The sequence below is a fragment of the Pseudomonas sp. CFBP 5748 genome, from assembly GCF_053850495.1.
This window is the reverse complement of record NZ_JBSPTN010000021.1, coordinates 1-54502: the sequence shown is the minus strand read 5'-3', so window position 1 is coordinate 54502 and position 54502 is coordinate 1. Positions and strand designations below refer to the sequence as shown.

Here is a 54502-nt window from a genome sequence, read left to right as displayed (position 1 = left end):
GGCAGCAGATCCTTGCCAAGATTGCGCGTGCCCTCCGGGAATACCCAGATAGAGGTGTCCTCGTTCTGCAAGGTATGGGTGGTGGTCAGCATCGACTGTCGCGCCTTGATCGCGTTGCCGCGGTCGATCAATACGTTGCCCGCCAGCCAGAACAATTGCCCGAACAGCGGCACCCATTTCAGGCTCTTCTTGCCGATGCACACGGTACGGCGCGGCACCACGTTACCGAACATGAATAGGTCATAGTTGGATTGGTGGTTGGCGATGATCACACAGCCGTTGGGCTTATCCACCAGCGTGTCGACCTGCGTCCGGACCCGCAGGCGCAAAATGCACATGGCCGGCAATGCGTACAACCTTGCGCATAAACGGCTGTTGTCTGGATTGAACGGCCGGCACAGCCCCAAAATCACCCCGAGTACGCCAGCCAGGACAAAATGCAGGCCCATCAACAACATACGCAATACAAACAGCATCTACAGGCCCCATCGGGACAAAAGGTGGCGCAGTGTACGGATGTGCACTGTTTTCGGCAATTGTCCCTATAGAGGTAGGAAATGGACGATGTTTAAGCGCATGTTTCCAAATAACGCGACAGAAGCGGCCTAGAGCGGTTGCGGGCTTTTAAACGACGCACGTAGGAAAAATGCCCAACGCTAAGGGCTTAAGGAAGGTCACTACACCGTGGCGAGGGAGCTTGCTCCCTCGCCACGGTGACCCGTGTAAGCCTTGAGTGACCAGGGAGCGTCAGCCCATGTGCTCCTGATCCAGCAGAATCGCACTGTCCAGTGTATCCAACAGCGCCTTGCGGACTTTCAGCTTGGTATTCTTGTGGGCCGTCATGTTGATTTTCTTCAACTGACGCGCCGCCTCCAACGCCGCACCCTGCAGCTCCTCGACCGACACCACCTTGTCGAGGAAGCCAGCATCTACCGCACTCTGCGGGTTGAACATCTCGGCATTGATCACCGAGCGATGAAACGCCGACTTGCGCAGACGATCACGGGCCAGCTCAATACCCGCGTGGTGCATGGTCATACCGATCTGTACCTCATTCAGGCCAATGCTGAACGGCCCGTCCACACCAATGCGGTAGTCCGCCGACAGCAGCAGGAACGCGCCCTTGGCCACCGCATGCCCCGGGCACGCGACCACGACAGGGAAGGGGTGCGACAACAGACGACGCGCCAGGGTCGAGCCGGCCGTGACCAGACTCACCGCTTCCTTAGGGCCGGCGGTCATCACCTTCAGATCGTAACCGCCCGACAGAATCCCCGGCTGCCCGGTAATGATCACCACCGCCCGATCCGCTGTCGCCTGGTCCAGAGCAGCGTTGAACGCGGCGATCACATCCGGCGAAATGGCATTGACCTTGCCGTTGTTCAAGGTCAGGGTCGCGATACCGTCTTCGAGATGGTAGGCAATCAGGTCGCTCATGACGCTATTCCTTGTAAGAGAAGTGACGCAGACGTTACCCACCGTCGCAGGCCAGGTAAAGCGCCGTGACTGACTCACCGGTCAGCCCCAAGCCCCGCAAACAGCCTGGCCCGCCCATCCCGCCAAGCCTTCATCTATAGAGCTGCGCCTGCACAGCCCCGAAGATTGGCCGGTTTGCCCTGCCCAGGTGCGTTTAAAATGCCTGACCAAGCTTAACCGCATGAAAATTCTGAAAAAAACCTTTGCCATCGGAAAAGCTTTCGACTACATTAGCGCGCCTCGACAGACTGAACAGTTTGTCGAGATACGGTGAAGTGTCCGAGTGGCTTAAGGAGCACGCCTGGAAAGTGTGTATACAGGAAACTGTATCGAGAGTTCGAATCTCTCCTTCACCGCCACATTCGATATACATAAAGCCCCTGGTTTTCCAAGAAAATCAGGGGCTTTGTGGTTTCTGCCGTCTGAAAAATGACGATATGGGCAATGGCGCCCAGGTGATACGCCCTCAGCGCAAAAGGTGCGAATTTCCTAACCTTGACTCCACCATCGCAATGACTATCCCCACGTTTAGCCGTGCTACAAAAAGGCCTGTTCAACGCCTGGAAAAACACCGATGCCAGCGCTCTCCAACGGCAGGCCCTCCCATCGATTCGGCCTGTTTTGCGTAGCCAGTTTTCTTCTGTCCATTTCTTACGGCGTCACCTTCCTGGTCTCGCTGCTAGTGTCCTCCCTAGGGGGAACTGAGCGCGATGCAGGACAAGTCTTTGCCGTTGCCATGACGAGTACCTTGGTAGCTGTAGTCGGCTCTGGGCATTTGATGCAGCGCGTAGGCGCGGCACCGTGCATGGCCCTTGGCGCCGTATTTCTGGTCATTTCATCAATGGGGTTTGCTCTGCTGTCGGGTCTTGGCATCGCCTTGTTGGCTTGTGGATTGATGCTGGGGATTGGATGGGGGCTGTTTTACACGGTTGGGCCCATCATGGTGGCCGCGATGGTCGAGCCAGCCAGGCGGACTCATTGCTTCGCGCTTTTGTCTGGGAGCATGTTGACGGGGATCGGCAGCGGCCCTCTCACAGGCAAGTTGGCAAGCTATGCAGGACTGCCCATTCAGACGGCTTTCTTCTGTGCTGCGGTCTCGGCGTTGCTGGGTGGTTTGTATTTTTGGTGGTTGAGAACTGGCTTCGCCGAGTTGGAGCGCCGGTCTGGCGACAAGCTTCGGATGGGGCTGAGATCGGCGACGGATGTTCTACGCTCACGTTCAGCGTTGTCCATTTTGATGGTGGGTCTAGGGGGCGCGATTTTCGGCGGCCTGGGCAGTTTCCAGACAAGTTATGCAGCGAGCCAGGGGCTTGACTACTCCCTGTTTTTCGTCGGTTTCATGGGGGCGGCTATCGCTTGTCGGTTGTTGATTGCCGGGTGGGTCGTCAGTCGTGACCCCTTCGCGACTTCCTGTCTATTGACCACTCTGATGTTGATCGCCGTGACGGGGTTCGGTGTGTGGGTCCATGACAGTCTGAGTTATGGGTTGACCGCTGCCATACTTGGGATCGGTTATGGTCTCAACTATTCGGTCATTAATGGCTTGGCGGCCAACGAGGCGCCACCTGGACTGACCGCACAGGCACTCCTGCTTTTCAGTCTCTCCTATTTTATTGGCGTATTCGGGTTTCCCTTTATCGCCGGCAGGCTCATCAGCAGCATGGGCGTGAATGGGATGCTGCTGGGTGTCGGATTGATCGCTTTGCTTGCCTGGGCCTTGAGTGTAAGTCGCTGGCTGGCTGGGCGATTCTGGAAACCAGTATCTCTCTCGGAATGAAGCAAACCTACGAATAAAGTGCCTCGTTGAAGGTTGGTATTTCGTGCGACTCGTACCCTCTAGTCGCGTCAGAACTTTTCGCCAGACAGCATCAGGCAAATTCGCAACAGTATCGAGCAACAGCATTCAAGTGCATGCCGCTAAGGTTCCTCTTCAAGAGCTTCCTATCAACTGCATTGTTATGAGGCAACATCATGACCATACGGATGAGTTCGACTTTGCGCCTTCAGACTGTCGCCCTGTACTGGGTACTTTCAACGAGCCCGGTCTGGGCTTCGGAAACGATGACTCAGGACGCCAATGCGCATAGGGTGCGCCAAGCGTTCACCAACTGGCAGCAAGGCAAAGGCACTGTGTTCGATCTGCTGGCGCCCAACGCCATATGGACCGTGACCGGATCAAGCCCCGTATCGGGTGTGTATAACAGCAAAAAAGACTTGCTGGAGCAGGCCGTACGACCCATCACGGCTCGGCTGGCGACCGCGATTTCTCCCACTGTCCAAAGCATTGTTGCCGAGGAGGACGTTGTGGTCGTTCTGTGGAGCGGTGAAGCAACCGCATTGGATCACCAACCCTACAACAACACCTACTTGTGGCACATGACATTCAAGGACGGCCAGATCACGCAGGTAAAGGCCTTTCTGGACACCTATGTGTTGAACGACCTTATGCATCGCGTAAAACCTGCGCAGTAATAGGAGGGTATTTTCAGGAGCAGACCTAGCGTGGTGCAAAGGGGAATGGGGGGCGGGCGTGAACAGCTATGGATTTTCCATGAGGCCGTTCGCGTTTCCGTACAGCGGAATCTAAAAAGCTAAGCTTGATCCAGAACAAAAACCGGAAACGGGTAGTCTTTTGTAAACCCAAATTCCACTCGCCCTGAGATTGCACAATGAGCCTGATCGATTGCCCCGAATGCGCTTCCCGAATTTCCGACAAGGCCTATGCCTGTCCGCATTGCGGCAACCCTTTCCGGGAGCCGAGTTTCCGTTTGACCGAGAAGAACGTGGGCCAGATAGCCGGGGTGACTGGCGTCTGGCTCACCGCGCCCTGGATCGCGCGAATGGTCTTCGGTGTGGTGGCCGTGATTGCAGTCGCTGCGGTGTTGATCCTGCGTTGACTTGCGTCGATTAGCCAGCTAGCGAGTCGGGCCAGCCGCGCAAGCGCTCTGCCAGACATAATAATTGTCGAACTCACTGCTTTCGACGAATTGGAAACCGTGGCGGACGTAAAAGCGATTCGAGGCACTTTCTTTAAGGGCGCCAACCCTTATCGGGAGCGCGGCTGCATCCGCTTCTTTGAAAATATGATTGAGAACAGCAGCGCCTATTCCTGATCCTTGTGCGCTTGGTCTTACATACAAATGGTCAAGCAAGAACTCATTGTTGAGAGGCTTGACTACAACGAACCCAACCCTCTTTCCCTGCAGTTCGATGTAGCGTGTGTAGCGAGGTTCGAAACCACTAAGAAACCGCTCGTGCGCGCGCAGGGGATCAAATCGCCCCACGCGCTCCAGGCTTTCGCGCATGGCCTCGATTCGAATGTCCACCAGATCGTCCGAGTCGCTTTGTTGAGCTGGGACCAAAATGATGGGCGGATTTTGATGGCAGGTGAGGGGCATTATTCACGCTCTGGTTTTCGTCCGGGAAGCCAGTATAGATAACTTGACGATACCAGCTCATGGCGTCGAAATACCTAGCTTGTCCCCTCTAGCTCTATGGCCTGGCGCCATTACTCACCCTGTCCTAGTCTTTTCTGATCAGCAGGACCTCATCGGTACTTATTGCACGGTGTCCAGGGAGTCATGGAATGGCGAACAAGAAAGGAACTGAGTTGGTAGCCGGTTTAGAGACAATCCCCGGAGCAGCAGGGATTTTCGGGATCTGTTATTCAATACTTACCTGGAGCGGCGTAGGAAAAGGCTTCAGCCCTTTCAGTCTTGGCTCTTGGAAAAAAACACTGGGCAAGCTTGTCGAAGATGGGCATGCCACGACCTTTCTCGTCGACGGCAGAAACATCACCCTGACGGGTATCAGTGACGACGGGTGGGTATTCGATACAGGTGCTCTTGGCTCAACCGATTGGGCTCGCGCCACGGGAAGCGCGACCACCTATGTCTATTACATCGGTGTGAATAAAGCTTTCGTGAAAAAGTATCGGCAGCTTGAAGCCAAGCTAAAGAAAACCAAGACCTCCTACGATGCCTTCTGGCCCAATCTTCCTAGTGCCAAAACCCAGTACCAGAACTGTGTGAGCCATAGCCACTACCTGGTTTCCGAGCTGGGACTCGCTCACTGGGGTAATACCGTCAAGGGCTGGTGGATGCCTTCGGCGAGTAATTGGGTGGATTGGTTTAAAAGTTTCGCGCCTGTGCAGCGAGACGGATTCAGCTGGAAATACAAGAGGTTCGATGGCACGAACACTCATATTCCAGGCTAGGCGTTACCCGGAACAGTTTGCATAAAAACGGCTCGTGGACTGTTGAGGTCGGGGTCGGCGATGTTTGTGTGGGCGTTTATAAGCCGGCTCTCCCATCCATTGACCGGTAACTGCCCCAGGTCAGGACAGGCATTGCAGCGAGCCTTCGAACCCTCTATAAAATCCCGCGCTGACATCACGACTTTCTTGATCGTCTTGCCCCCTGGATATCTGACCCGCATGGAGCATCATCGTGAGCCAATCGCCGCGCGCCCTCAACTTTCGAGTTAACACCTGCTCGCGCAACGTGTCGTCTTGCGTGCTGCCCGCCTTGAGCATCAGTGTCCTGGCCCTGCTCAGCGGATGTGGCGCGTTGACGGATGTCCGCTCATTCTCCACGCCCTATTCAACGCCTGACGGTGGCGAGACCGCACGCTTGCGGGTCATCAGCGATGGCATGGTCAGGGGCGTGCCCAAGTCCGATTGCGTCGACTTCCGCCTGCCGGGCGCTGGCGTCATGGTGGCGTTCCGGGATGGCTACGCCAATCGCAACAGAGAAAGCCTGGGCATGCCGGCGACCAGCGAGCGCCCATCTTCCACGGTTATGACTGAGCTGTTGGTGCCCGCCGGGAAACCCATCGCCTTTCATTACATTGGTGCTCGCTGCTACAACATGTTCAGCTTTGTCCCTAAGGCTGGCGTGGATTACCAACTGGACGCCGCAGGGCTTTATAAGTGCGGTGTGACGCTTCAACAAACGCCCGTGGGGACGGGCGCGTTTTCCCCTGCACCCTTGAAGGAAAGCAAACTGTGCAAGGTGACGGATAACTTTTAGCGTTGTTTGCCAAGGACGCCATAACGTTTGAAAAGGAGCTTCATGATGGAAACCCTCCCCACCTTGCACACCCGTCGCCTCATCCTCACGCCTTTGGAGCTGACGGATGCACCGGCGATTCAACGGTTGTTTCCCCTCTGGGAAGTGGTCCGTTACCTGGACAGCCGCGTGCCCTGGCCTTACCCGGATGACGGCGCGCTGACTTACGTTCGCGACCACGCGCTCCCTGCCATTGCGATGGGGCGCGAATGGCATTGGATGATCCGCCTTGCCGAAGATCCTGCACACAGCATCGGCAGCATCAGCCTGTACGACCAGCCAGGCAACAACCGTGGTTTCTGGCTGGCGCCTCAATGGCAGGGCAAAGGCTACATGCGCGAGGCCTGCGAAGTGATCAACGCCTATTGGTTTGAAACGCTGGAACGTCCCGTCATGCAAGTGCCCAAGGCGGTGGGCAACCATGCTTCGCGCAGGGTTTCGGAACATGAAGGCATGCGCATGATTGCGACGCAGCAGGGGGAGTTTGTTTGTGGGCCGTTGCTTAAGGATATCTGGGAAATGACGCGTGGGAATTGGCTTGAGAAAAAGGCCGCGCTGGGGTCGAATTGAGCAGAGCCAAATGGGTCAATTCATCGGTGAACGACAAGTTACCACGGTCGTCGCCAGGAACTCTGTCGGGTTAACGGGTAAAGGAATGTGAAATGGATATCCCACAGGATTTCAAACCGTTATTTCGTAGCAGCCCTTTCCTTGACCTGCTGGGTCCCTTTTATTATCGGGAAAACTCCGAAGGTTTTACCGTTGGGATTCGGGTGGAGGAGAAACACACCAATGCGCGTGGACTCGCTCACGGAGGATTGTTCATGGCGCTGGCTGATATCGCACTAGGCTACAGCGCAGCTTTCTCGAAAGATCCTCCTCTTAAGCTCGTGACGACCACGATGACTACTGATTTCGCTGGCTCCGCCAAGATCGGCGATTGGTTGGAGGCTGCCGTAGATATTCAAAAAACCGGTAGTCGATTGGTATTTGCCAATACTTATATCAGCGCTGGAGAGGAGCGCGTGGTTCGAGCCAGTGCATCTTTTCTGGTGCTCAGCTAAAGCGCTGATACGTTTTTTGCCGTAAGAGCGAACGGTGCAATTTTCGATGTCTCACTCAGTGGTTGTCGCCAACGGCTTGTGTGCAAATCCATTAATGACGATGTACAGCAGCGGGCCGATCGATACGAAGATCACGGTGATCAGCAAGTAAGGCAGCACCGAGACGAACGACCTGCCTTTCGCGCGTGAGTCTCTGTACATCCAGATGCACGCCATGCAAGCGAGCAGATAAAGGTCGATGACGACCTGCGCGGTGTCTGGGCTAGACATGAGCCTGATGCCGAACGCCAGGAGCGATTGCTCGGCGAGAAACAAAGTGCTCGTCGTGTACAGGGAAAAAAGCAGCAGCGTGACAAGTGCAATGTAAGGTTTCTTCACTCTACCTCCTTGGGCAAGATCATCGATCGGTAGAGGTAGGCTAGTGATATGACAGTCATGGTTTCAATGACCTCTGAGGTCATGGACGCCGCCCACCCGCAATGCCAGAGTCAACGCATGAGCAGTCGACCTTTTTCTCGAACTACGCCGCCAATTTCTGCTGGCGCGCAACTGCGTCATTTGCGCCAACAAGCCGGATTAAGTCAGCTGGACTGCGCGCTGATAGCTGGGATATCTCAGCGTCATCTCAGTTGCATCGAGACGGGGCGCGCCAAGCCAGGCCCTGGCACTCTACATAACTTGCTGACGGCCCTGGATGCTCCCTTGGAGCGATGCAACGACATCTTCCTCGCTAGTGGCTATGCCCCTCGCTACGAAACGACGCCGCTCACATCGTCGTCAATGGAAGTGGTACGTGATGCCATTCATCATGTACTTCACGCCAACAATCCAGCTCCGGCGATTGTTTTGGGCAGTCACTGGGAGGTTCTTGCAGCCAACGCCAGCACTGGCGTTTTGTTCGATTTGGTGGGCCTTGCCAAAGACGCGGCAGAAGGGCTGAACCTCTTAGTGACACTCTTACAACCGGGCGGCTTGGGCGACCATTTGTGCAATGCGGAGGAAATAAGATCAGTGGCCTGGCAACGGGCAACTCGAGAAGCTTCGAGCAACTCCACACTGGCTGAGATTCTGAAGAGCCTGCCGGTTCCGAACAGCCTTTCAACGCTGGCTGAAGAACTGCTGCCATTGTTGCTGACGCGAATCAACTCTCCCCATGGCGAGCTGAAGTTCATGTCAACGTTCACCACATTCGGCATGCCGCTCGATATCACAATGAGCTCATTGCGCATTGAGCATCTGATTCCTGCTGATGCGAAGACCTGGGAGGTCATGACCAATGCCTACGAGCGGACGCAAAACGAGAACACCTGAACCGTACTGTCCATGGAGGTCAGCCGGGTAGTTATTTACCCGCCAAAGGACGCCACGCGATGGCCAGGGAGGGCCCCGATTTCGGCGCGACGGCTGCCGGAGGCGCAGGTGCTACCGATTGTGCCACGTCCGATGAGCCACCTATTTCCACCAGCACGTCGATGGTTGCCCGGTAACGCCACACCTTCAGCGGCGCCGTGAAACCAGGTCGAATGCGGCGGGTGACGGCGGTCAGTTCGGCTGGGCTATTGACCGAAGTCCCGGCAACTTGCAAAACGATATCGCCAGCCAACATACCTGCCTTTTCAGCACCACTTCCCGGCACTGGCCCCAAGACCAATACACCGCTGACGGTGGGTAAGCCGAATTGCCGAGCCACCGTCGGTGTAACGGCGGTGATGTGCAGGCCCAACGTCCCCGTCTGGTTCGCCGTGGGTACAGGCGTTGCCACTGACGTCACGGTAGTCGGGGGGACTGTAGCAACGCTTGGTGCGGGAGCGCTTCCGGCTGAGCAGTCGCGTTGCGTGGCTACCTGTTGAATCACAAGGTTGACGGGGTCGGCCGCCATGCTCGGATATTGCTCCCACCCTCGTTTGGTTGCCAGGAACGTTTCACAATCCATGGCGTAGTAGGTCGCCGGGTCTCTGACCTTGCGCAGGTATTCCGCTGTTTCGGCTCGCTCCGCTGAGCTGTACATGGGATTGACGCAAGACGCCAGAAGAGGGAAGAGAGCAAGCGTTCCGGCAAGGCGTTTTGTCGGCATAGGACTTCCCTGATGTCGTGGCGTTTAAGCGAGTCCATGCAAGGTACTATTTGGCCATCATGCTGTCCAACGTCAAACCAGGCACCGCATTGCTGCGGTGATTGGACGAGCGGCATCCCACCAGACGTTCATTCGATATACAACCTGAAGGCACTTCGCCATGATGCGGGACGATCAACTCAAATTAAGCATTGAGAAGCGAAATGTTTGCTACTGCCTTCAAATCAAGCACCCGGCTTGCCGTTGCACTGTCGCTCACCGGCCTGACTGGCTGTGCCTCTGATGGCGGTCTCGGTGAGGCTGCGGTGATCGGTGCGATGTTCCTTCCCATGCCGGCTGGAGTGGACACCAGCGTAATGACAACTGCCGTAGGCGTAGCGGCCGGTGCCTATGTGCTCTCCTCGGTGGCGAGTGCGGACTCTGCCAGTGTTTCTCCCGCGACCTCCACTGTTGCCGCGCCCCAAGGGCTGCCCCCCATTGACCTGCAAAAGCTGGTGACCCGGGAAACACCTGACCGGTATCGTTCCAAATCGTGTGAGTACATTGAGATGTCCCTTAGTGAGGTGCCGATGTACCAGGGGAGTGCTGAGCCGATATTGAAGCAGGTCGGCACGGCTCGAAAAGAAGCGGCCAGCCAGGTATGGCTTGAAAAAGGTTGCCAGCTTGCCAATTTACCTCGCGGTAAGATCGGCGCGAACATCGACACCATCGATCCGCAGCGGGCGATGGCCTTGTCATTTCCCCCCGCAGGCGTTGTGGTGCTGGCAACTGTTCCGGGTAGCGGTGCTCAACAGGCCGGACTATTGCCTCAGGATGTGATCGTGGCCGTTGATGATCGGCCTATCGCCGATTCAATCGATTTCAGGGTGGCCGTTGCAAAAGCTTCAATCGGCTCGCGGGTGAATCTGAAGGTATGGCGAGCTAACGCGTTTAGCATCATTCCTGTTGTGGTCGGGGCTGGAGGGACTCAAGTATCGGTGACGCCGACAGTGACGGCCAATGGTGTCGCGGCCGCGTCTGCAGTCGGTGCTATGTATTGCACTGCAGTGCTGGCCACTCAGCACACTTACGGTGCTACCGTCAGCCCGGTCAAGTTAATCACCGGGGCAGCGAACGACATGCAGCCCTCACTCAAGAGCTACATCGCTAAAGTGAAACAGCAACAGCCCGGCGTTTGGGGAGATTTCAAACTTAACAGCGCTGTTTGTGCACCGAGCGCCGTGGTGTGCATGGCCGAGGCCAAGGGACCGACCGGTAAGACTCAGAACGCTTTCGAGTTCTGTCACGCGACGCAAGCCAAAGCGGATGCTGAACTGGCCCAGATGCGCCAGGGAGACCCAAAAGCGGTGGTCATTGACTGGCCTTGAGCCGTCATCGTGAACAGGGGCTGTTGCCTAATCGTCAGTAGCGATCAAGGAAGAATGCATGGAACCTCTACTCAATCGAATCATGCTGTATGTGCGGGACGGGAATTTCGTTTCTATTTCCAGTAGAGCGTTTGCATGCCGCTGAACTTTCAAAAAATGCATGCCAATGGCGATGACTTTGTTATCGTCGATTCGCGACACTCAGATTGCCCGGTGACCAGTGCCATGGCCCGGCGCATGGGGGATCGCCACCGGGGCGTCGGCTTCAATCAACTCGCCGTGCTGCTCGATTGCGACGATGCGGGTGCCCGCGTGATGTTCTGGAATGCAGATGGTTCTACGCTGGATGTCTGTGGCAGCGCGACTCGAGGTGCTGCGGACATGCTTATGCGTGAATCAAATGTGACGTCGATAACGCTGCGCACCCACCGTGGTCTGCTCACCTGCGAGCGGACCTCAACCGGGGAAATTTCTGTCGACATGGGGCAACCGCTTTTCAACTGGCGAGACATTCCCTTGGCGCGGGAACTGGACACCGCTGTTCTGCCACTTGCGGGCAGCCCGGCAGCGTGCAGCATGGGAAATCCGCACTGCACCTATTTTGTGGATGACTTGGCCGTCGTTGATATCGCGACGATCGGACCAGCAATCGAAAGCAATCCCCTTTTTCCACTCAAGACCAACGTACATTTCGTCCAGGTTATTAACCGCAAGCACATCCGGTTGCGCATTTGGGAGCGTGGCGCTGGTATTGCGCTCGGTTCGGGTTCCTGCTCGTGCGGTGCTGCTGTTAACGGGATACGGCGTGGCTTGCTGGACAGTTGCGTTGAGGTTGAGTGTGATGGCGGAAGTGTGATGGTTCGATGGGATGGCGTGGGTGCGGTCTTCCTCATTGGGCCGGTGGAGGTAAGTTTTTCGGGGATGACCGCAGACAGCTATTAACAGCAACAGCGTGACAAACAGAGGCCGATCCCAATCGGCCTACGCGTATGCATCCACGCCCACACGCGCCAGTAGCCATTGCTGGTAGACCGCAGCGCTGTCAGTCGCCTGGTCGCCATTTTTAGCGTTAATGGTTTTCCCCTCCAGGCGTCCGATGTCGATCAAGTGTTGAAGACTGTTCAGTACTTGGGAGGCGTCGCTGTTGCTGAGGGTTTCCACATTGGGCAGGTCGACAGCGTTGCTTTTCTCGTCGAGTGTCGTCCAACTGGAACCAGCTTTAGAGCTGGCTGCCAGTTGTTCAAGAGTCCGTTGTGTATCGCGAAAGTTTTCGTCGAGCCGGGCCTGGATTTCCGGCGTTGCGTTTGCGACCTGAATTCTGCCGGCCGTCGCTGTGCCACTCTCCAAAGCCTTTCTGAGGTTATCCACGTACGGCAGCGAACGTAAGGTGCTTCCTATCATGTTGGTACTCCTTGGTGGGTAGCCGAGAAGCAGAGCAAAAGCCGGGCCATTGGCTTAGGCCTATCTTTAACGGGGCATTGACCCCGTCGCCGCAATGGCTGGGAGGCACGCGCTTGCCGAGATGGGCAAAGCGTTGCCGCAAGCGCCAGGGGGCATGAGCGGATCGGCCAGAAGCCGTGATCGGGTCAGATGTTTGAGCCAGTCCAGGTGCGCTAGAATGCCGGACGCATAGAACTCAAGGACCCGCGATGATATTGCGACACAGGCCAGTGAAGGCTGATGACATCAAAACCATCTGCAGCTTTCCGCTCAATGCTCAGGAACTGTTTTATATGTTCCCGAAAGCTCAATACCCTCTGACTGAGGCTCAACTCTCCAACGCCATCACTCAACGATTCGACTCGACGGTCGTGGAGACGGAAGGCCGCGTTGTGGGCTTTGCCAACTTCTATCGGGCCGAAACGGGCGGAATTTGCTGTATCGGCAATGTCATCGTTGCCCAAGAGGCACGAGGTAAAGGTGTTGCGACCTTCCTCGTGGAAACGATGACGGCCCTGGCGTTTGATCGCTATAACGCCACGCAGGTGCAGATATCTTGCTTCAATGAAAATACGGCGGGTTTGCTGCTGTATCCAAAGCTGGGTTTCTTACCCTTTGCTATCGAGGAGCGAATTTCTGCGGACAATCGAAGGACAGCGCTCATTCATATGAGTCGCGCGCTGGATTCTCTGAGTACATGTACGCTATTGAAAACCTGACGTTCAGGTCATCAAAATGTTGTGGGAGCGATTGGGTAAGGGAGAAGCGCTGGACCACGTCGACTCTTCTTCCTACCGGGCGACTTATGGGTTCACCGCGACATTCGGCAGCCGTAAGGTGCCCGTCGTGGGGATACGGCATATGTCCAGGTTTGTGCCGAGCATCGAGGCCATAAAACAGGCTTGGGAACGACAGAAAGCCGCATCAGTGTCGTTGACGTTACAGCAAGCCTGAACGCGATTGATTTACAATGCCTGTCCTTCAACCGAGGCTGGCATTTCGTGGATGCTTTTTCCGTTGTCTATCAGCAACTGATCCAGTGGGTCATCGCCCCCATCACCGATCAGTTCTTTGGCATTTTCAACTTGAACGGCCGCCTCGGGATCCTGTTTCTCTGCGCCTCCTACGGTGTCGCCTATGGCCTGTTTCGCTTCAGAAGACATCGCGGCCTGACCGACGCCCGTTCACTCTGGCAATTCATCGGCGGTAGCCGGGTGCATCTGCATCGTTCGGCCTTGCTGGATTATCGCTACTACTTCGTGCGGGCCATTCTCAAGATTGCCCTCGTGCTGCCCATCGTCCATCTGGTGGATCCGTACATTCTGCGTTCCGCGGATTACCATGCTTTTTTCACCAACCTCTGGGGCGCTCGCCCGCGTCTGGGGGAGAACCTTTCGCTCGCTTTGCTCTATGGGTTGGGGGTATTTCTGGTCAAGGATTTCGTCCACTACTGGGCGCATCGGGCCTTTCATTCGCGTTGGCTGTGGGCGTTTCACAAGGTTCATCACTCGGCACCGGTGCTGGTGCCGGCCACGGCGAGCCGGGTGCACTTTGTGGAGAAGATCGTCGAGAAGCTCGGCGTCACCGCGTGCCTGGGCCTCTTCGCGGGTAGCTTCTGGTATGCCTGCGGTGGTGAGGTCAGCCGCTATACGTTGTTCGGCGTGACGTATCTGGTGTTCATCTTCAATAGCCTGGCGGCCAATTTGCGTCATACCCATGTCTGGCTGTCATTTGGCCCGGTGGTGGAACATGTGCTGAACAGCCCGGCCCAGCACCAGATCCATCACAGCGACGCGCCCAGGCATTTCAATCGCAACTTCGGCACCAACCTGTCGCTGTGGGACTGGATGTTCGGCACGCTCTATGTCACTCGCGCGCAGCCCGAGGACTTGCGCTTTGGCACCGGGGAACAGGATCAGGCGCGCTACCTGACGGTCTATAGCCTGATCGTCACGCCTTTTGTCGAAACTGCGCGCAAGTTGCTGCCTGGGTTTTCATATCAAAGCTACCTCGCCACAATGCGCTCAACGCTTCTTCCTCGATCTGCAAGTGCTGACACTTGTGAGACGGAGTCAACATCCAGCAAGGAACGCCCATGAATTTCTTCAAGAAGCTTCTCGTTTCATTGAAAGGTCCCGCCGCCCAAGACGTCCAGCCCACACCGCAATCCCACGAACGCCCCGAGCCGGTCGCACCCAACAACCCGACCGAGGTTGAAGTGGCTAATCAAGCAGCTCGACAAGCCAGCGAAGCGTGCCTGGATCGTCATTGGAACTCGGTCGGAATGGTCGAGCGGGACGTCCTCTCATACCTGATCAGTCCGAGCTTTTCCGGTGGCCCGTACTGGCCTTCGACCCGTCAGGCCTACCGAGTGGTTCGTCGTGGCGCCACAATCATTCTCGCCACCGAAGGCCTGTCAGATCCATTCGATGATGCTGAGGGAATGGGCAATGGTTTCGAGATGGAGTTGTTCATGGAAACCGCCGATATCCCCGAGCACGCCTATGGCCCCGTGGGTGAGGTCGATCCTTTCAAGCGCAGTTGGGCATTCGAGTTGGTGGAGCATGTTGCCAAGACGGTGGCCGAGGCTGGAGGGATCACTCACCAACTCGAACAACACGGCGCACTCTCTCTCGAACTTCCCGGAGTCAGCCAGTCGCATCACATGGGTGATCAACTGCCCAAACACTTCGTGACCGATGACGACGCCGCCGGCGTCCTGCTGGGCGCCCCGGAGCCGGATTTTTCTACTCGTTTGGATGACATGCCCTTATCCCCGGTCAGATTGGTGCCGGTGGTGTTGATCACCGCGACGGAGCTGGAGTATGTCCGTTCTGGTGGGCGAGAGGCGCGGGATGATTTGGTGAGCCGTTTGAAGGTGGCGGGTGTCGGGCATATGAGCAGTCTGCAGCGGGCGAGTGTTGTGTGATACCAAGCGGCTATCGATCAGAAGCTGTTTGGGACGTTGGAAAGTCCTCTACCTACAGCTCGGTAATGCGCACTTAAGCAAACGATGAACCTGTGGCAGGCTTATAAAGTGGAACCTGCCGGCGCCGCATCCAATCGTCGTGCAATCACATCCATCACGTCGCCCCCGTCACGCAGTGGGATACAGCAAAGCTGCGCCAAATCTTGAAGGGTCGCGGGGTCGATGGTCTGTTCATCGCGCATCGCCAGGTTCTCCAGAAACTGGGTAGCGGAACGGATTCGGTAGGTTGCTGCATCGAGCAGGATGCTTAGCGGGGCGGTGGTGTCGACCCACCTTCCACAATCCAATCGCGCATTCCCACTCCACGCGGGATAATACGGCCCGGCTTGAGGTCACAATCGCTTCCCCCCTGATTGTATTGGCGGCTGAGAAGGATCAATCGCAATGACAGATTGGCTGCAGAGCACCGCAGAGGTGGCCGAACGGATACGCCGCCATGATTGGGACGCCACCGCGCTCGGGCCGCCGAATCAGTGGCCCGATGTCTTGAAGACCACCGTGGCCCTGAGCCTTGCCTCGCATTTCCCCCAGGCCATTGTGTGGGGGCCGGACATGATCACCTTGTACAACGATGCGTTCCTGCCGATCCTCGGCAACAAGCCCGAGGCGCTGGGGCGGCGGTTTGACGAGGTGTGGCAGGAGGTCTGGAGCGATATTGCGCCGATCTTGCAGGGCGCCTTTAACGGACAGGCGACTTATATAGAAAACTTCCCCCTGGTCATCGAGCGCGGCGGTGGCCCCGAGCAGGCTTATTTCACTTTCTGCTACAGCCCCATTCGTGATCAGTTTGGCAAGGTCGTGGGCATGCTGGATACGGTCACCGAGACCACCTCGACGGTGTTCATGACCCAGTGTCTGGCGGTCTTGGATGCGATTGGCAACGCCGTAGCGAATGCCACCGACCCGCAGGCCATCATGGCGACGACCACGCGGATTCTGGCGGCGCACTTGAACCTGTCCAACTGCGCCTATGCAGACATGGATGAGGACGAGGACGGTTTCACCATCCGTGGCGATTGGGCCAGGGCCGGTTCGCCGCATATCGTCGGGCATTATCGGTTGGCGGATTTCGGTCGGCTGGCGGTCGCCAACCTGCGGGCCGGCAAGCCACTGGTGGTCAACGACAACCTCAAGGAGCTGGCGCCGGAAGAAGCGGCGACGTTCCAGGCGATCGGTATCGCGGCAACCATTTGCGTGCCGCTGATCAAGAACGGGCGTTTGACCGCATTGATGGCCATCCACGATAAAACCCCCCGAGTCTGGTCATCCAACGACCTGGCGCTGTTGATGGAGGTCACGGAGCGATCCTGGGCCCACATCGAACGCACCCGTGCGGACGCCGCCGTGCGTGAAGGCCTGGCTGCCTTGGCTGAGTTGAATGCGACGCTGGAGGAGCGGGTCGAGGAGCGCACCACCCGCCTCAAACAGACCGAGGCGGCGCTGCGCCAGTCGCAAAAGCTCGAAGCCATCGGCCAGCTCACTGGCGGCGTCGCCCATGACTTCAATAACCTGCTGACGATCATCCGTTCCTCTGTCGATTTTTTGCGCCTGCCCAATCTGTCCCCAGAGCGCCGTCAACGCTACATGACGGCGGTTTCCGAAACGGTGGACCGCGCCGCCAAATTGACCAGCCAGTTGCTCGCGTTTGCCCGGCGCCAGCCCCTGAAACCGGAAGTCATCGACGTAGGCCAACAAGTGCAGAGCCTGGGGGACATGCTGCAAACCGTCACGGGCGCGCGGATCCAGGTGATTGTCGAGTTGTGCGACCGGCCTTGTTACATCCGGGCCGATTTGAGCCAGTTTGAGACAGCGTTGATCAACATGGCCCTGAATGCCCGGGATGCGATGAATGGCCAGGGCTCGCTGTGGCTGCGGCTCAGTTGCGGCGACGGCATGCCTTCGATCCGCGGTCATGCCGGAGCCGGGCAATCTTTTGCCGCCATCGCCCTGGCGGACACCGGCACGGGTATTGGCCCAGACGTTCTCGAGCATATCTTCGAGCCTTTTTTCACGACCAAGGAAGTGGGCAAGGGCACGGGGCTGGGGTTGTCTCAGGTGTTCGGTTTTGCCAAGCAGTCCGGCGGTAACGTCGATGTTTCGACTGTGGTTGGAGAGGGAACGGTGTTTACTTTGTACCTTCCGGAAGTGGCGCCCGAAAAGAACCATGAGCCCCCCAAGGAGGAAATCACGCCTCTGGTGCTGGAGAAGGGCAGGCGTCGGGTATTGATCGTGGAGGACAACCTGGAGGTGGGGCGTTTTGCCAACCAGATCCTCCAGGACCTGGGCTACGAAACGGCCTGGGCGACCAACGCCGAGGAGGCGTTGGAAATGGTTGGCCCGGATGCGATGGCATTCGACGCGGTGTTCTCTGACGTGGTCATGCCGGGGATCAGTGGTGTCGCCTTGGCGAAAGAATTGCGCCAGCGCCGCAAGGACCTGCCGGTGGTCCTGACATCCGGTTACAGCGAGGAGCTGGCCCACAGCGGGCATGATGGTTTTGAGTTCTTGTCCAAACCCTATTCGGCTGATCAGGTTTCCCGGGTTTTAAGCCGGACGATGTTGGGCACTGACTGAGTGTTTCGGTTTTGAAACAACATGGATCCATTCGTCGGTAAGGTACCTTCTGAACGGTAAGTCTGTAGATGACCGGCTAGTCTGAAATCGAAGGTCAATATTTTTCAGGCAATGGGTTTGTTGCCGGTAGGGGCCTCGACGAGAGGGGAAAGGCGATGGGAGCACCGTACAGCGAGGAGACCGCAGCCGCGTATCCGATCAATGAAGGGTTGCAGTGTGGCCAATCGGCCTACCATGCAGACTTTGGCGACGAGCCGATCAAGTCCATTCGGACGAAGGTGGCCAAAGTGCAGCGAGGGGAAAAGGCCAAGTTTTTGCCCAGAGTCCCGACCAGGAAATAACCGCAAGCGCAGCCCCGTCACCGAACGGGGCTTTTTTTTTCAGGCAGATTTCGCCAGGAAAATAGAAAGTCTCGTAAATATTTTTCATCTTTTTTCAACCGCCAGTTTCTTTCACGTTTCTTTCACAAGCGTGCACGTAGTCTTAGCTCATCCGTTAGAAAGCAGTACCTGCCCGTTTCCCCAGCGGGCTTTTTTTTGCCTGTCATAAAACTACCTCTCCGTTTGTTGTCCAACGGGTATGGCTGATCGCTATCTAGCGTAAACTGACGCTCGCGAGCACCGGCCATCTTTCCCCGATGCGGCATTCTTGAGGTTTTTATCATGCGTTTGACTTTGTCCACCTTGGTACTTGGGCTGTTGGTTGCCCAGGGTGCGATGGCTGCCGGTGATGGTACCGCTGCAGTCGGCGGGGGTTTGGGCGGTGTGTTGGGTAATGTGGTCGGCCAGCAGATGGGCGGCAGCACAGGCGCTGCGATTGGTGCGGGTGTTGGTGGTGCAGCCGGCAGTGCGGTAGGCGCGCGCAAGGGCAGCCGTACGGAAGCGGCCATTGGCGGTGGCTTGGGATCAGCCGGTGGTTCGATTGTTGGTAACCGCCTGGGCGGCTCCACCGGTTCCACCATCGGTGCCGGCATTGGCGGTGCGGCTGGCGGCGCGTTGGGCAGCAACCTGTCCAATGACAACGACGGTCACTCCGGCGGCAAGAAGCACAAGCATAAGAGAAAGCACCGTTAAGCAGATGCTTGATAAAGAGACCCGGCCTTGTGCCGGGTTTTTTCTTGAGCATCTATCTGGAACGATTGGCCTCTCCCCGCCTCGAATTCATACATCCATCAGCAATCGCGAGGTGTGCCATGACGCCGGAAACTGAAGGCAAGGAAGAAAAAGGCCCCACGGGCGTTCCCTTCGTCAATGATCCAGGCCCCAATGACCCCGGCAATGAAGATCCTGGTTCGTTGATGGATGACGCCCAGGTTCCGTTGATCGAGGATGAAGACGCTGAGCTTGAGGACGAATCCTACGATTGAACTCGCTCAAGCCGACCGTCGCATTCTCGCAACTGCACGACAGGTGATTTCACCTGCCAGGAGGTTATATGTCTGCCGATTCGCCTGTCCCCAGCGACGATGAAACCCCGGAATACCCGCTGCCGTCGCCAACCAACCCCCTGAGCCGTGACCAGCGTCCACCTGACGATGATGAGGCCGGTGTAGAGCAGGTGCCGAGCGAGGATGAGGATGAGAATATCGAAGTGAGTCCGGATGACCCGGACATTGCCGGTGACGATGCTTCTGGCGAGCCGAGCTGAGAGCCTGTTGCGTCTCATCCAGATTTTCCATTGCCTGTCCCAAGCTCTGCTCGTTATCCTGCTGAATCCTTTAAGGCGAACACGCACCCCTGGCCGCACCTGAGCCATCCCTGGAATGTTGTGTTGATAACGGATCAGATGCGATGAATGCACCGCAAAAAGAGTTTGGCCCGATCAAGGCTGTGATTTTCGACATGGATGGGCTGTTGCTGGACACCGAGGGCATTTATACCGAGGTCACGTCCATCATCGCCGAGCGCTACGGGCGCACGTTCGACTGGAGCGTCAAGCAGAACATCATCGGGCGCGGTGCCGGGGATCTGGCCAATTATGTCGTCCAGGCCCTGGAATTGCCGATCACCCCGGAGGAGTTCCTGGTCATCCGCGAACCCTTGATGCGCGAGCGTTTTCCCCATGCCTTGGGGATGCCCGGCGCTGAGGAACTGGTGCGGCATTTGAAGGCCCACAACATCCCGATTGCGGTGGGTACCAGTTCGTCGAGCCAGTCGTTCGCGCTCAAAACCACCTTGCACAGGGACTGGTTCGCGCTGTTCGATTTCATCGTGACAGCAGACGACCCCGAAGTCGGCGCGGCGAAACCGGCGCCGGATATCTTTCTCACCGCCGCCCGTCGCCTGGGCGTCGCACCGCGTGACTGCCTGGTGTTCGAGGATTCACCGTTCGGCGTGACGGCGGCCAAGGCTGCCGGCATGACCGCCATCGCCATCCCGGATTCGGCCATGGCTGACGAAAAATATGCCCATGCTGATGGGATCATTCGCTCCTTGAAGTTGTTCCAGCCAAGCCTGTGCGGTTTGCCGGAACTGGAATGGGCCTGACGACACAACGCGACACAGCAGAACGCCGGTCATGGTTGAAGCCATGACCGGCGTTTTTTCATGCCAGGATCAGGCGCCGAAACCACCGTCGATGGTCAGGCTGGCACCGGTGATATAGCCGGCTTCCGGACCTGCCAGGTAAGCGACGAAGCTGGCGATTTCATCGACGTTGCCGTAGCGCCCGATGGCCATCAGCGACATCAGGCTGGAGGCGAACTCGCTGTCGGCCGGGTTCATGTCGGTGTCTACCGGGCCGGGTTGTACATTGTTGACGGTAATACCACGCGGGCCGAGGTCGCGGGCGAGGCCTTTGGTCAGGCCCACCAGTGCGGCTTTGCTCATGGCGTATGGCGCGCCACCCGCGAAGGGCATGCGGTCGGCGTTGGTGCTGCCGATGTTGATGACCCGACCCCCTTCGCCCATGTGTCGTGCGGCGGCCTGGGTGGCGATGAACACGCTGCGTACGTTGATGGCCAGGGTCTGGTCGAAATCTTCGAGTTTGAATTCGTCCAACGGAGCCATGGCCAGCACGCCGGCGTTGTTGACCAGGATGTCCAGCCGGCCAAAGGCCTCGACCGTGGCATCGACGGCGTGGCGGATGGCGTCGGCGTCGGCGCTGTCAGCCTTGATCGCCAAGGCCTTGCCGCCGGTTGCGGTGATGCTGTTTTGCAGTTCTTCAGACTTGGCGGCAGAGCTGACATAGGTGAATGCCACGGCGGCGCCTTCGGCGGCCAGGCGTTTGACGATCGCGGCGCCAATGCCGCGGGAACCGCCTTGGATCAGGGCGACTTTACCGCTCAGGGATTGAGTATTCATGAGGTGCTCCAAACGTGCCGAGGCGAGATGCCGCGGTTGATGGGAGCGAGTATCAGGAATCGGGTATCGGCTGTGTAGACGCCTATTGATACAGTCTGTGTAAACCAAAAGTTTAGAGTGGGCCCTATGGAAACCTTCAGCAGTATCGAATGCTTTGTGCGCAGCGCTGAAGTTGGCAGCTTTGCCGAAGCGGCGCGGCGCTTGAGTGTGACGCCTGCTGCGGTGGGTAAAAGCGTGGCCAAGCTCGAAGCGCGGCTGGGTGTACGCCTGTTCCAACGGAGCACCCGTAGCTTGACGCTGACCGAAGCTGGCCAGTTGTTCTTGAGGGAAGTGGGCACCAGTTTCAATACCATCCAGAACGCCGTCGCCAACCTGGCCAGCGCCGGTGGGCAGCCTGCGGGCACCTTGAAAGTGAGCATGGGCACGGCGTTCGGTCGATTGTATGTCGTGCCGTTGCTGGGGAATTTTTTGCAGCGCTACCCGGCGATCAATCCGGACTGGCATTTCGACAATCGCCAGGTCGACCTGATCGGCCAAGGCTTCGATGCGGCCATCGGCGGCGGTTTCGAGCTGCCCCAAGGCGTGGTGGCGCGCAAATTGACGGTGGCCCATCGGGTGCTGGTTGCATCACCGGACTATCTGCAAACGCATGCCACGGTGACAGAGCCGGAAGATCTGTCACAGCATCAAGGTATTCTGATTCGTTCGCCACAAACCGGACGCGTGCGTTCCTGGCAACTGACCAGTCGCAGTCGGGAACACCGTCCGCTGACGCTCAAGACACGCATGACCATGAGCGATTCGGAAGCCGACTGCGCGGCCGCCACCCAAGGGTTGGGCATCGGGCTGGTGAGCATGCCGATAGCCGTTCCCTTTCTGGAATCCGGGGCCCTGCGGCGGGTGCTGCCGGACTGGTATGTCGACGATGGCAACATCTCCATCTATTACGCCGAGCACAAACTATTGCCGGGCAAGACCCGGGCGTTTGTGGACTTCATAATTGAGCAGTTTGCTGCGCAGGGGTTGGGGGAGCGGTTTAGCGCGGTATGAGATTGGCTCCAGACCGAGGCGCGGCCTTCGCGAGCAAGCCCGCTCCCACAATGGATCTGTGTCGTACACAAATCTCATGATCAGCACAATTCAATGTGGGAGCGGGCTTGCTCGCGAAGGGGGCGATGCGGTCTAAAGCCGTGAACTCACCGCCCAAACCGCCCCGGCCAGCCAATGATGGTCTTGGGCCGAGGTGTCGCATAGGTGCGCACTTTCGAAGTCGACAACCCCAGCCGCACCAGGGATTCGGCGATGGTCACCGCCGCGGTCACGCCATCGACCACTGGCACGCCGGTGCGCTGGCGGATTTGCTCATCGAGCCCGGCCATGCCGCCGCAGCCCAGGCAGATCACCTCGGCCTTATCCTGGCTGACGGCCAGTTCGGCCTGCCGGACGATGGCTTCAACCGCCCGTTGTGGGTCTTGTTCGAGCTCCAGCACCGCCAGGCCGCTGGCCCGCACCGAGGCGCAGCGGTCGAACAGGCCGGAGAGCTTGAGGCGGTCTTCGATCAGCGGCACGGTGCGGTCCAGGGTGGTAACCACCGAATAGGCATGACCGAGGAACATCGCGGTGCTGGCGCCAGCGTCGGTGATGTCCACCACCGGCACGTTCAGCAGTTCCTGCAAGCCCTCACGACCATGTTCGCCGTAACCGGCCTGGATCACCGCGTCGAATGGCTGGTCGTAGGACATCACTCGGTCCATCACCGCAATGGCGGCCAGATAGCTTTCAAAATTGCCTTCGATGGAGTCGGCACCGAAATGCGGCGTGAGTCCGACGATCTCGGTGCCGGGCGCGGCCACGGCCTGGGCCTGCCGGGCGATGGCTTGGGTGATGGATTCGGTGGTGTTGACGTTGACCACGAGAATTCGCATGAGCTGTCCTCCTTTACATAGAAAATAAGCGGCCCGAACCTGGCGGGCCGTTGCGAGCCAATTCAATTAATGACTGACGTTATCCACCGCAATGGATTCGCCGCTGACATCTTCGTAATACGCTTGGCGCTTGGCGATGATCAGGTACAGCAACCCTGCAATCGAAGCGCCAATCAGCCAGGAGAACGGTGAAACGCTGTCGAAACCGGGCACCAGCGCCAGGATAATCGCGATCAGGGCCGCCGGGATAAACGCCACCACCGCGCGGAGGTTGACCCCATTGCTGTAGAAATACGCACCGTTCGGGTCCTCGCTGTACAGTTGCGGCACGTTGATGCGGCCTTTTCGCACCAGCCAGTAGTCGACCATGATCACGCCGTACAGTGGCCCGAGCAGGGCGCCGAGGCCGGACAGGAAATACACGATCACCAGCGGGCTGTTGTAGAGATTCCACGGCAGGATCAGCACGGCAATGGCGGCGCTGATCAACCCGGCGCGGCGGAAGGTCAGGTACTTGGGCGCCAGGTTGCTGAGCACGAAGGCCGGGGCGACGAAGTTGGCCATGATGTTCACGGCCACGGTGACGATCAGGAATGCCAGGCAACCGAGCACCAGGAAGAAGGTGTTGGGGATCGAGGCGATGACCTGCGTCGGGCTTTCGATGATTTGCCCGTTGATCTGGAACTGCGCACCGCAGAGCAGGATGGTAATTCCGGCAAACACCAGGATGTTCACCGGCAGGCCCCAGAAATTGCCGACGACGATGGTCCGGCGGCACGGCGAGGAGCGGGCGAAGTCGCAGAAATTGAGAATCAAGGTGCCGTAGATCGACAGCCACAGCGCGCCGCCGGCAAAGATGTTGCGCCACATTTCGCCACCGCTCAGGGGCTCGCGGATCGACCAGGCAATGGTGGCGTTGGCTTGGGTGTACATCCAACCGGCCAGGGCCGCGACGGTCACCAGGATCACCGGCCCGGCAAACCCTTCGTAACGGCGTACCATTTCCATACCGTAGGCCAGGATCACCAGTTGCACGAACCAGATCGCCACGAAACACACCCAGCCCAGGCTCGACAAGCCGAGGATCGAATCGTGGTCGTAGTCGGCGAAACCGGGGTGGATCGCGGTGAGTAATACCCGCAAGACCACGGACGCCAGGTACGTCTGAATACCGAACCAGGCAATGGCGATGACGGCCCTGATCAAGGCAGGAATTTGCGCCCCGTGTATACCGAAACTGATCCGGCTGATCACCGGAAACGGCACCCCGGTTTTTTGTCCCATATAGCCGGACAGGTTCATGAAGCCATACACCAACGCCGCCCCGATCCCCAGGGACAGCAGGATCTGCCAGCCACCCAGGCCCAGCGCATACAGGCCGATGGCGAAGGAATAGTTGGCAATGTTGTGTACGTCGTTGGTCCATAGGGCAAAGATGCTGTAGCGGCCCCAGCGGCGACCTTCGACTTTGGTCGGCGCCAGGTCCTTGTTATGCAGCCGCGGGCTCAAGGCCAGGGGGGCCGGGGTTTCATCATCAAGGGCAGTGGTGGAGGAGGGCAGATCCAGCGCGATGTTATTGGAGAGACTTGTACGCATTCCGGCAGGCTCCTGATTCTCGGCCGCGATGACTGTGCATGAGCGCGAGGCTCGACAAATCTTCGTCGCGGCGGGTGAGCATCATTGGTTACGGGGCATCTGCAGCCTGTACGGGATAGGGCGCTTCAGGCTTGCGGATCTAAAGTGTGTGTATGTTTTATATAAGTTGTATACAAAACATGTGTCGACTCAAGCCAGATCTATGCCACTTACGGATCTATTCGAAGAAGCGCTAATTTCGTTTTATTATGATCTTTGGATAACTAACTGAAATACCGTGATTTAAAACTGACCATTTAAACAGGTATTTATTTTTTGGCGAACGCCAGTGGAGTTGGAAGGGCAGGCGAGACGGGAAGGTGTGTGTAACCTTTGGGGGCAGTAACGGAATAAGTGCACACAAAAATGCCACTTGTAGTGACATTTTTGTGTACAGGGTGCGGCGGACGCTTAGACGGTCTTGGATTTGGCGATGATGTTCCCGGCGTGCAGCCCGCATTCTTTCTGCGTGGCTTCTTCCCACCACCAACGGCCTTCGCGTTCGTGCTGGTTCGGCAGTACCGGGCGGGTGCAGGGCTCGCAGCCGATGCTGATAAAGCCGCGCTCGTGCAGGCTGTTGTAGGGCAGCTCCAGCATGCGGATGTAGCCCCAGACTTCTTCGCTGGTCATTTGCGACAGCGGGTTGAATTTATACAGGGTGCGCTCCGGGGTGGAAAACGCCGTGTCGATTTCCAGCACGGCCACCTGGCTGCGGGTGCCGGGGCTCTGGTCGCGACGTTGGCCGGTGGCCCAGGCGCGGACATCGCCCAGTTTGCGCCGCAGCGGCTCGATCTTGCGGATACCGCAGCACTCGCCGTGACCATCCTTGTAGAAGCTGAACAGGCCTTTTTCCTTCACGAAGGGTTCAAGTTTCGTGTAGTCCGGCGACACCAGTTCGATCTCGATCTTGTAGTGCTCACGCACCTGATCAATGAAACGATAGGTTTCCGGGTGCAGACGGCCGGTGTCGAGGCTGAACACCTTGACGTTCTTGTTCAGCTTCCAGGCCATGTCCACCAGCACCACGTCTTCGGCGCCGCTGAAAGATATCCACAGGTCATCGCCGAATTCGGCGAAGGCCAGTTTGAGGATGTCCTGCGGGGACTTGTTGGCATAGGTCGTGGCGAGTTCCACGACATCAAACGATGGGCTCATCAGGGCGGTTTCCTACAGGTCGGTGGCGCTGGGCGCTCTATATGGGGCTGATGGTAACAAAAGCTGTCGAAGCTGGCGCGCTCCTGTGCGTTGCGTAGCCTTCGGTGAATGGCTAGAGTCGGCAGGCCTTTTGTTCGCTCAACCGATAAACATCAAAAATATGGGAGTGTCTTGTGGAAATTGCCTGTCTCGACCTGGAAGGTGTGCTGGTCCCGGAGATCTGGATCGCCTTCGCTGAAAAAACCGGTATTGAGTCCCTCAGGGCGACCACTCGGGACATTCCCGACTACGACGTGTTGATGAAGCAACGGTTGCGCATCCTCGACGAGCACGGCCTCAAACTCTCCGACATCCAGGAAGTCATTGCCACGCTCAAGCCGCTGGACGGCGCCATCGAGTTCGTCGACTGGCTGCGTGAGCGCTTCCAAGTGGTGATTCTTTCCGACACCTTCTACGAGTTTTCCCAACCCTTGATGCGTCAGTTGGGTTTCCCGACCTTGCTCTGCCATCGTCTGATTACCGATGACAGCGGGCGGGTGACCGGCTACCAACTGCGTCAAAAAGATCCCAAGCGGCAGTCGGTCTTGGCCTTCAAGAGCCTGTACTACCGGGTGATTGCGGCGGGGGATTCCTACAATGACACCACGATGCTGGGCGAAGCCGATGCCGGGATTCTGTTCCATGCGCCGGAGAATGTGATCCGCGAGTTCCCGCAATTCCCGGCGGTGCACAGTTTTGCCGAGTTGAAGCAGGAATTCCTCAAGGCTTCGAACCGCAACCTCAGCCTGTAAATACAATCCCCCTGTGGGAGCGGGCTTGCTCGCGAAATCGGTGTGTCAGACAGCATTGATGTCAACTGATACACCGCTTTCGCGAGCAAGCCTGCTCCCACAAGGGGTCATGTGTTGTTTGTGATGTGGTTACAGGTTCTGCAAAGTATCGAGCAACACCCGAACCTTGGTAATCGACTCCTGATACTCCGCCTGCCAATCCGAATCCGCGACAATCCCGCCGCCGCCCCAGCAACACACCTGGCCATCCTTGACCAGCAGGCTGCGGATGGCGATGGAGCTGTCCATTTCCCCGCGCACGTCCAGATATAGCAACGAGCCGCAATACAACCCGCGGCGGGTCGGTTCGAGCTCGTCGATGATCTGCATGGCGCGGATTTTCGGGGCGCCGGTGATCGAACCGCCGGGGAAGCTGCCGGCGATCAGGTCCAGGGCATCCTTCTCATCGGCCAGCTCGCCGGTCACGCTGCTGACCAGGTGATGCACGTTCGGGTAGCTTTCCAGGCTGAACAACTCCGGCACCCGCACTGAGCCGATGCGGCAGGTGCGCCCCAGGTCATTGCGCAGCAGGTCGACGATCATCAGGTTTTCCGCCCGGTCCTTGGGGCTGGCCAGCAGCTCGGCGGCGTGGGCCGCGTCTTCGCCAGGCGTCGTGCCACGGGGGCGGGTGCCCTTGATCGGCCGGGTTTCGACATGGCCTTCGCAGACCTTGACGAAGCGTTCGGGCGACAGACTCAGCACCGCGCCGCCCTCCGGCAGACTCTGGAAACCGGAAAACGGTGTCGGGCAAGCTGCGCGCAGCGCCTGGTAGGCGACCCAGGCGTCGCCTTCGCAGGGCGCGCGAAAACGCTGGGCAAAGTTGACCTGGTAGCAGTCGCCGGCCTGGATATACGCCTGGATACGTTCGAACGCCTGTCGATAGGCCTCGGCGCTGAGGTCGGGTGCCATAGGCCCTTGGAGGCTGAAGACGCCAACGGGGGCTGCAGTCGGCTGGCTGAACAGCGCGATCAGGCGCTGGCGTTCGCCCTCGCCACAATGGGGATGGAACACCAGTTGGCTGGTGCCGGCCTGATGATCGGTGACCAGCGCCCAGTCGTATACGCCGAAACGCGCCTCGGGCAGTTGCAGGTCGTCTTTGGCGTGGGACGGCAGCGCTTCAAGGTGTCGGCCGAAGTCGTAGCTCAAGTAGCCGATCAGGCCGCCAGCGAAGGGCAATTGCACTGTGGGCGGTAGTACGGCGTGCCCCAGCTGTGTCAGCTGAATGCGCAAGCGTTGCAGGAAATCGGCCCCGCTCTCGTCCGACGACACTGCCAGTTGCTCCAGCGGCCACGCGCTGAGCAGATCATAACGCCCGCGCTCGGCACTTGGCCGGCCGCTGTCGAGCATGACACTGCCGGGAGCGTGACGGATCGCCGCGAAATACTCGGCGGGGTTGGCGCGGTAGGGCAGCGGGTGTACGGAGCAGGTTGGCATGGGCAGGGCGGATCAGCCGTTCAGGCGGGGTGGCGATTGTAATCCCTCTGTAGGATTTGCTCCTAGAGGGATGTCGGAGATGAGTAAGTATGGGGCCATCAAAAATATTGGAGTGTGAACACCTTGTGGCGCGGGGATAAATCCCCTCGCCACAAGGTGTTCAGCCTTCAGCCTTCAACCGGCGGAATATGCCCAAACAACGTCTGGGCGAACGCCACGCGTTCTTCCACGGTTTCAACGACGCCCCGGGCCTTGAGTTCTTCCAGGTGGGCTTCCACGGCATGGGTGCGTAGGGTCAGGCCGCAATCGTTAGCGATCTGGATGTTCAGCCCCGGCCGAGCGTTCAGCTCCAGGATCAACGGGCCTTTCTCCTGATCCAGCACCATGTCGACGCCGATGTAGCCCAGCCCGCACAGCTCGTAGCAACCGGCGGCCAGTTTCATGAAACCGTCCCAATAGGGCAACTGCACGCCATCCACCGCGTTGGTGGTGTCGGGGTGTTTGGTGATGATGTTGTTCAGCCAGGTGCCGCGCAGGGTCAGGCCGGTGGCGAGGTCGACGCCCACGCCGATGGCGCCTTGGTGCAGGTTGGCCTTGCCGCCGGACTGGCGGGTCGGCAAGCGCAGCATGGCCATCACCGGATAACCCATCAGCACGATGATGCGAATGTCCGGCACGCCTTCATAGCTGATGCTCTTGAAGATCTGGTCCGGCGTCACGCGGTACTCGATCAGCGCCCGGTCGCGGTGCCCACCCAGGGAATACAGGCCGGTGAGGATGCTGGAGATATGGTGCTCGATCTCCTCATGGCTGATGATCTTGCCGGACACCGTGCGATAGCGGCCCTCGAAGCGGTCGGCAATCACAATGATGCCGTCGCCGCCAGCGCCCTGGGCCGGCTTGATCACGAAATCGGTACGCCCGCCGATGATCGCGTCGAGTTTGTCGATTTCCTTCTCGGTGGAGATCACCCCGTACAGTTCCGGCACGTGAATGCCGGCGGCGATGGCCCGTTCCTTGGTGATGATCTTGTCATCGACGATGGGGTACAGGCTGCGCTTGTTGTACTTGAGCACGTAGTCGGCATTGCGCCGGTTGATGCCCATGATGCCCCGGGCTTCCAGGGCCTTCCAGGTCTTCCAGAGGCCGAACATTACGAGTCAGCCTTGAGGAAGGCCTTGAACCGTACCAGCTCGGTCAGGCGGTAGCCGCGATAGCGACCCATGGCCAGCATGAAACCGACCAGGATCAGCAGGACCGCCGGGAATGTGAACACGAAGTACACCAGCTCCGGCACGCTCATGATCAGGTGCGCCAGGGACGCGGCGAACAAGGTGCCGATGGCGACTTTCATCGCATGGCCGGCGCCGCGTTCTTCCCAGGTGATGGACAGGCGTTCGATGGTCATGGTCAGGATCACCATCGGGAACAGCGCCACCGACAGACCGCGCTCCAGGCCCAGCTTGTGGCTGAACAGGCTGATGGCGGCGATCAGCACCACCACGAACGTCAGTACCACCGAGAGCCTTGGCAACATCTGCAATTTAAGGTGTTCCAGGTACGAACGCAGCGACAGGCCCAGCGCGGTGATCACCGTGAACAGGATGATCCCGAAGCCCAGTTGGGTTTCGCGGAAGGCCAGGGCGATCAGTACCGGGGTAAAGGTCCCCAGGGTCTGCAGGCCGATCAGGTTGCGCAGCACCAGAATCACCAGCACGCCGATCGGGATCATCACCATGATCATGAACGTCTGTTGGGTTTGCAGCGGCAGGCCGTAGAGCGAGTATTCGAGGAAATTGGCGTCAGTGTTCTCGTCGGTCAGCTTGGCCAGGCGAATGGCGTTCATTTCGCTGTTGTTCATGCTGAAGGTGACGGTGGCTTTCTTGCCGCCATCGACGGTGATCAGGTTTTCATCGCCAGTCCACCACAACAAGCGGTCGGTGGGCAGGCCCTGTTCGCCGGTGTCCGGGTTGAAATACAGCCAGTCGGTGCCGTTGAAACTGCGCAGCCACAGTTCAGGTGTCTGCGGTTGGTCGGCCACCAGGCGGATGGTGTGGACCTTTTCCGCCGGTACGTGGGCGATGGACAGCACCAGTTCGACGATTTTTGCTTTGTGCGCCGAGGACGGATCGCCGGCCAACAGCAGCTTGACGTTGTCGTCGTTGAGGTTGTTGACGCGTTTGATGGCTTCGCTGATGAAGGTTTCGACGTCGGCCGAATGCTGGCGGATCGGCGCGAGCAAGGCTTCGGCGGCGAGCTTCTCCGGGCCTTCGACGGCGATGCTGTCGCGGAAGGTCGGGCCCTTGACCTTGGTTTTTTCAGCGCTGTAGCGCTTGGTCAGCACCAGGCGGTAATACAGTGTCTGGTTGCCCTTGGCCCGGCGCGCCGACCACGTCACCTTGCGGTTACCGTCGACCCGGTTCACCGCCACACCGTAGTTGTTGGAAATGAAGCTCTCGTTGAGGCTGACGTAGTCGCGGCTCAGGGGCGGCACGAACATCTGGATCTTCACCGGATCCTTGGCATTGGGCACGAACTCGACCTTGGCGTCGATGTTCCACAAGTCGTCGGTGGCGTCTTCGGTCACCGGAATGCCGAGCACGAAAATCTGATAGGCCGTCACCGACAGGCCCAGCACCACCAGGATGGCGATCAGCATTTTCAGATGGAGGGTAAGGGAGCGCATTGGAATTACTCTGCGGTTTGAGCGGCATTGGCGCAGGCGGGTTTGCCGGCAGCGTATTTAAGACTGGGGTCGACCAGTGCGTCGAAGCGCTTGAGTGCTTCGGAACCGATCAGCAACGGGTATTGGAAGGCGCTACGGTCGGTCAGGTTCACTTCGATGCTGCGCAGGGCCGAGCCCATGCAGATGTCCAGTTCGATGACCGGCCGGGCCGTGTATTTCTTGCCTTCTTCCGGGTCGTAGTCACCGGCGCGGCGTTTGATCTTGCTGACCCGGGCCAGCGGACGTTCGATGGGGTGTGAATGGGCCGCGTCGATGGCCAGGTAAAAGCGTACCCAGGATTCGCCGTTGCGTTTGAAGCGCTTGATGTCGCGGGCGCTGAGCGAAGCGGTCTTGGCGCCGGTGTCGAGCTTGGCGGCGACCTCCAGGTCGATGCCCTGCAGGGCTGCGTATTCATTGAGGCCGTACACGGTTTTTTCACCCGCCACGGCAAGCCCCGGCAGGCACATGAAATAAAGAACAGCAGATAAGGGCTTGAGTGTCATAGATCCTGGTGCGCAGCGTTCCGTTTATCGGTTCAGGCCCTGGCATTACTGCACAAGCTCCTTCGGTAGCCTTCTCTATATAGAAGAGAGCGACAAATAGCGGCGGCATTCTAGCACGGTGGTTTTCTGACGCCACCGCTGGCCGGAGGCTACGACGCATTCAAATGACCAGTTATGGCGGGCGAGCTTATTAGACGATTGTCGACAATATCGATTTTTGTTTTGACGTTATCGCCACTATTGGTTAGTTTTTGCCATATTGATTTTCAAGGTGTCGACAATATGCTCGATCAGGTCGAATCCCCGGTGATGGCGCAGGACGACTCGGAAACCCTTTCCGAGAACGTCTTCCGGCGTATCCAGGCCGCCATCGTCAAGGGTGAAATCGCCCCCGGCAGCAAGATCTCCGAGCCCGAGTTGGCGCGCACCTACGGCATCAGTCGCGGGCCGCTGCGCGAGGCGATCCATCGCCTGGAAGGCCAGCGCCTGCTGGTGCGCGTGCCCCATGTCGGCGCCCGGGTGGTATCCCTGAGCCACGCCGAGTTGCTGGAGCTCTACGAAATCCGTGAGTCCCTCGAAGGCATGGCCTGCCGTTTGGCGGCTGAACGCATGACCCTGGAGGAAATCGACGAACTGCGTCGCGTCCTGGAAACCCACGAGCGCGATGCGGCGTTCCAGGCCGGCGTCGGCTATTACCAGCAGGAAGGCGATTTCGACTTTCACTACCGGATCATCCAGGGCAGCGGCAACCGCACCCTGACGCAAATGCTGTGCGGCGAGCTGTATCAACTGGTGCGCATGTACCGCATCCAGTTCTCCACCACGCCCAACCGTCCGCGCCAGGCCTTTGCCGAGCACCACCGGATTCTAGACGCCATCGCCGACCGTGACGGCGAGTTGGCTGAATTATTGATGCGCCGGCACATCGGCGCCTCCAAACGCAACATTGCGCGTCATTTCCAGGACAGCGCCGCCACTGAACGAGGTGAGTCATGAGTTCCAGCAACAGCACGCCAGGCCAGCGTTTCCGCGATGCGGTCGCCAACGAGCATCCGCTGCAAGTGGTGGGCACGATCAACGCCAACCACGCGCTGCTGGCCAAGCGCGCCGGTTTCAAGGCGATCTACCTGTCGGGCGGTGGCGTGGCGGCCGGTTCCCTGGGCGTGCCGGACCTGGGCATCACCGGCCTGGATGACGTGCTGACCGATGTGCGCCGTATCACCGACGTCTGTGACCTGCCGCTGCTGGTGGATGTGGACACCGGTTTCGGTTCCTCGGCGTTCAACGTGGCTCGCACGGTCAAGTCGATGATCAAGTTCGGCGCGGCGGCCATTCATATCGAAGACCAGGTCGGCGCCAAGCGCTGCGGCCATCGTCCGAACAAAGAGATCGTCTCCCAGCAGGAGATGGTTGACCGCATCAAAGCGGCCGTCGATGCCCGCACCGACGACAGTTTTGTGATCATGGCCCGCACCGACGCCCTGGCCGTGGAGGGCTTGGAGTCGGCCCTGGACCGCGCCGCCGCCTGCATCGAGGCCGGTGCCGACATGATTTTCCCGGAAGCCATCACCGAGCTTGAAATGTACAAGCTGTTCGCCAGCCGCGTGAAAGCGCCGATCCTGGCCAACATCACCGAATTCGGCGCAACGCCGCTGTACACCACCGAACAGTTGGCCGGCGCCGATGTGTCCCTGGTGCTGTACCCGCTGTCGGCCTTCCGCGCCATGAACAAGGCCGCCGAGAACGTCTACACCGCCATCCGCCGCGACGGCACGCAACAGAACGTTATCGACACCATGCAGACGCGCATGGAGCTTTACGATCGCATCGACTACCACACCTTCGAGCAGAAGCTCGATGCGTTGTTCGCGTCGAAGAAGTAAGGCGCGACTCCCTACAACTTGCCGATTCCCTACAAATTCAAAAAATGGAGGCAGCAAATGGCCGAAGCAAAAGTACTCAGTGGCGCCGGGCTCCGTGGCCAGGTGGCCGGGCAAACCGCGTTGTCCACCGTGGGCCAGTCGGGCGCGGGCCTGACCTATCGTGGCTACGACGTTCGTGACCTGGCGGCGGACGCGCAGTTTGAAGAAGTCGCCTACCTGCTGCTGTACGGCGAGCTGCCGACCCAGGCCCAGTTGGATGCCTATACGCGCAAACTGAGCCAACTGCGGGACTTGCCCCAAGCCTTGAAAGAAGTGCTGGAGCGCATTCCCGCCGACGCCCATCCGATGGATGTGATGCGCACGGGCTGCTCGTTTTTGGGCAACCTGGAGCCCGAGAAAGACTTTTCCGAACAGCACGACAAGACCGACCGCCTGCTGGCCGCCTTCCCGGCGATCATGTGCTACTGGTATCGCTTCAGCCACGAAGGCCAGCGCATCGAATGCGTGACCGACGAAACCTCCATCGGCGGCCATTTCCTGCATCTGCTGCATGGCAAGAAGCCGAGCGAGTTGCACGTCAAGGTGATGAACGTCTCGCTGATTCTCTATGCCGAGCACGAATTCAACGCCTCGACTTTCACCGCGCGGGTCTGTGCCTCGACCTTGTCGGACCTGTTTTCCTGCATCACCGCCGCCATCGGCTCGCTGCGCGGCCCGTTGCATGGCGGCGCCAACGAAGCGGCAATGGAAATGATCGAGCGTTTCAGCTCGCCGCAGGAAGCCATCGAAGGCACCCTCGGCATGCTCGCGCGCAAAGACAAGATCATGGGCTTCGGCCATGCGATCTATAAGGACAACGACCCGCGCAACGAGGTGATCAAGGGCTGGTCGAAGAAACTCGCCGACGAAGTGGGCGACACGGTGCTGTTCCCGGTCTCCGAGGCCATCGACAAGACCATGTGGGAGCAGAAAAAACTGTTCCCCAACGCCGATTTCTACCACGCCTCGGCGTACCACTTCATGGGCATCCCGACCAAGTTGTTCACGCCGATCTTCGTTTGCTCGCGCCTGACCGGCTGGGCCGCCCACGTGTACGAACAACGCGCCAACAACCGCATCATCCGACCGAGCGCCGAATACACCGGCGTCGAACAGCGCAAGTTCGTGCCAATCGAACAACGCTGAGCTGGAGGGCGCTGACGCTGCAACTGAAGGAATCTAAAACCCCTTGTGGGAGCGGGCTTGCTCGCGAATGCGAACTGACATCCAACATTGATGCCGACTGATACACCGCCTTCGCGAGCAAGCCCGCTCCCACAGTGGACCGAGTTCACTTCAGTAGCTGCGCCAGCCCCTTCTGAAACCACCGTGACCCGAGTCCTGACGATGAACACAGAATTTCGCAAACCGCTGCCCGGCACTTCGCTGGATTATTTCGACGTTCGCGGGGCCGTGGAGGCCATTCGGCCCGGCGCCTACGACGGTCTGCCGTACACCTCCCGGGTGCTGGCGGAAAACCTCGTGCGACGTTGCGACCCGGCCACACTGGGCGAGTCGCTGCTGCAACTGATCGAACGCAAGCGCGATCTGGATTTCCCGTGGTTCCCGGCCCGGGTGGTCTGCCATGACATCCTCGGCCAGACCGCCCTGGTGGACCTGGCCGGCCTGCGCGACGCCATCGCCGTGCAAGGCGGTGACCCGGCGCAGGTCAATCCGGTGGTGCCGACCCAATTGATCGTCGACCATTCCCTGGCAGTGGAAAGCGGCGGTTCCGATCCTCAGGCGTTCGCCAAGAACCGCGCCATCGAAGACCGGCGCAACGAAGATCGCTTTCACTTCATCAACTGGACCAAGAAAGCCTTCAAGAACGTTGATGTGATTCCGCCGGGCAACGGGATCATGCACCAAATCAACCTGGAAAAAATGTCCCCGGTGATCCAGCAGCGTGACGGCGTGGCATTCCCCGATACCTGCGTGGGCACCGACAGTCACACGCCCCACGTCGATGCCCTCGGCGTGATCGCCATTGGCGTCGGAGGCCTGGAAGCCGAAAGCGTCATGCTCGGTCGCGCCTCGTGGATGCGTCTGCCGGAAATCATCGGCGTCGAGTTGACCGGCAAACTGCAACCGGGCATCACCGCCACCGACATGGTGCTGGCGCTGACTGAATTCCTGCGCAAGCAAAAAGTCGTTGGCGCCTGGCTGGAGTTCTTCGGCGAAGGCGCCAGTGCCCTGACCTTGGGCGATCGCGCGACCATTTCCAACATGGCTCCGGAATACGGCGCCACGGCGGCGATGTTCTACATCGACCAGCAAACCATCGATTACCTGAAACTCACGGGTCGCGAAGACCAGCAGGTGCAACTGGTCGAGACCTACGCCAAGCAGGCCGGCCTGTGGGCCGACAGCCTCAAAGGCGCGCAATACGAGCGTGGCCTGACCTTCGACCTGTCCTCGGTGGTGCGCAACATGGCAGGCCCGAGCAACCCTCACGCCCGCGTGGCGGTTGCGGATCTGGCCGCCAAAGGTATCTCCGGTCAGTGGGACGATGTGCCTGGGCAGATGCCCGACGGCGCAGTGATCATCGCCGCCATCACCAGTTGCACCAACACCAGCAACCCGCGCAACGTGATCGCTGCCGGCCTGCTGGCGCGCAACGCCAACCGCCTGGGCCTGGCCCGCAAGCCTTGGGTCAAGTCGTCCTTGGCGCCCGGTTCGAAAACCGTGGCGCTGTACCTGGATGAAGCGGGCCTGACGTCCGAGCTCGAGAAGCTGGGCTTCGGTGTGGTGGCGTTCGCCTGCACGACCTGCAATGGCATGTCCGGTGCGCTGGACCCGGTGATCCAACAGGAAATCATCGACCGCGACCTGTACGCCACCGCTGTGTTGTCGGGTAACCGCAACTTCGACGGGCGCATCCACCCGTATGCCAAACAGGCGTTCCTCGCCTCGCCGCCGCTGGTGGTCGCTTATGCCATCGCCGGGACCATCCGCTTCGACATCGAGAAGGATGTGCTGGGCGTGGTGGACGGTCGGGAAATACGCCTCAAGGATATCTGGCCGAGCGACGAAGAAATCGATGCGGTGGTCAAGGCCTCGGTGAAGCCGGAGCAGTTCCGCCAGGTGTACATCCCGATGTTCGCCATCCAGGAAGACACCGGGCCGAAAGTCACGCCGCTGTACGACTGGCGCCCACAAAGCACCTACATCCGTCGTCCGCCGTACTGGGAAGGCGCGCTGGCCGGTGCGCGGCCGCTCAAGGGCATGCGCCCGCTGGCGGTGCTGCCGGACAACATCACCACCGATCACCTGTCGCCGTCCAACGCCATCATGCTCGACAGCGCCGCCGGCGAATACCTGGCGAAAATGGGCCTGCCGGAGGAGGACTTCAACTCCTACGCCACCCACCGCGGCGACCACCTGACCGCGCAACGCGCGACCTTTGCCAACCCGAAACTGTTCAATGAAATGGTCCAGGAAAACGGCAAGGTCAAGCAGGGCTCCCTGGCCCGGGTCGAGCCGGAAGGCAAGGTCATGCGCATGTGGGAAGCCATCGAAACCTACATGCAGCGCAAGCAGCCGCTGATCATCATTGCCGGTGCCGACTATGGCCAGGGGTCGTCCCGAGACTGGGCGGCCAAGGGTGTACGCCTGGCCGGTGTCGAGGCGATTGCCGCCGAGGGTTTCGAGCGCATCCACCGCACCAACCTGGTGGGAATGGGCGTGTTGCCGCTGGAGTTCAAGCCCGGCACCGACCGCAAGACCCTGGGCATCGACGGCAGCGAAATCTATGACGTGATCGGCGAGCGCACCCCGCGGGCGACGCTGACGTTGGTCATCACTCGCAAGAACGGCGAGCGCGTCGAAGTGCCGGTGACCTGCCGCCTCGATACCGCTGAAGAAGTGTCAATCTACGAAGCCGGTGGCGTGCTGCAGCGTTTTGCCCAGGACTTCCTTGAATCGGCGGTTGCCGTCTAAATCACAGCTGCGGACACCTTGCGTGTCCGCTTGAGGAGCATCATGGCTCACGCACCGCAAATCAGAATACCCGCCACTTACATGCGTGGCGGCACCAGCAAAGGCGTGTTCTTCAGCTTGCAGGACCTGCCCGAAGTGGCTCGCGTCCCAGGCCCGGCCCGGGATGCCTTGCTGCTGCGGGTGATCGGCAGCCCCGATCCATATGAGAAGCAGATCGATGGCATGGGCGGCGCGACGTCCAGTACCAGCAAGACTGTAATCCTGTCCAAGAGCACCCGGGCCGACCACGACGTCGATTACCTGTTCGGCCAGGTGTCCATCGATAAGCCATTCGTGGATTGGAGTGGCAATTGCGGCAACCTGTCGGCGGCGGTCGGTTCATTCGCCATCAGCAGTGGTTTGGTGGACGCCGCTCGCATCCCACAAAATGGCGTGGCCGTGGTGCGGATCTGGCAAGCCAACATCAGCAAGACCATCATCGCCCATGTGCCGATCACCGACGGCGCGGTGCAGGAAACCGGTGATTTTGAACTCGACGGCGTGACCTTTCCGGCGGCCGAAGTGCAACTGGAGTTCATGGACCCAGCGGCAGAAGAAGAGGGCGGTGGCGGCTCGATGTTTCCCACCGGCAACCTGGTGGACGACCTCGAGGTGCCGGGTGTGGGCACCTTCAAGGCGACCCTGATCAACGCCGGGATCCCGACGATTTTCATCAATGCCCGGGACGTCGGTTATACCGGTACTGAGTTACAGGGTGCTATCAACGGCGATCCCAAGGCGTTGGCCATGTTCGAGACCATCCGTGCCCACGGCGCCTTGCGCATGGGCTTGATCAAGCACCTGGACGAAGCGGCCCAGCGCCAGCACACGCCGAAAGTGGCGTTTGTCGCACCGCCGGCGGATTACATTTCATCCAGCGGAAAAGCTGTGGCGAGCGGGGACGTCGATTTGCTGGTACGCGCCCTGTCCATGGGCAAACTGCACCACGCCATGATGGGCACCGCGGCGGTCGCCATCGGCACGGCCGCAGCAATTTCCGGCACTTTGGTGAACCTGGCGGCGGGCGGTATCGAACGCAACGCCGTACGTTTCGGCCACCCGTCCGGCACCCTGCGCGTCGGCGCCGAGGCCAGCCAGGTCGATGGCGAATGGACCGTGAACAAAGCCATCATGAGCCGCAGCGCGCGGGTGTTGATGGAAGGGTTTGTGCGGGTGCCGGGGGATGTCCTGAACTGACATAACTACCTGTGGGAGCGGGCTTGCTCGCGATGAGGCCGGTACAGTCAGCATTGATGTCGCCTGACACACCGCTTTCGCGAGCAAGCCCGCTCCCACAGTGGAACGCATTCCTGCCGTCAGCCCCCTGTCAGCGTTGCGATGACCAGCCCCACATTATTTTCCAGCTCCGCCACGGGGTCAGCGGAGTCGGTGCTCAGCACCAGTAGCCGGCTGCCGCCCTCGCTGATGGCCGCCTTCACGGCATCCGAAGGCTGGCGATGATGCAGCACCAGCGCCACGTCGTTGTCTTTCAAGGTGGCGGTCAATTGCTTGAGGGCTTCGGCTGTCCAGTCGGCGTCGGGGCGGGCATCGGTGCTGATGCCGTCGAGGTTGAGCCCACTGATCAAATAACCCAAGTGCTCGCTCAGGCTGACCACGCTCAGATTGTCGGCACTGGCGAGCTGTTTTTCGCTGTCGGCGCTGAGTTTGAGCAGGCGTTGCTTGAGGGTCGCCAGGTTGGCGTCGATCTTCGGTTTGGCCGCCGGAGCCAGGCGCACCAGGTCGGCGGCGATCACATCGGCCATGCGTCCCAGGTTATGGCTGGCCATCCACGGCTGGCTCGCCAGGCCGTCGGCCATGCCCGGTTGCACGGCGATACCGGGCAGGGCGCCGTCTACCGGGCGGGCGGCGTCGACTTCGACGATGCGAATATTGCTGCGGCGGGCCATGGGGTACAACGGATCGTCCGGCCACAGCGAACGCAGGCCGATCACCCCGTCGGCCTCGCTGGCCAGTTTGCTCAATGTCGGCGCACCACGACCGCTGAAGTAGGCGCTCTGGCGGGTGCCGGGCAGATTCGCGGGCGCGGCCCGTTCCAGGCTGACGTCGGTGCCCTTGAGCAAGGCTTCGCTTAATCCGTAGGTGACCGGCAGCGATGCCAGCAGACGCACTTTTTCGCTGGCAAATGACGAGGTGATGGCCACGCTGCACAGCGCTACGGCCAGGGTCAGTTGTCGTAATGAAAAAACCATTTATCCAAGATTCCCTTTGAGGCTGGGGACGACGCCACGGGCGATGGCGCTCAGGGCGAAAGCGATGCCGGCTACCAGGATGATCGCGGCGCCGGACGGGATCGGCAGGTCGAACACAATTGGCGCGAGAATCCCGCACAAGGTGCTGACAGTGGCGATCAGCACTGAACACCAGAAAAAGCCTTTCAGCGATTGGCTGAGCAGGCGCGCCGCTGCTGCTGGAATCACCAGCAGCGCCCCCACCAGAATCGCCCCGATGACTTTCACCGCCGCCACGGTGATCAACGTCACCAGCACCACGAACAAATAATCCAGGGTCTTGACCGCCACCCCGCGTACCGCCGCCAGTTGCGGATTGAAGCTGGCGAGCATGATGCGGTTATAGAGCGGCAAGGCCAGGGCCATGACCAATGAGCCGACCACGGCCAGCACCAGCAGGTCATTGCCATTGACCGTCAGTACCGATCCAAACAGGACGTTCTCCAGAATGTGCACGTTGATCTTGCCCGCCAGGATCAGCAGCAGGCTCGCGCCCAGGGCCAGGGACACCGAGAGGAAGACGCCGATCAGCGTGTCCGGCGCCAGGCCGGTACGGTTGCGCAGGTAATTGAGCAGGATGCCGAACAGCAGGCAGTAACCGAACAGGCTGCCGTAAGGCCCGGTGTAGGGTTCGCCGAGCAGGATGCCGACCGCCACGCCGGTCAGCGCCGCATGGCCCACCGCCTCGGAGAAAAACGCGAAGCGCTTGACCACCACCAGCGTGCCGAGACCGCCCAGCACCGGGCCGATCAACAGCCCGGCCAGCAACGCATTGACCACAAACCCGTAGGCCAGCGCCTCGGGCAAGTAACCGGACGAGGCCCAACCCTGGACCATCAAGCGAAAGGCTTCATAACTCATCAGGCAGCGCTCCCATTCGTGCGTGGATGGGTGGAAAACAGCGTCAGCAAGCGCTCTGGGGTCAGGGTTTGGCGTGGCGGGCCGTCGAACAGCACTCGGCGGTTCAGGCCGGTGACACGGTCGGCCAGGCGCCCGACGGCTTCCAGGTCATGTTCGATCCACAGCACGGTGATGCCGGCCTGACGCCAGTCCTGCAGCAACCGTTCGAACACCTGGATGCCGGCCTCATCCAGCGCCGACATCGGCTCATCCAGCACCAGCAACTGCGGCGACGGAATCAGCCCCTGGGCCAGCAACACCCGCTGGCGCTCGCCGCCGGACAGCGCGCCCATGCGCCGCTTGCGTTTGTCCTGCATGCCCACCCGCTCCAAGGCTTGGCCGATGGCGCCGGCGTAATGCTTGCTCAGGCCGAGGAAGGCTGGGCGCCGCTGACACATCGCCGCCATGAAATCATCCACGGTCATGGGCAGGCCTCGGTCGAACTCCAGCGCCTGGGGCACATAGCCGATGACACCGGGTTCACCCGGCCATTGCAGGCTCAGGCGTCCCTGGTGCGGCATCTGTCCGAGCAAGGTCTTGATCAACGAACTCTTGCCGCCGCCGTTGGGGCCCACCAGGGCATGGATGCTGCCGGGCTGCACCTGAAACCCCACATTGTCGAGGATCGTGGTGCGGCCCAGGTTCAGGCTGACATCGGCGAACTCAATCAATGGCCCAGCGCATTGCAGAGTGAGGGTTTCCTGGATGGTCATGCGCCGGACTCCTGGATCGCCCGGACCACGGTGTCGAGGTTGCCGGCCATTTCCTTTTCATACTTCTCGGCGCTGTAGTCGCCGTAGGAAATGTGCGAGAGCGGGTACAGCTTCACCCCCGATTCACGCTGGATGGTGTCGACGTAGGTGGACGGAAAATCCATTTCCGAGAAGATCACTTTCACGTCCAGCTCGCGCAATTGGTCGATGGTTTTCTTCAGCTGGCTGGGGCTCGGCTCAATGCCGTGGGCGGGCTCGACCACGGCGGTCACTTCCAAGCCGAATTCGCGCAACAGGTAGTCGTAGGCAGCATGCACCGTGGCGACCCGCAGTTCGGCATTGGGTGCCTGGGTCAGCTTCGCCAGGGCGGCGGCACGCATCTGCCGCAGGCGCTTGCCGTAGGCGCGGGCGTTCTGGGTGTAGGTCTTGGCGTTGTCCGGGTCGAGCTTGCCCAGCTCCCGGGCGATGTTATTGACCTGGGCAATGGAGGCGCTGATAGACAGGAACGTGTGCGGGTTCACGACCTTGCCTGCGCCTCGGGCCGCCGTGCCGGTGGCGGCGAGCAGCGGCACGTTCTCGTTGGCCTCGATCACTTTCACGTTCGGGGTTTCGCTGGCGGCGATCATGCGGTCGGCGAAGTCGTCGTGACCCACGCCGTTGAGCACGATCACGTCGAGTCCGCCGATGCGCTTGATGTCCTCGGCCCGTGGTTCGTAGGCATGGGGGTTGAAACCGGCCGGGATCAGCGGCACGACCTCGGCCTTGTCGCCGACGATGTTCGCCACGTAGCTGTAATAGGGGTGCAGGGTGATGCCGATGCGCAGGCGCTTGGCTGTTTCGGCGCTGGCCTGCGAGGTGAACAGGCAGGCCAGCAGGCCGATCAACAGCAGGCGCAGCAAGGGGCGGCGTTGAGATGCAATAGGCATGGGCGAAGGGTCTTCTCTCGAATAAGGGCGTGGGATCAGTGCCGGTGCTGGCGGGTTACGCCAGCGTCGAATTGCGCGACGATCTGTTGCCAGCCGGCGGCGGACAACGCGGAATCGTCCAACACGGCGGGGGCAGCCAAACCCTTGCTGCGATTGAGCCAGATGTCGGGAGCGGCGTCGGATGCTTCGCCGATGCGCATCAGAAACGACCCGGCGACGGATGAGTTGCTGCTCGCGCCGAAGTAGGCCCGGTCTTCCAGTTGCTGCCAGGCATGGCCGCCGCGGCTGACAGAACTGGCGTCCTGGGCGAACGGGGCAAAGCCTTCATCGGCCAGCGTCTGTGGGCTGGGCAGGGCCTGTTGTTCTTCGCGCAGCAGGCGGATTTCATCCAGGGTCACCCGCAGATCGGCATAGATGCCTTGTTCGGCGGCGCTGAGATCGCGGCGGGCATCGAGTTGGTTCGTAGCGAGGTGGCCGGTGTCTTCGGCTTCGCCGTGCCAGGCCACAACCGACCCGGCCACCAACACGATGATCAGGCACAGCAGCAACACATACAGGGTTTCATGGCCCGCGCCGGCGGGGCGGATGACTTGGGTGGTGGGATCGTTCATGGGGCCTCGATATCGGCTTGGTCGATTTCCACCACGTGGCCGGGGCCGGCGTCGAAGAGCACGTAGAATTCGGCGTTCGGTTTTTTGAAGGTCAGCGTCGAATCGGCGCCGAGCTTGCCCGGTACCAGAATGGTTTCGTCATAGCCGATCACGTCCAGCGTGACTCCAGGCGCACCACTGCCATCGGAAAAACCACCCGTGCACTGGATCTGCTCGGCGTCGATGGCCTTGCATTCGCACATCGGGTTGTGAGCCAGGGCGCTGCTGGCGAAACCGGCGCAGAGCAGCAGCGCCAGGCTGTTGAGAGAGGCGCGGGGGGTCATGGTTGGGCTCCTTGGGTTTTCAGCCAGGCAATGGTGGCGGGAGAGGCCTGGCTCAGGGGAATGGCGGCTTGGTGCATCGAGCCGTCCCAGCCCTCGAGGGTTATCCACAGTTCGGCGTCGAGCGGGGTCTTTTGCGGCACCGGCAACGAGGCTCCCATGCGATAGGGCGAGCCGAAGAAAATGACCCCGGCGGCCCGCAGGCTGCGGGGCTTGCCGATACGCAGGTAGGTGGCCTTGACCTGGCCGATGCAGCGTTCGCAAAGGGCCGCATTGAAATGTTTCATATACCTGGCCGGGCCGTCGGGGCGGGGGGCTTCGTTGCGAAACTCGGCAAGACGCAGGCTCCAGGGGCCGACCTGGACTTCGCCGACCTCCCGTTCGCCAAGCCCGGTATCCCCGCGGAACAGTGCCGCTTCCGAGAAAAACTTGGGCATGAAACCCAGGGGAATCAGCAACAACAACACGTTGAGATGGAAGCGCCATTTATGCCAGAACAGACTCAGGCGTGACGGCGAGGCCGTGGTGGACGGATTCACAGGTTGCCCTCCGGTGATTCACGGTGGATGGACGGCTGCGGTGATCGTGCAATTCGAGCTGCGCGGGTGGGTTTCTGACTGCGCTTGAAGGCATTGGCGGTGGCCAGGGCTGTGCGCTTGGTCCAGATCAGCAGCCCGCTGAGGACCATCATGCTCAGGACCAAACCGAAGAAGAACCAGATGAGCTTGATCCAGAGGCCGCCGAAATCCCCGGTGTGCAAGGGGCGCATGGATTCGGTGACGAACTCCAGCGTCGTGCGGTCCGACAGCAGTCGCGAGGCGGCCACGTCACCGTTGTAGGGGTTGATGGTGGCAGTCTGGAACATCAGCGGATACCAACCGCGGCCGCCGATTTCCAAGTGGCTGTAGGCGTTGCCGGGCAGGCTGACGAAACTCGCTTCCAAGCCCGGGATTCGCTGCTGGGCGATTTCGATCGCGCGGTCCAGGTTCAGTTGCGGGGGCGCAAGAGCATCGGCTGACAGCGGAACACTTTCACGCGCCACCACCGGAATGACCGGCGCGCTGGAAATGGAAATCTGATTGTCCGACAGCAGGGCTTCGATCAGGAACCAGGTGCCGGTAATGGAAATCACCGCGATGAACCAGATCGACCAGATACCGCTGAGCCGGTGGAAATCGCCCCAGAAGATCCGTGCGCCGTGGCGGATCCGCAGGGTCGGACGGAAAAAACCTTTCCAGAAACGCTTGTAGACCACCAGCCCGGTTACCAGGGAGGCCAGCAACGGCAACCCCAGCAAGGACACCAGGTACCAGCCCCAGCTGTAGCCGTTGGTGAACGGCACCAGCCACCAGCCATGCAGGGCGCGGGTAAACCCCCTGAAGTTGAACGCCGGCGCCGAGCCTTGGATGACGCCGCTGTAAGGGTTGACGTAGACCTTGTCGGGGCGCCCGTCGGGGTAAGTCACGCCGACCTCCAGCGCAAAATGCGACTCGTCTGGACGCACGATGCTTTGCACCTGGGTCTGCGGCTGGGCTTGTTTGATGGCGGCGATGACCTGGTCATAGCTGAGCAGCGGCGCATCGTCCGAGGGTTTGCTGGCGCGCATCTCAGGGTTGACCAGCCAGACGATCTCCTGGCTGACCACCGCCAGGGTGCCGGTCACGCAGACGATGAGCACGAAAAACCAGATGGGCAATGCCAGCCAGCTGTGGACCAGGAACCAGAGTTTGGAGCGGGACTTCTTCGACATGATTGAACGTCTTGATTCGATGAAAGGTTCCGGATTACGGGCTTCGCAATCCCATGAACCTTGAAAAGCCGACCGTGGCTTTTGCCGACGCGGTCTGCTGCATCTAATTAAGACGAACGAGCAACTGAAATCCTGAAGCGGAAGATGAAAGAAAATGTTTCGCGTTTGCCATCCCTGCTTTTGTGGTGAGAGAGCAAGCTCCCTCACCACGGGGGCCAGTTAGCCTTGGGGCACGTCAGCCCTGTTGAAACATTTCTCGGGCCCGCTGTTCGATCTGCTCCTGGGTCAGATCCTCCTTATGGGTGGCCAGGAACCACACATGCCCATAAGGGTCTTTCAACGTCCCGGTGCGGTCACCATAGAACTGATCCTTGACCTCGGAAATCACCGTGCCACCGGCGTCAATTGCTTGGGCAAAGGCGCTGTCCACGTCTTCAACATATAAATGGAGGCCCACTGATGGCGATTGGTCCGGGCTGCTCAGAGGGCCTTGATCGCAAGGCGTGCCGAGCATGATCGGGTAGCCGTTGATCCGCAGCTCGGCATGCCCGATGCCGCCGTCGGGCATGGCCAGGCGCATGACTTCGGTGGCATTGAAGGCTTTTTTGTAGAAGTCGATGGCTTCGGCGGCTTTTTGAATGCCCAAGTAGGGCGTGATGTTATTGAAACCTTCGGGAGTGGATTTGACGCCCATGACGTTTCTCCTTGTTGTTATGGGAGGCGAAGAGAGCCTTCGTCGATTTGCGCCCATCCACTATAGGACAGCGACCTGGGATCAGCTCCTGGCCCGACGAACGTCTTACGCCTGGCCCAGCAGATGCGCGCCCGGCCCGCGCTTGCCCAGCACATCAGCCTGATTGCGCAGCGGGCACGCTTCCATCGACAGACAACCGCAGCCGATGCAACCGTTGAGCCGATCGCGCAGCAGCATCAATTGGTTGATGCGCTCATCCAGCTCCCGGCTCCACTGCTGCGACAGAGTCTTCCAGTCGGCGGCCGTTGGGGCGCGGTTGTCTGGCAGGGTTTTCAATGCTTCGCCGATTTCAGCCAAGGGAATGCCCAGGCGTTGGGCGACCTTGATGAGTGCCACACGGCGCAGCACTTCCCGCGGATAACGCCGCTGATTGCCTGGGTTGCGCGTGCTTTTGATCAACCCCTTGGATTCATAAAAGTGCAGGGCCGTGATCGCCACACCGCTGCGGGCGGCCAGTTGGCCGACGGTGAGCTCCTTGTGGACATTTATCTGCGTCATCGCCTGAATTACTCGCTTGACCTCTAGTTAACTGGAGGTTTTACCCTGCACGCCTTCGGATCGCAAGATTCGCTTTACAAGCATCGGGGACCTTTCATGCAATCGCCAAGGAACAATCGCAGCTTCACCCAACTCATGGCGTTCGACATCGAGCCGCAATGGCTGCAGGCGCTGGTAACGGCCCTGTCGGAGCAGACCGAGCGCCTGGCGCGGGACCATAAGGGCTTTCTGAGTGCCAGTATCCAGGCCAGTGAAGACGGCCGACGCGTCCTCAATTACTTGCAATGGCAAACCCGAGAGGCGGGCGAGGCGGCGTTTCGAAGCTTCGAAAGCGGCGAGCAGGATTTCTGGCGGCTGATTCAGGCTCACCGCGCCAAAGCCGTGACATTTGGTTCGTTTCAGGTACTGCACAACATCGAGCGCAGCCTGGACAACGCGTTGCACTGCCAGTTAGTCGATTGAGCGCAACAGGTGATCCGAGGGGGCGATACCCACTATCAAGAGGGTTGATTTCTGCCGTGCGGGGCCGGCGAGTAGCCTTTGTTCATCGCCCAACTTCAGAACACCGGACACCCGCCATGAACCGTACCCTTGCCGTTTTGCTGCTGTTGACTGCCACCGTATTGAGCGGTTGCGCCGCCTCGTCTCCAGAGCTGCGCCCGTACACCGCCGACGAAACCCGTGAATTGGCCCTTGAAGCCTTGAATCGCCGAGGCCTGTCGTTCGACGAATATCACGCGAAAAAAGCCGAGTTGCTCGGTACGGCGCAAAAAAACGTGGGCTTCGACGATCAGGGCCAGATGAGTGCCGAGCAGGTCGTGCAGCAACCAGGCCGGTCAAGCTGAGAGACTGTACTGCTCGAAGTTTTGCCCAACTGTCCATGGGTTTGCGCCAGGACGTGGGGTAGGGTCATGACTTGACTGACTGCCCCGATGGATTGACCTGCCATGACCCTTTCGCTTGACCTGTTGCTGGGCTTCGCCCTGTTTGCCCTGGTGACCTCGATCACGCCTGGCCCTAACAACACCATGTTGTTGGCCTCGGGTGTCAATTTCGGTTTCAACCGCACCATCCCCCACATGCTGGGCATTACTTGCGGCTTCTTTTTCCTGGTGCTGGCGGTGGGCCTCGGCCTGGGCGCGGTGTTCCAGACTTACCCGTTGCTTTACACGCTGCTACGTTACGTCGGTGCGGCGTACTTGTTGTACCTGGCGTGGAAAATTGCCCACTCCGGCCCGGTCTCGGAAAACCAGGCAGGGGAACATACGCCGATCAGTTACTGGGGCGCAGCGGCGTTCCAGTGGGTCAATCCGAAGGCTTGGATCATGGCCATTGGTGCCATCAGCACTTATACGCCGCTTCAAGGTTATTTCTTCAATGTGGTGGTGATTGCGTCGGTGTTTGCCCTGATCAACCTGCCGAGCGTCAGCCTGTGGGTGATCTGCGGCAGTCTGTTGCGCAATTTGCTGCGTGATCGTCGCTGGCTGCGCTTGTTCAACTGGGGCATGGCGCTGTTGTTGGTCGCTTCCCTGTATCCGTTGTTGCTCGAAAGCATCCGCTGAGGGCTGAGCTTCGACGCGATGCCTGCTAAGCTCGCTGTCCAGGAGCGTTCCTACGCACTTTTAAACGAAGTCCGACTTCTTTAAGGTCTTTGATCAGGTATTGCTAGTCTCGAACCCAACGAGGGCGCCTGATCCCGGAGCAGGCTCTGCGAGTTTCCCATGAATAAACGTCCTTTATATTTCGATTACGCCGCCACCACGCCGGTGGATGAGCGGGTTATCCAGGTCATGGTCCGATGCCTGGGCTTTGACGGTAACTTCGGCAACCCGGCCTCCAGTTCCCATGCTTTTGGCCAGGAGGCCCGCCGCTCGGTGGAACGGGCGCGCCAGCAGGTGGCGGAACTGGTGGGCGCACAGTCCGAACAGATCGTCTGGACATCCGGCGCCACCGAATCCAACAACCTGGCCCTCAAAGGTGTGGCCCAGGCGCGCAGTGGTTCCGGCGGCCATGTGATTACCAGCCTGATCGAACACAAGGCGATTCTCGATACGGCCCGGCAGCTTGAGGACAGTGGTGTCGCGGTGACTTGGTTGGCGCCGGACGCCGAGGGCCTGATCAACCCGCAGGCTGTTCGCGAGGCGTTGCGCGAAGACACATTCCTGGTGTCGCTGATGCTGGTGAACAACGAGTTGGGCACCGTCAATGATGTCGTCGCCATTGGCGAGATCGTTCGCGAGCATGGCGCGCTGTTGCATGTGGACGCGGCCCAGGGCTCTGGCAAGGTGAAGATTGATCTGGCCCGCTGGCCGGTGGACCTGATGTCCTTTTCCGCCCATAAAGTCTACGGGCCCAAGGGCATCGGTGCGCTTTACGTCGGCGAGCGTGCCCGCCCGCGGCTGTCGGCGCAGATTCATGGCGGCGGGCACGAAGGTGGTTTGCGTTCCGGCACTTTGGCGACCCATCAGATCGCGGGCATGGGCGCCGCATTCGAACTGGCGGCTCAGTCTTTTGACGATGAGCTCGCTAAAATCGACCGATTGCGCAATCGTTTGCTCGAGCCGCTGTTGGCCTTGCCCGGTGTGCGTATAAACGGCAGTGCGACCCAGCGAATTCCTCACACCCTGAGCCTGACCTTCAACGAAGGTGAGTTCAACCCGGCTGCATTGGGCGCGTCGATTGCATTTTCCGCGACCTCGGCCTGCAACTCGGCGAATAACACCCCGTCTCACGTGTTGCTGGCCTTGGGGCACGATGCCCGCGCGGCCGGACGGACCATTCGTTTGAGCCTGGGCCGTTTTACCAGCGAGCAGGATATCGACGAGGCCGTGCGGCTGATCAAGGCTGCGTGCGCGACGGCGCCGGCATTCTGGGTCACGACCCCTTAAACCGAGCGTCTTCGGCAACGAACAACAATTATTAATGAACAGGAGAAACGATGAGCACCGAGTCTTTGACCCATGGACTGGTTCCCCAGCGCCTGGCCCGAATCCGCCAACTAATGAGCCGTGAGGGTATTCACGCGCTGCTGGTGCCATCGGCTGATCCGCATCTGTCGGAGTACCTGCCGGGCTATTGGCAGGGGCGGCAATGGCTGTCGGGGTTCCATGGTTCAGTGGGCACCTTGATCGTGACCGGCAGTTTCGCCGGCGTCTGGGCCGACAGCCGTTATTGGGAGCAGGCCACCCAGGAACTGGCGGGCAGTGGCATCGAGTTGGTCAAGCTGGTTCCGGGCCAGCCCGGGCCCTTGGACTGGTTGGCCGAACAAACGCCTGAAGGCGCAGTGGTTGCGGTCGACGGTGCGGTCATGGCCGTGGCATCGGCGCGGACCCTGGGTGGCAAGCTTGAGGAGCGAGGCGCGCGGTTGCGCACCGACATCGACCTGCTCAAGGAAGTCTGGACCGATCGCCCAAGGCTGCCTGATCAACCGGTCTACGCGCACTTGCCACCCCAGGCGACCGTCAGCCGGGTCGAGAAGCTCGCCAAGCTTCGCGAATCTCTCAAGGACCGCGGCGCCGACTGGCATTTCATCGCCACGCTGGATGACATCGCTTGGCTGTTCAACCTGCGTGGCGCGGACGTGTCCTTCAACCCTGTGTTCGTCTCCTTTGCTTTGATCAGCCAGCAACAGGCCACGCTGTTCGTCGCCCTGGACAAGGTTGATGCAGCGCTGCGGGCCGTTCTTGAGCAGGACGGCGTGACCCTGCGCGATTACAGCGAAGCGGCCGCCGCGTTGCGTGAAGTGCCGGGTGGGGCGACTCTGCAGATCGATCCGGCGCGGGTCACGGTTGGCTTGCTGGATAACCTGGGCAGCGGCGTGAAGCTGGTCGAAGGACTCAATCCGACGACGTTGGCCAAGTCCCGTAAAAGCCTGGCCGACGCCGAGCATATCCGCCGGGCCATGGAGCAGGACGGCGCGGCGCTCTGTGAGTTCTTTGCCTGGCTGGAAAGTGCCTGGGGCCGCGAGCGAATCACCGAACTGACCATCGACGAGCACCTGACTGCGGCCCGCACCCGTCGGCCGGATTTTGTCTCCCTGAGCTTCAACACCATCGCCGCGTTCAATGCCAACGGCGCGATGCCCCATTACCACGCTACGCAAGAATCCCATGCAGTCATCGAAGGTGATGGCTTGCTTCTGATCGATTCCGGGGGCCAGTACCTCGGCGGCACGACCGACATCACCCGCATGGTGCCGGTCGGAACACCCACTGCCGAGCAGAAGCGTGATTGCACCCGCGTGCTCAAGGGCGTGATTGCCTTGTCCCGGGCCAAGTTCCCACGGGGCATTCTATCGCCCTTGCTGGATGCCATCGCCCGCGCGCCGATCTGGGCCGAGCAGGTGGATTACGGCCACGGCACCGGGCACGGCGTTGGTTATTTCCTCAATGTTCACGAAGGTCCGCAAGTGATTGCCTATCAAGCCGCCGCAGCGCCGCAAACGGCGATGCAGGCGGGCATGATCACTTCCATCGAACCGGGTACTTATCGTCCGGGCCGTTGGGGCGTGCGCATCGAGAACCTGGTGTTGAACCGCGAGGCGGGAAGCAGTGAGTTCGGCGAGTTTCTCGCGTTTGAAACCTTGACCCTGTGCCCGATCGACACCCGCTGCCTGGAGCCATCGTTGCTGAGCCAGGACGAAAAAGACTGGTTCAACGCCTACCACGCCGAGGTCCAGCGTCGTTTGAGCCCGTTGCTGGAGGGCGACGCGCTGCAATGGCTGAACACGCGGACAATGCCGATCTGAAGTAAGGGATCAGCCCAGGGCTTCACGGACGAAGTCCAGCCGATCCTGACCAAAGAACAGCTCGTTGCCGACGAACATGCTCGGAGCGCCGAATACGCCCCGTCGAATGGCTTCTTCGGTGACGGTCTTGAGTGCGTCCTTGACCTGTGCGTCGGTCGTCAGGGCCAGCACATATTCGGGATCGAAGCCGCCTTCATCCAGCACCGCTGCTACCGTCGCCGGGTCGTTGAGGTTACGGGCGTCCACCCACAGGGCGCGGAACAGGCAGTCGATAAAAGCCTCGAAACGTTCAGGATGGCGCAGTTGCATGCCCGTCACGGCGCGCATCAGTAACAGCGTATTGATAGGGAAGTGGGGATTGAGCTTGAAGGCGACACCATAGCGCACGGCGAAACGATTCAGATCCTTGAATAGATAAGGCCCCTTGGCAGGTACGGTAACGGGTGATGCATTGCCGGTGGCCTTGAAGACGCCGCCGAGTAGCATTGGACGGTAGATCAGTTTGCTATTGGTCTGTGTACAAAGCGCGGGTAACTGGGTGTAGGCCAGGTAGGTGGTCGGGCTGCCGAGATCGAAGAAAAATTCTACCGATTTGCTCATGGTATCTGCTCTCTTGTTGTTGTGAGGGGAGGGCTTACCAGCGTTCGCTCCAAGGGCGCAGGTCTAGCTCAAAGGTCCAGGCGTCGCGAGGTTGGCTGTGCAGATACCAATAGTTGTCGGCGATGTGATCGGGATCGAGGATGCCGTCCTCATTCTTGGTTGCATATTTTTCCGGAAAATTATCGCGGATGAAGTCCGTGTCGATAGCACCGTCCACCACCACATGGGCTACGTGAATATTCATCGGTCCCAGTTCACGAGCCATGCTCTGGGCTAATGCCCGGATGCCGTGTTTGGCGCCTGCGAATGCGGCGAACCCTGAAGCGCCGCGCAACCCCGCTGTTGCCCCGGTAAACAGAATCGTCCCGCGCTCGCGCTTGACCATGCGCTTGGCCACTTCCCGTGCATTGAGAAAACCGGAGAAGCAGGCCATCTCCCAAATCTTGAAATATTTGCGCGCGGTTTCTTCGAGGATGCTGCAAGGCACGTTGGCACCGATGTTAAATACAAAGGCTTCAATCGGGCCGATCTGGTCCTCGATTTCTTCGATCAGCGCGATCACGTCGTCTTCTTTTCGGGCGTCGCAGGCAAAGCCGTGGGCTTCGCCGCCCTGGGCGCGGATCCCCTCAACCAAGGGCTCGAGTTTGTCGGCGCTACGGCGGGTCACACAGGCGATAAAACCTTCCTGGGCAAAACGCTTGGCAATCGCGCCACCCGTGGCATCGCCCGCGCCAACAACCAGTACGACCTTCTTGTTATTCATGATTAGCCTCATTGGTAAACGATCGTTAACTAAACGGACGTTATGCTAAGATCCGGCGAGCGTCAAGGTGAGCAATTAGAGGCAGGACTATGCGTTATTCAGCCAATCACAAAATGGAAACCCGAGAAAAACTGCTTTCCAGCAGTGCCGAATCTGCCAAGAAATCGGGGTTTTCCACGGTCGGCGTCGATGGCTTGATGAAAGCGATCGGGTTGAGCGGTGGGGCTTTCTACAGCCACTTCTCATCCAAGGATGAGCTGTTCAAGGCCATTGTCGAGCGAGAGTTGGCCCAGAGCCTGGACCGCTTGAGTGGCGACAGTGCGATGGACGCGACAAAACTGGAGCGTTGCCTCAGGCAGTACCTGAGCATGAGTCACGTCGAGCAGCCGGAGGCAGGTTGTGCGCTGCCGGTACTGGGCGCCGAGATCGCGCGATCGGAAGTGCAGGTGAGGGAAGCGGCGCAGACGTGGATCTGTCGCTTGCATGAAAGCTGGGCGCAAATACTGGGAAGTGACAGCCTGGCCTGGGCCATCCTCTCGCAATGCGTGGGTGCGTTGGTAGTTGCGCGGATGCTCGCCACGCCAGAGGTCCAGCGTGATGTCCTGAAATCCAGCTACGACGAAATCAGTCGTCGTATGGCCGAGCAACGGGTTGACTGACCCGACGCCTATTTACAGATGACAATCATGCTGCGGCTGGTATAGCCGGCGGGGTTGAGTCCGAAGGGATAATCCCCCGGCTCCTCGACCGCGTCACCCGATTTGGCGATGACCTTGTAACCTTTGGGGGCACATGAGTTGGCGGCGCTGGCGGCGCACTGGTCCCAGGATGAAGAAAGTCCGGAGCAGTTGATGTGCAAACCCTTTTTACCGCGTTTGACTTCAGTTTTCGTTGTCGCCGCGCAGCCCGCAACTGCAAGTACGGCGATCAATATCAAAATTCGTTTCATTCCCGTCCTTATACCGTCGTGGATCTTATGCCCACCTACGGTTGCGTTCGCTTTCGCTTGAAGCGTTCATGACGTCCTGTATGAAAAAAGTCCATGTATGGCATTGGGTTACGGACCTAAACATGGCCTAAATGCGGGGTAAATACCAGTCCTTCGTTAAATCCTGCTTCAATCTGCCGCGACGGCGGGTTTTGCTGTGTTGCCCATGGTCAGTGTTGCGCCGACCGAGGCGAGGATGATGCAGGTAATGGCTGCCCATTGGGCCAGTGATAAGTACTCCTGGAGGAATACGAGCCCGGACAAGGCGCCGAATGCGGGTTCGATGCTCATCAAGGTGCCAAAGGTACGGGCTGGCATTCGAGTCAAGGAGATCATCTCCAGGGTATAGGGCAGGGCCGTGGACAAGATGGCGACACCGATGGCGATTGGAATCAGGCTCGGTGTCAGTAGCGCAGCACCGGCATGAACAATACCTATAGGAGCGACGAAGAGGGCGGCGATCATGACGCCCAGTGCGGCGGTTTGCACGCCATTGTCTGCGCCGGCCTTTTGGCCAAATAGAATGTACAGCGCCCAGCAGACACCCGCGCCCAGTGCGTAGCCGGCTCCTACCAAGTCAATGCCGGCACTGGCGGCGCCGGTGGGGATCAACAGAAGCAGGCCAATCACTGCCAGGGCGATCCAGAGAAAGTCGATTGCCCGGCGGGAGGCGTAAATGGCTACCGCCAGGGGCCCTGTGAATTCCAGCGCTACGGCGATTCCCAGCGGAACGCTGCGCAGTGACATATAGAAGAGAAAGTTCATACCGCCCAAGGCCATCCCATAGACGATTACAGTGCGCAGGGATTGAGCGGTGAGCTTGGCGCGCCAAGGGCGAAGCAATATAAGCATGATGATGCTGGCAAAAATGAGCCGCAGGGTCGTGGTGCCTTGTGCGCCCACTATAGGGAACATGCTTTTGGCCAGGGAGGCTCCAGACTGGATGGAGGCCATGGCTATTAATAGCAAGGCAACCGGGTACAGGGTGGATGCCAGGCTGCGATGTGGGGGAGTCATTACGAAGTATCGTCCAGAATGAAGGCGGGGAGGGCTGATTTGCGCAATATACTGCGCATTCGAAACGCTTCCGTCTATATACAAGGTGGATTTAAATGGGAGAGGCACCTTATGGATAGAAAAAACAAATTAAGGGTTGACGGCAAATTCTGGACGTCTATAATTCGCCCCACTTCCGGCGCAGTCGAAACGGAAAACTCCTTG

60 protein-coding genes and 1 tRNA gene (1 of these 61 cut by a window edge) are annotated in these 54502 nt (G+C 59.6%); 32 read left to right on the top strand and 29 right to left on the bottom strand.

Annotated elements, in window-relative coordinates:
* On the bottom strand, window positions 1-476 hold the 5' portion of the coding sequence (locus ACWNZ1_RS28785) for a 1-acylglycerol-3-phosphate O-acyltransferase (protein WP_256453526.1). It extends 247 nt beyond the left edge of the window; 476 of the gene's 723 nt are visible here — the first part of the coding sequence; it begins with the start codon at window positions 474-476; its stop codon lies off the left edge, out of view.
* Window positions 477-747: 271 nt separating this feature from the next.
* Window positions 748-1437, bottom strand: coding sequence for a crotonase/enoyl-CoA hydratase family protein (locus ACWNZ1_RS28780; RefSeq protein WP_135846422.1), 690 nt, complete (start codon window positions 1435-1437; stop codon window positions 748-750).
* Window positions 1438-1745: 308 nt separating this feature from the next.
* On the opposite strand from ACWNZ1_RS28780, the gene ACWNZ1_RS28775 reads away from it, so the two are divergent.
* The 4 genes from ACWNZ1_RS28775 to ACWNZ1_RS28760 all read left to right on the top strand — a co-directional run bounded on the left by ACWNZ1_RS28775 (window position 1746) and on the right by ACWNZ1_RS28760 (window position 4373).
* A tRNA-Ser gene (locus ACWNZ1_RS28775) sits at window positions 1746-1835 on the top strand.
* Between the two features lie 215 nt (window positions 1836-2050).
* Window positions 2051-3253, top strand: coding sequence for an MFS transporter (locus ACWNZ1_RS28770; RefSeq protein ID WP_456028018.1), 1203 nt, complete (start codon window positions 2051-2053; stop codon window positions 3251-3253).
* A 206-nt stretch (window positions 3254-3459) separates the two neighbouring features.
* Window positions 3460-3948: a nuclear transport factor 2 family protein gene (locus ACWNZ1_RS28765; protein WP_256453524.1), complete on the top strand. Its 489-nt coding sequence runs from the start codon at window positions 3460-3462 to the stop codon at window positions 3946-3948.
* A 197-nt stretch (window positions 3949-4145) separates the two neighbouring features.
* Window positions 4146-4373 carry an integrase gene (locus ACWNZ1_RS28760; RefSeq protein WP_003204158.1) on the top strand — a complete coding sequence of 76 codons (228 nt, stop codon included), beginning with the start codon at window positions 4146-4148 and terminating at the stop codon, window positions 4371-4373.
* 18 nt (window positions 4374-4391) lie between these two features.
* Here the strand turns inward: ACWNZ1_RS28760 and ACWNZ1_RS28755 are convergent, their stop codons facing one another.
* Window positions 4392-4874: a GNAT family N-acetyltransferase gene (locus ACWNZ1_RS28755; protein ID WP_456028017.1), complete on the bottom strand. Its 483-nt coding sequence runs from the start codon at window positions 4872-4874 to the stop codon at window positions 4392-4394.
* Between the two features lie 188 nt (window positions 4875-5062).
* Between ACWNZ1_RS28755 and ACWNZ1_RS28750 the strand changes: the two genes are divergently transcribed.
* From ACWNZ1_RS28750 to ACWNZ1_RS28735, 4 genes are all read left to right on the top strand, one after another.
* Complete coding sequence (locus tag ACWNZ1_RS28750; protein ID WP_135846418.1) at window positions 5063-5692, top strand: hypothetical protein; 630 nt, start codon at window positions 5063-5065, stop codon at window positions 5690-5692.
* A 232-nt stretch (window positions 5693-5924) separates the two neighbouring features.
* Window positions 5925-6506, top strand: coding sequence for a hypothetical protein (locus tag ACWNZ1_RS28745; RefSeq protein ID WP_456028016.1), 582 nt, complete (start codon window positions 5925-5927; stop codon window positions 6504-6506).
* A gap of 45 nt (window positions 6507-6551) precedes the next feature.
* Window positions 6552-7115 carry a GNAT family N-acetyltransferase gene (locus ACWNZ1_RS28740; protein WP_135846416.1) on the top strand — a complete coding sequence of 188 codons (564 nt, stop codon included), beginning with the start codon at window positions 6552-6554 and terminating at the stop codon, window positions 7113-7115.
* Window positions 7116-7207: 92 nt separating this feature from the next.
* On the top strand, window positions 7208-7609 hold the full coding sequence (locus tag ACWNZ1_RS28735; protein ID WP_057452097.1) for a PaaI family thioesterase: 402 nt from the start codon (window positions 7208-7210) through the stop codon (window positions 7607-7609).
* A 51-nt stretch (window positions 7610-7660) separates the two neighbouring features.
* Here the strand turns inward: ACWNZ1_RS28735 and ACWNZ1_RS28730 are convergent, their stop codons facing one another.
* The gene (locus ACWNZ1_RS28730) at window positions 7661-7987 is read right to left on the bottom strand and encodes a DUF2834 domain-containing protein (RefSeq protein WP_135846414.1); all 327 of its coding nucleotides are present in this window, start codon (window positions 7985-7987) and stop codon (window positions 7661-7663) included.
* A 117-nt stretch (window positions 7988-8104) separates the two neighbouring features.
* Between ACWNZ1_RS28730 and ACWNZ1_RS28725 the strand changes: the two genes are divergently transcribed.
* The gene (locus ACWNZ1_RS28725; protein WP_135846413.1) at window positions 8105-8920 is read left to right on the top strand and encodes a helix-turn-helix domain-containing protein; all 816 of its coding nucleotides are present in this window, start codon (window positions 8105-8107) and stop codon (window positions 8918-8920) included.
* A gap of 31 nt (window positions 8921-8951) precedes the next feature.
* Here the strand turns inward: ACWNZ1_RS28725 and ACWNZ1_RS28720 are convergent, their stop codons facing one another.
* Window positions 8952-9371 (bottom strand): S1C family serine protease, encoded by a 420-nt coding sequence (locus tag ACWNZ1_RS28720; protein ID WP_158296373.1) that lies wholly within the window; start codon window positions 9369-9371, stop codon window positions 8952-8954.
* A 515-nt stretch (window positions 9372-9886) separates the two neighbouring features.
* Here ACWNZ1_RS28720 and ACWNZ1_RS28715 point away from each other — a divergent pair.
* Together ACWNZ1_RS28715 and dapF are read left to right on the top strand one after the other, a co-directional pair.
* On the top strand, window positions 9887-11050 hold the full coding sequence (locus ACWNZ1_RS28715) for a PDZ domain-containing protein (protein ID WP_256453520.1): 1164 nt from the start codon (window positions 9887-9889) through the stop codon (window positions 11048-11050).
* A gap of 135 nt (window positions 11051-11185) precedes the next feature.
* Window positions 11186-11992 carry a diaminopimelate epimerase gene (gene dapF, locus ACWNZ1_RS28710; protein WP_456028015.1) on the top strand — a complete coding sequence of 269 codons (807 nt, stop codon included), beginning with the start codon at window positions 11186-11188 and terminating at the stop codon, window positions 11990-11992.
* Window positions 11993-12031: 39 nt separating this feature from the next.
* On the opposite strand, the gene ACWNZ1_RS28705 is transcribed toward dapF, so the two are convergent.
* Window positions 12032-12451: a hypothetical protein gene (locus ACWNZ1_RS28705; RefSeq protein ID WP_256453518.1), complete on the bottom strand. Its 420-nt coding sequence runs from the start codon at window positions 12449-12451 to the stop codon at window positions 12032-12034.
* 248 nt (window positions 12452-12699) lie between these two features.
* On the opposite strand from ACWNZ1_RS28705, the gene ACWNZ1_RS28700 reads away from it, so the two are divergent.
* The 3 genes from ACWNZ1_RS28700 to ACWNZ1_RS28690 all read left to right on the top strand — a co-directional run bounded on the left by ACWNZ1_RS28700 (window position 12700) and on the right by ACWNZ1_RS28690 (window position 15419).
* Window positions 12700-13209, top strand: a complete 510-nt coding sequence (locus ACWNZ1_RS28700) for a GNAT family N-acetyltransferase (RefSeq protein ID WP_265072277.1) — start codon at window positions 12700-12702, stop codon at window positions 13207-13209.
* 282 nt (window positions 13210-13491) lie between these two features.
* Window positions 13492-14589, top strand: coding sequence for a sterol desaturase family protein (locus ACWNZ1_RS28695; RefSeq protein ID WP_456028014.1), 1098 nt, complete (start codon window positions 13492-13494; stop codon window positions 14587-14589).
* On the top strand, window positions 14586-15419 hold the full coding sequence (locus tag ACWNZ1_RS28690; protein ID WP_256453515.1) for a suppressor of fused domain protein: 834 nt from the start codon (window positions 14586-14588) through the stop codon (window positions 15417-15419). The genes ACWNZ1_RS28695 and ACWNZ1_RS28690 overlap by 4 nt, the downstream gene beginning before the upstream one ends.
* Before the next feature lie 101 nt (window positions 15420-15520).
* On the opposite strand, the gene ACWNZ1_RS28685 is transcribed toward ACWNZ1_RS28690, so the two are convergent.
* Window positions 15521-15766: a short-chain dehydrogenase gene (locus ACWNZ1_RS28685; RefSeq protein WP_256453514.1), complete on the bottom strand. Its 246-nt coding sequence runs from the start codon at window positions 15764-15766 to the stop codon at window positions 15521-15523.
* A 97-nt stretch (window positions 15767-15863) separates the two neighbouring features.
* Between ACWNZ1_RS28685 and ACWNZ1_RS28680 the strand changes: the two genes are divergently transcribed.
* The 5 genes from ACWNZ1_RS28680 (at window position 15864) to ACWNZ1_RS28660 (ending at window position 20539) form a co-directional block, all read left to right on the top strand.
* On the top strand, window positions 15864-18053 hold the full coding sequence (locus tag ACWNZ1_RS28680) for a GAF domain-containing hybrid sensor histidine kinase/response regulator (RefSeq protein WP_256453513.1): 2190 nt from the start codon (window positions 15864-15866) through the stop codon (window positions 18051-18053).
* A gap of 662 nt (window positions 18054-18715) precedes the next feature.
* On the top strand, window positions 18716-19126 hold the full coding sequence (locus ACWNZ1_RS28675) for a glycine zipper domain-containing protein (protein WP_025214787.1): 411 nt from the start codon (window positions 18716-18718) through the stop codon (window positions 19124-19126).
* Window positions 19127-19245: 119 nt separating this feature from the next.
* Window positions 19246-19419, top strand: coding sequence for a hypothetical protein (locus ACWNZ1_RS28670; RefSeq protein ID WP_178084270.1), 174 nt, complete (start codon window positions 19246-19248; stop codon window positions 19417-19419).
* Between the two features lie 68 nt (window positions 19420-19487).
* Window positions 19488-19700, top strand: coding sequence for a hypothetical protein (locus ACWNZ1_RS28665; protein WP_135846403.1), 213 nt, complete (start codon window positions 19488-19490; stop codon window positions 19698-19700).
* 143 nt (window positions 19701-19843) lie between these two features.
* Complete coding sequence (locus ACWNZ1_RS28660; RefSeq protein WP_256453512.1) at window positions 19844-20539, top strand: HAD-IA family hydrolase; 696 nt, start codon at window positions 19844-19846, stop codon at window positions 20537-20539.
* 69 nt (window positions 20540-20608) lie between these two features.
* Here ACWNZ1_RS28660 and ACWNZ1_RS28655 read toward each other — a convergent pair whose 3' ends face one another.
* Entirely contained in the window at window positions 20609-21355 is a 747-nt protein-coding gene (locus ACWNZ1_RS28655; RefSeq protein ID WP_265072274.1) for a 3-oxoacyl-ACP reductase family protein, read from the bottom strand.
* Between the two features lie 126 nt (window positions 21356-21481).
* Here ACWNZ1_RS28655 and ACWNZ1_RS28650 point away from each other — a divergent pair, with 126 nt between their 5' ends.
* On the top strand, window positions 21482-22405 hold the full coding sequence (locus tag ACWNZ1_RS28650) for a LysR family transcriptional regulator (RefSeq protein WP_456028013.1): 924 nt from the start codon (window positions 21482-21484) through the stop codon (window positions 22403-22405).
* A 146-nt stretch (window positions 22406-22551) separates the two neighbouring features.
* Here ACWNZ1_RS28650 and ACWNZ1_RS28645 read toward each other — a convergent pair whose 3' ends face one another.
* From ACWNZ1_RS28645 to ACWNZ1_RS28635, 3 genes are all read right to left on the bottom strand, one after another.
* Complete coding sequence (locus tag ACWNZ1_RS28645) at window positions 22552-23280, bottom strand: aspartate/glutamate racemase family protein (protein ID WP_060741345.1); 729 nt, start codon at window positions 23278-23280, stop codon at window positions 22552-22554.
* Between the two features lie 66 nt (window positions 23281-23346).
* Window positions 23347-24876, bottom strand: a complete 1530-nt coding sequence (locus tag ACWNZ1_RS28640; RefSeq protein ID WP_256453509.1) for an NCS1 family nucleobase:cation symporter-1 — start codon at window positions 24874-24876, stop codon at window positions 23347-23349.
* A gap of 450 nt (window positions 24877-25326) precedes the next feature.
* Window positions 25327-26070 carry a phosphoadenylyl-sulfate reductase gene (locus ACWNZ1_RS28635; RefSeq protein ID WP_135846398.1) on the bottom strand — a complete coding sequence of 248 codons (744 nt, stop codon included), beginning with the start codon at window positions 26068-26070 and terminating at the stop codon, window positions 25327-25329.
* A gap of 173 nt (window positions 26071-26243) precedes the next feature.
* On the opposite strand from ACWNZ1_RS28635, the gene thrH reads away from it, so the two are divergent.
* On the top strand, window positions 26244-26861 hold the full coding sequence (gene thrH / locus ACWNZ1_RS28630) for a bifunctional phosphoserine phosphatase/homoserine phosphotransferase ThrH (protein ID WP_135846397.1): 618 nt from the start codon (window positions 26244-26246) through the stop codon (window positions 26859-26861).
* A 129-nt stretch (window positions 26862-26990) separates the two neighbouring features.
* Here the strand turns inward: thrH and pabB are convergent, their stop codons facing one another.
* From pabB to rloA, 4 genes are all read right to left on the bottom strand, one after another.
* Window positions 26991-28334: an aminodeoxychorismate synthase component I gene (gene pabB / locus ACWNZ1_RS28625; RefSeq protein ID WP_135846396.1), complete on the bottom strand. Its 1344-nt coding sequence runs from the start codon at window positions 28332-28334 to the stop codon at window positions 26991-26993.
* Window positions 28335-28501: 167 nt separating this feature from the next.
* On the bottom strand, window positions 28502-29488 hold the full coding sequence (locus ACWNZ1_RS28620; protein ID WP_135846395.1) for an alpha-L-glutamate ligase-like protein: 987 nt from the start codon (window positions 29486-29488) through the stop codon (window positions 28502-28504).
* Window positions 29488-31020 (bottom strand): osmotic stress tolerance membrane protein RloB, encoded by a 1533-nt coding sequence (gene rloB / locus ACWNZ1_RS28615; protein WP_256453508.1) that lies wholly within the window; start codon window positions 31018-31020, stop codon window positions 29488-29490. Before rloB ends, ACWNZ1_RS28620 begins: the two co-directional genes overlap by 1 nt.
* A gap of 5 nt (window positions 31021-31025) precedes the next feature.
* On the bottom strand, window positions 31026-31562 hold the full coding sequence (gene rloA, locus ACWNZ1_RS28610) for a retropepsin-like aspartic peptidase RloA (protein ID WP_025214775.1): 537 nt from the start codon (window positions 31560-31562) through the stop codon (window positions 31026-31028).
* 282 nt (window positions 31563-31844) lie between these two features.
* Here rloA and ACWNZ1_RS28605 point away from each other — a divergent pair, with 282 nt between their 5' ends.
* The 5 genes from ACWNZ1_RS28605 (at window position 31845) to prpF (ending at window position 38659) form a co-directional block, all read left to right on the top strand.
* Window positions 31845-32558 carry a GntR family transcriptional regulator gene (locus ACWNZ1_RS28605; RefSeq protein ID WP_135846393.1) on the top strand — a complete coding sequence of 238 codons (714 nt, stop codon included), beginning with the start codon at window positions 31845-31847 and terminating at the stop codon, window positions 32556-32558.
* Window positions 32555-33445: a methylisocitrate lyase gene (prpB, locus tag ACWNZ1_RS28600; protein ID WP_135846392.1), complete on the top strand. Its 891-nt coding sequence runs from the start codon at window positions 32555-32557 to the stop codon at window positions 33443-33445. Before ACWNZ1_RS28605 ends, prpB begins: the two co-directional genes overlap by 4 nt.
* Window positions 33446-33502: 57 nt before the next feature.
* Window positions 33503-34630 carry a bifunctional 2-methylcitrate synthase/citrate synthase gene (prpC, locus tag ACWNZ1_RS28595; protein WP_135846391.1) on the top strand — a complete coding sequence of 376 codons (1128 nt, stop codon included), beginning with the start codon at window positions 33503-33505 and terminating at the stop codon, window positions 34628-34630.
* Between the two features lie 201 nt (window positions 34631-34831).
* Window positions 34832-37423 carry a Fe/S-dependent 2-methylisocitrate dehydratase AcnD gene (acnD, locus tag ACWNZ1_RS28590; protein ID WP_280944249.1) on the top strand — a complete coding sequence of 864 codons (2592 nt, stop codon included), beginning with the start codon at window positions 34832-34834 and terminating at the stop codon, window positions 37421-37423.
* A gap of 42 nt (window positions 37424-37465) precedes the next feature.
* The gene (gene prpF, locus ACWNZ1_RS28585; RefSeq protein ID WP_135846389.1) at window positions 37466-38659 is read left to right on the top strand and encodes a 2-methylaconitate cis-trans isomerase PrpF; all 1194 of its coding nucleotides are present in this window, start codon (window positions 37466-37468) and stop codon (window positions 38657-38659) included.
* Between the two features lie 119 nt (window positions 38660-38778).
* On the opposite strand, the gene ACWNZ1_RS28580 is transcribed toward prpF, so the two are convergent.
* The 10 genes from ACWNZ1_RS28580 to soxR form a co-directional block, all read right to left on the bottom strand.
* Window positions 38779-39672: a metal ABC transporter solute-binding protein, Zn/Mn family gene (locus tag ACWNZ1_RS28580; RefSeq protein ID WP_456028012.1), complete on the bottom strand. Its 894-nt coding sequence runs from the start codon at window positions 39670-39672 to the stop codon at window positions 38779-38781.
* Complete coding sequence (locus ACWNZ1_RS28575; protein ID WP_135846387.1) at window positions 39673-40572, bottom strand: metal ABC transporter permease; 900 nt, start codon at window positions 40570-40572, stop codon at window positions 39673-39675. It lies immediately after the preceding gene.
* On the bottom strand, window positions 40572-41324 hold the full coding sequence (locus ACWNZ1_RS28570) for a metal ABC transporter ATP-binding protein (RefSeq protein ID WP_256453505.1): 753 nt from the start codon (window positions 41322-41324) through the stop codon (window positions 40572-40574). The genes ACWNZ1_RS28575 and ACWNZ1_RS28570 overlap by 1 nt, the downstream gene beginning before the upstream one ends.
* A complete protein-coding gene (locus ACWNZ1_RS28565) occupies window positions 41321-42250 on the bottom strand; it encodes a metal ABC transporter substrate-binding protein (RefSeq protein ID WP_265072270.1) in 930 nt (309 codons plus the stop codon). Before ACWNZ1_RS28565 ends, ACWNZ1_RS28570 begins: the two co-directional genes overlap by 4 nt.
* A 35-nt stretch (window positions 42251-42285) precedes the next feature.
* Window positions 42286-42861 carry a DUF6162 family protein gene (locus ACWNZ1_RS28560; RefSeq protein ID WP_135846384.1) on the bottom strand — a complete coding sequence of 192 codons (576 nt, stop codon included), beginning with the start codon at window positions 42859-42861 and terminating at the stop codon, window positions 42286-42288.
* Window positions 42858-43184, bottom strand: coding sequence for a hypothetical protein (locus ACWNZ1_RS28555; RefSeq protein WP_135846383.1), 327 nt, complete (start codon window positions 43182-43184; stop codon window positions 42858-42860). Before ACWNZ1_RS28555 ends, ACWNZ1_RS28560 begins: the two co-directional genes overlap by 4 nt.
* Window positions 43181-43720 carry a thiamine pyrophosphate-binding protein gene (locus ACWNZ1_RS28550; protein WP_280944247.1) on the bottom strand — a complete coding sequence of 180 codons (540 nt, stop codon included), beginning with the start codon at window positions 43718-43720 and terminating at the stop codon, window positions 43181-43183. Before ACWNZ1_RS28550 ends, ACWNZ1_RS28555 begins: the two co-directional genes overlap by 4 nt.
* On the bottom strand, window positions 43717-44931 hold the full coding sequence (locus tag ACWNZ1_RS28545; protein WP_135846381.1) for a PepSY-associated TM helix domain-containing protein: 1215 nt from the start codon (window positions 44929-44931) through the stop codon (window positions 43717-43719). Before ACWNZ1_RS28545 ends, ACWNZ1_RS28550 begins: the two co-directional genes overlap by 4 nt.
* Before the next feature lie 235 nt (window positions 44932-45166).
* Window positions 45167-45625: a VOC family protein gene (locus ACWNZ1_RS28540; RefSeq protein ID WP_135846380.1), complete on the bottom strand. Its 459-nt coding sequence runs from the start codon at window positions 45623-45625 to the stop codon at window positions 45167-45169.
* 105 nt (window positions 45626-45730) lie between these two features.
* Window positions 45731-46183 carry a redox-sensitive transcriptional activator SoxR gene (gene soxR, locus ACWNZ1_RS28535; protein WP_135846379.1) on the bottom strand — a complete coding sequence of 151 codons (453 nt, stop codon included), beginning with the start codon at window positions 46181-46183 and terminating at the stop codon, window positions 45731-45733.
* A gap of 96 nt (window positions 46184-46279) precedes the next feature.
* On the opposite strand from soxR, the gene ACWNZ1_RS28530 reads away from it, so the two are divergent.
* From ACWNZ1_RS28530 to ACWNZ1_RS28510, 5 genes are all read left to right on the top strand, one after another.
* Window positions 46280-46645, top strand: a complete 366-nt coding sequence (locus tag ACWNZ1_RS28530) for an antibiotic biosynthesis monooxygenase (RefSeq protein WP_135846378.1) — start codon at window positions 46280-46282, stop codon at window positions 46643-46645.
* Window positions 46646-46761: 116 nt separating this feature from the next.
* Complete coding sequence (locus tag ACWNZ1_RS28525) at window positions 46762-47028, top strand: hypothetical protein (protein WP_135846377.1); 267 nt, start codon at window positions 46762-46764, stop codon at window positions 47026-47028.
* Between the two features lie 102 nt (window positions 47029-47130).
* Window positions 47131-47745, top strand: a complete 615-nt coding sequence (locus ACWNZ1_RS28520) for a LysE family translocator (protein ID WP_135846376.1) — start codon at window positions 47131-47133, stop codon at window positions 47743-47745.
* 159 nt (window positions 47746-47904) lie between these two features.
* Window positions 47905-49071: a cysteine desulfurase family protein gene (locus ACWNZ1_RS28515; protein WP_135846375.1), complete on the top strand. Its 1167-nt coding sequence runs from the start codon at window positions 47905-47907 to the stop codon at window positions 49069-49071.
* A 50-nt stretch (window positions 49072-49121) separates the two neighbouring features.
* Window positions 49122-50930: an aminopeptidase P family protein gene (locus ACWNZ1_RS28510; RefSeq protein WP_456028011.1), complete on the top strand. Its 1809-nt coding sequence runs from the start codon at window positions 49122-49124 to the stop codon at window positions 50928-50930.
* Between the two features lie 9 nt (window positions 50931-50939).
* Here the strand turns inward: ACWNZ1_RS28510 and ACWNZ1_RS28505 are convergent, their stop codons facing one another.
* Window positions 50940-51530: a 2-hydroxychromene-2-carboxylate isomerase gene (locus ACWNZ1_RS28505; RefSeq protein ID WP_256453502.1), complete on the bottom strand. Its 591-nt coding sequence runs from the start codon at window positions 51528-51530 to the stop codon at window positions 50940-50942.
* A gap of 34 nt (window positions 51531-51564) precedes the next feature.
* On the bottom strand, window positions 51565-52293 hold the full coding sequence (locus tag ACWNZ1_RS28500; RefSeq protein ID WP_135846372.1) for an SDR family oxidoreductase: 729 nt from the start codon (window positions 52291-52293) through the stop codon (window positions 51565-51567).
* 89 nt (window positions 52294-52382) lie between these two features.
* Here ACWNZ1_RS28500 and ACWNZ1_RS28495 point away from each other — a divergent pair, with 89 nt between their 5' ends.
* A complete protein-coding gene (locus ACWNZ1_RS28495) occupies window positions 52383-52952 on the top strand; it encodes a TetR/AcrR family transcriptional regulator (protein WP_135846371.1) in 570 nt (189 codons plus the stop codon).
* An 8-nt stretch (window positions 52953-52960) separates the two neighbouring features.
* Here the strand turns inward: ACWNZ1_RS28495 and ACWNZ1_RS28490 are convergent, their stop codons facing one another.
* Together ACWNZ1_RS28490 and rhtA are read right to left on the bottom strand one after the other, a co-directional pair.
* The gene (locus ACWNZ1_RS28490; protein ID WP_042729241.1) at window positions 52961-53242 is read right to left on the bottom strand and encodes a hypothetical protein; all 282 of its coding nucleotides are present in this window, start codon (window positions 53240-53242) and stop codon (window positions 52961-52963) included.
* 168 nt (window positions 53243-53410) lie between these two features.
* On the bottom strand, window positions 53411-54298 hold the full coding sequence (rhtA, locus tag ACWNZ1_RS28485) for a threonine/homoserine exporter RhtA (protein WP_135846370.1): 888 nt from the start codon (window positions 54296-54298) through the stop codon (window positions 53411-53413).
* Window positions 54299-54502: the final 204 nt, after the last annotated feature.

Coding starts and splice junctions, on each gene's coding strand:
- ACWNZ1_RS28780 (WP_135846422.1), bottom strand. CDS start 1,437: ATGAGCGACCTGATTGCCTACCATCTCGAAGACGGTATCGCGACCCTG.
- ACWNZ1_RS28770 (WP_456028018.1), top strand. CDS start 2,051: ATGCCAGCGCTCTCCAACGGCAGGCCCTCCCATCGATTCGGCCTGTTT.
- ACWNZ1_RS28765 (WP_256453524.1), top strand. CDS start 3,460: ATGAGTTCGACTTTGCGCCTTCAGACTGTCGCCCTGTACTGGGTACTT.
- ACWNZ1_RS28760 (WP_003204158.1), top strand. CDS start 4,146: ATGAGCCTGATCGATTGCCCCGAATGCGCTTCCCGAATTTCCGACAAG.
- ACWNZ1_RS28755 (WP_456028017.1), bottom strand. CDS start 4,874: ATGCCCCTCACCTGCCATCAAAATCCGCCCATCATTTTGGTCCCAGCT.
- ACWNZ1_RS28750 (WP_135846418.1), top strand. CDS start 5,063: ATGGCGAACAAGAAAGGAACTGAGTTGGTAGCCGGTTTAGAGACAATC.
- ACWNZ1_RS28740 (WP_135846416.1), top strand. CDS start 6,552: ATGGAAACCCTCCCCACCTTGCACACCCGTCGCCTCATCCTCACGCCT.
- ACWNZ1_RS28735 (WP_057452097.1), top strand. CDS start 7,208: ATGGATATCCCACAGGATTTCAAACCGTTATTTCGTAGCAGCCCTTTC.
- ACWNZ1_RS28725 (WP_135846413.1), top strand. CDS start 8,105: ATGAGCAGTCGACCTTTTTCTCGAACTACGCCGCCAATTTCTGCTGGC.
- ACWNZ1_RS28715 (WP_256453520.1), top strand. CDS start 9,887: ATGTTTGCTACTGCCTTCAAATCAAGCACCCGGCTTGCCGTTGCACTG.
- dapF (WP_456028015.1), top strand. CDS start 11,186: ATGCCGCTGAACTTTCAAAAAATGCATGCCAATGGCGATGACTTTGTT.
- ACWNZ1_RS28705 (WP_256453518.1), bottom strand. CDS start 12,451: ATGATAGGAAGCACCTTACGTTCGCTGCCGTACGTGGATAACCTCAGA.
- ACWNZ1_RS28700 (WP_265072277.1), top strand. CDS start 12,700: ATGATATTGCGACACAGGCCAGTGAAGGCTGATGACATCAAAACCATC.
- ACWNZ1_RS28690 (WP_256453515.1), top strand. CDS start 14,586: ATGAATTTCTTCAAGAAGCTTCTCGTTTCATTGAAAGGTCCCGCCGCC.
- ACWNZ1_RS28680 (WP_256453513.1), top strand. CDS start 15,864: ATGACAGATTGGCTGCAGAGCACCGCAGAGGTGGCCGAACGGATACGC.
- ACWNZ1_RS28675 (WP_025214787.1), top strand. CDS start 18,716: ATGCGTTTGACTTTGTCCACCTTGGTACTTGGGCTGTTGGTTGCCCAG.
- ACWNZ1_RS28670 (WP_178084270.1), top strand. CDS start 19,246: ATGACGCCGGAAACTGAAGGCAAGGAAGAAAAAGGCCCCACGGGCGTT.
- ACWNZ1_RS28665 (WP_135846403.1), top strand. CDS start 19,488: ATGTCTGCCGATTCGCCTGTCCCCAGCGACGATGAAACCCCGGAATAC.
- ACWNZ1_RS28660 (WP_256453512.1), top strand. CDS start 19,844: ATGAATGCACCGCAAAAAGAGTTTGGCCCGATCAAGGCTGTGATTTTC.
- ACWNZ1_RS28655 (WP_265072274.1), bottom strand. CDS start 21,355: ATGAATACTCAATCCCTGAGCGGTAAAGTCGCCCTGATCCAAGGCGGT.
- ACWNZ1_RS28650 (WP_456028013.1), top strand. CDS start 21,482: ATGGAAACCTTCAGCAGTATCGAATGCTTTGTGCGCAGCGCTGAAGTT.
- ACWNZ1_RS28645 (WP_060741345.1), bottom strand. CDS start 23,280: ATGCGAATTCTCGTGGTCAACGTCAACACCACCGAATCCATCACCCAA.
- ACWNZ1_RS28640 (WP_256453509.1), bottom strand. CDS start 24,876: ATGCGTACAAGTCTCTCCAATAACATCGCGCTGGATCTGCCCTCCTCC.
- ACWNZ1_RS28635 (WP_135846398.1), bottom strand. CDS start 26,070: ATGAGCCCATCGTTTGATGTCGTGGAACTCGCCACGACCTATGCCAAC.
- pabB (WP_135846396.1), bottom strand. CDS start 28,334: ATGCCAACCTGCTCCGTACACCCGCTGCCCTACCGCGCCAACCCCGCC.
- ACWNZ1_RS28620 (WP_135846395.1), bottom strand. CDS start 29,488: ATGTTCGGCCTCTGGAAGACCTGGAAGGCCCTGGAAGCCCGGGGCATC.
- rloB (WP_256453508.1), bottom strand. CDS start 31,020: ATGCGCTCCCTTACCCTCCATCTGAAAATGCTGATCGCCATCCTGGTG.
- rloA (WP_025214775.1), bottom strand. CDS start 31,562: ATGACACTCAAGCCCTTATCTGCTGTTCTTTATTTCATGTGCCTGCCG.
- ACWNZ1_RS28605 (WP_135846393.1), top strand. CDS start 31,845: ATGCTCGATCAGGTCGAATCCCCGGTGATGGCGCAGGACGACTCGGAA.
- prpB (WP_135846392.1), top strand. CDS start 32,555: ATGAGTTCCAGCAACAGCACGCCAGGCCAGCGTTTCCGCGATGCGGTC.
- prpC (WP_135846391.1), top strand. CDS start 33,503: ATGGCCGAAGCAAAAGTACTCAGTGGCGCCGGGCTCCGTGGCCAGGTG.
- acnD (WP_280944249.1), top strand. CDS start 34,832: ATGAACACAGAATTTCGCAAACCGCTGCCCGGCACTTCGCTGGATTAT.
- prpF (WP_135846389.1), top strand. CDS start 37,466: ATGGCTCACGCACCGCAAATCAGAATACCCGCCACTTACATGCGTGGC.
- ACWNZ1_RS28580 (WP_456028012.1), bottom strand. CDS start 39,672: ATGGTTTTTTCATTACGACAACTGACCCTGGCCGTAGCGCTGTGCAGC.
- ACWNZ1_RS28575 (WP_135846387.1), bottom strand. CDS start 40,572: ATGAGTTATGAAGCCTTTCGCTTGATGGTCCAGGGTTGGGCCTCGTCC.
- ACWNZ1_RS28570 (WP_256453505.1), bottom strand. CDS start 41,324: ATGACCATCCAGGAAACCCTCACTCTGCAATGCGCTGGGCCATTGATT.
- ACWNZ1_RS28565 (WP_265072270.1), bottom strand. CDS start 42,250: ATGCCTATTGCATCTCAACGCCGCCCCTTGCTGCGCCTGCTGTTGATC.
- ACWNZ1_RS28560 (WP_135846384.1), bottom strand. CDS start 42,861: ATGAACGATCCCACCACCCAAGTCATCCGCCCCGCCGGCGCGGGCCAT.
- ACWNZ1_RS28555 (WP_135846383.1), bottom strand. CDS start 43,184: ATGACCCCCCGCGCCTCTCTCAACAGCCTGGCGCTGCTGCTCTGCGCC.
- ACWNZ1_RS28545 (WP_135846381.1), bottom strand. CDS start 44,931: ATGTCGAAGAAGTCCCGCTCCAAACTCTGGTTCCTGGTCCACAGCTGG.
- ACWNZ1_RS28540 (WP_135846380.1), bottom strand. CDS start 45,625: ATGGGCGTCAAATCCACTCCCGAAGGTTTCAATAACATCACGCCCTAC.
- soxR (WP_135846379.1), bottom strand. CDS start 46,183: ATGACGCAGATAAATGTCCACAAGGAGCTCACCGTCGGCCAACTGGCC.
- ACWNZ1_RS28530 (WP_135846378.1), top strand. CDS start 46,280: ATGCAATCGCCAAGGAACAATCGCAGCTTCACCCAACTCATGGCGTTC.
- ACWNZ1_RS28525 (WP_135846377.1), top strand. CDS start 46,762: ATGAACCGTACCCTTGCCGTTTTGCTGCTGTTGACTGCCACCGTATTG.
- ACWNZ1_RS28520 (WP_135846376.1), top strand. CDS start 47,131: ATGACCCTTTCGCTTGACCTGTTGCTGGGCTTCGCCCTGTTTGCCCTG.
- ACWNZ1_RS28515 (WP_135846375.1), top strand. CDS start 47,905: ATGAATAAACGTCCTTTATATTTCGATTACGCCGCCACCACGCCGGTG.
- ACWNZ1_RS28510 (WP_456028011.1), top strand. CDS start 49,122: ATGAGCACCGAGTCTTTGACCCATGGACTGGTTCCCCAGCGCCTGGCC.
- ACWNZ1_RS28505 (WP_256453502.1), bottom strand. CDS start 51,530: ATGAGCAAATCGGTAGAATTTTTCTTCGATCTCGGCAGCCCGACCACC.
- ACWNZ1_RS28500 (WP_135846372.1), bottom strand. CDS start 52,293: ATGAATAACAAGAAGGTCGTACTGGTTGTTGGCGCGGGCGATGCCACG.
- ACWNZ1_RS28495 (WP_135846371.1), top strand. CDS start 52,383: ATGCGTTATTCAGCCAATCACAAAATGGAAACCCGAGAAAAACTGCTT.
- ACWNZ1_RS28490 (WP_042729241.1), bottom strand. CDS start 53,242: ATGAAACGAATTTTGATATTGATCGCCGTACTTGCAGTTGCGGGCTGC.
- rhtA (WP_135846370.1), bottom strand. CDS start 54,298: ATGACTCCCCCACATCGCAGCCTGGCATCCACCCTGTACCCGGTTGCC.